The 57,150-nt window shown below is 61.1% G+C and carries 48 protein-coding genes and 1 pseudogene (2 of these 49 running past the window's edge); 21 read left to right on the forward strand and 28 right to left on the reverse strand.

Annotated features, from left to right (window positions below; translation table 11 throughout):
* A protein-coding gene (locus ACIOVD_RS03850) for an amidohydrolase (protein WP_095166032.1) crosses the window boundary here: on the forward strand, positions 1–23 show its final stretch. It extends 769 nt beyond the left edge of the window; 23 of the gene's 792 nt are visible here — the last part of the coding sequence; the start codon falls outside the window, past its left edge; the stop codon is at positions 21–23.
* A 153-nt stretch (positions 24–176) separates the two neighbouring features.
* Here the strand turns inward: ACIOVD_RS03850 and leuA are convergent, their stop codons facing one another.
* The 4 genes from leuA to ACIOVD_RS03870 form a co-directional block, all read right to left on the reverse strand.
* A complete protein-coding gene (leuA, locus tag ACIOVD_RS03855) occupies positions 177–1,856 on the reverse strand; it encodes a 2-isopropylmalate synthase (RefSeq protein ID WP_320332958.1) in 1,680 nt (559 codons plus the stop codon).
* Between the two features lie 358 nt (positions 1,857–2,214).
* The gene (locus ACIOVD_RS03860) at positions 2,215–3,036 is read right to left on the reverse strand and encodes a peptidoglycan DD-metalloendopeptidase family protein (RefSeq protein ID WP_159997795.1); all 822 of its coding nucleotides are present in this window, start codon (positions 3,034–3,036) and stop codon (positions 2,215–2,217) included.
* Between the two features lie 3 nt (positions 3,037–3,039).
* Positions 3,040–4,419, reverse strand: coding sequence for an exodeoxyribonuclease VII large subunit (xseA, locus tag ACIOVD_RS03865; protein ID WP_159998906.1), 1,380 nt, complete (start codon positions 4,417–4,419; stop codon positions 3,040–3,042).
* A 44-nt stretch (positions 4,420–4,463) separates the two neighbouring features.
* Positions 4,464–5,360: a LysR family transcriptional regulator gene (locus ACIOVD_RS03870; RefSeq protein ID WP_401126236.1), complete on the reverse strand. Its 897-nt coding sequence runs from the start codon at positions 5,358–5,360 to the stop codon at positions 4,464–4,466.
* A 99-nt stretch (positions 5,361–5,459) separates the two neighbouring features.
* Here ACIOVD_RS03870 and ACIOVD_RS03875 point away from each other — a divergent pair, with 99 nt between their 5' ends.
* The 6 genes from ACIOVD_RS03875 (at position 5,460) to tadA (ending at position 12,291) form a co-directional block, all read left to right on the forward strand.
* Positions 5,460–6,227, forward strand: a complete 768-nt coding sequence (locus ACIOVD_RS03875; RefSeq protein WP_401126238.1) for a sulfite exporter TauE/SafE family protein — start codon at positions 5,460–5,462, stop codon at positions 6,225–6,227.
* Between the two features lie 135 nt (positions 6,228–6,362).
* Entirely contained in the window at positions 6,363–6,911 is a 549-nt protein-coding gene (locus ACIOVD_RS03880) for a sugar ABC transporter ATPase (RefSeq protein WP_095166022.1), read from the forward strand.
* Positions 6,912–7,027: 116 nt separating this feature from the next.
* The gene (gene guaB, locus ACIOVD_RS03885) at positions 7,028–8,497 is read left to right on the forward strand and encodes an IMP dehydrogenase (RefSeq protein WP_095166020.1); all 1,470 of its coding nucleotides are present in this window, start codon (positions 7,028–7,030) and stop codon (positions 8,495–8,497) included.
* Positions 8,498–8,623: 126 nt separating this feature from the next.
* Positions 8,624–10,201: a glutamine-hydrolyzing GMP synthase gene (gene guaA, locus ACIOVD_RS03890; protein ID WP_095166018.1), complete on the forward strand. Its 1,578-nt coding sequence runs from the start codon at positions 8,624–8,626 to the stop codon at positions 10,199–10,201.
* Positions 10,202–10,417: 216 nt separating this feature from the next.
* A complete protein-coding gene (locus tag ACIOVD_RS03895; RefSeq protein ID WP_401126241.1) occupies positions 10,418–11,794 on the forward strand; it encodes a multicopper oxidase family protein in 1,377 nt (458 codons plus the stop codon).
* Positions 11,794–12,291 carry a tRNA adenosine(34) deaminase TadA gene (gene tadA / locus ACIOVD_RS03900; RefSeq protein ID WP_095166016.1) on the forward strand — a complete coding sequence of 166 codons (498 nt, stop codon included), beginning with the start codon at positions 11,794–11,796 and terminating at the stop codon, positions 12,289–12,291. Before ACIOVD_RS03895 ends, tadA begins: the two co-directional genes overlap by 1 nt.
* 126 nt (positions 12,292–12,417) lie before the next feature.
* Here the strand turns inward: tadA and cmoB are convergent, their stop codons facing one another.
* The 5 genes from cmoB to lon all read right to left on the reverse strand — a co-directional run bounded on the left by cmoB (position 12,418) and on the right by lon (position 17,924).
* Positions 12,418–13,374 (reverse strand): tRNA 5-methoxyuridine(34)/uridine 5-oxyacetic acid(34) synthase CmoB, encoded by a 957-nt coding sequence (gene cmoB / locus ACIOVD_RS03905; protein ID WP_095166014.1) that lies wholly within the window; start codon positions 13,372–13,374, stop codon positions 12,418–12,420.
* Positions 13,371–14,114, reverse strand: coding sequence for a carboxy-S-adenosyl-L-methionine synthase CmoA (gene cmoA, locus ACIOVD_RS03910; protein WP_095166012.1), 744 nt, complete (start codon positions 14,112–14,114; stop codon positions 13,371–13,373). The genes cmoB and cmoA overlap by 4 nt, the downstream gene beginning before the upstream one ends.
* Before the next feature lie 168 nt (positions 14,115–14,282).
* The gene (locus ACIOVD_RS03915; RefSeq protein ID WP_095166010.1) at positions 14,283–14,918 is read right to left on the reverse strand and encodes a lysoplasmalogenase; all 636 of its coding nucleotides are present in this window, start codon (positions 14,916–14,918) and stop codon (positions 14,283–14,285) included.
* A 2-nt stretch (positions 14,919–14,920) separates the two neighbouring features.
* Positions 14,921–15,313 carry a protease inhibitor I42 family protein gene (locus ACIOVD_RS03920; protein ID WP_095166008.1) on the reverse strand — a complete coding sequence of 131 codons (393 nt, stop codon included), beginning with the start codon at positions 15,311–15,313 and terminating at the stop codon, positions 14,921–14,923.
* Between the two features lie 181 nt (positions 15,314–15,494).
* Positions 15,495–17,924, reverse strand: coding sequence for an endopeptidase La (lon, locus tag ACIOVD_RS03925; protein WP_095166007.1), 2,430 nt, complete (start codon positions 17,922–17,924; stop codon positions 15,495–15,497).
* 334 nt (positions 17,925–18,258) lie between these two features.
* Here lon and ACIOVD_RS03930 point away from each other — a divergent pair.
* Positions 18,259–19,518, forward strand: a pseudogene (locus ACIOVD_RS03930) (Fic family protein); the annotation flags it as partial.
* A gap of 339 nt (positions 19,519–19,857) precedes the next feature.
* Here the strand turns inward: ACIOVD_RS03930 and ACIOVD_RS03935 are convergent.
* Positions 19,858–22,266 carry a glucose/quinate/shikimate family membrane-bound PQQ-dependent dehydrogenase gene (locus ACIOVD_RS03935; protein ID WP_401126244.1) on the reverse strand — a complete coding sequence of 803 codons (2,409 nt, stop codon included), beginning with the start codon at positions 22,264–22,266 and terminating at the stop codon, positions 19,858–19,860.
* A 224-nt stretch (positions 22,267–22,490) separates the two neighbouring features.
* On the reverse strand, positions 22,491–23,873 hold the full coding sequence (locus ACIOVD_RS03940; protein WP_401126246.1) for a carbohydrate porin: 1,383 nt from the start codon (positions 23,871–23,873) through the stop codon (positions 22,491–22,493).
* Between the two features lie 279 nt (positions 23,874–24,152).
* On the opposite strand from ACIOVD_RS03940, the gene ACIOVD_RS03945 reads away from it, so the two are divergent.
* Positions 24,153–24,383, forward strand: a complete 231-nt coding sequence (locus tag ACIOVD_RS03945) for a VF530 family DNA-binding protein (RefSeq protein ID WP_095166001.1) — start codon at positions 24,153–24,155, stop codon at positions 24,381–24,383.
* 9 nt (positions 24,384–24,392) lie between these two features.
* On the forward strand, positions 24,393–25,058 hold the full coding sequence (locus ACIOVD_RS03950; RefSeq protein ID WP_401126248.1) for a Pr6Pr family membrane protein: 666 nt from the start codon (positions 24,393–24,395) through the stop codon (positions 25,056–25,058).
* Between the two features lie 120 nt (positions 25,059–25,178).
* Here ACIOVD_RS03950 and ACIOVD_RS03955 read toward each other — a convergent pair whose 3' ends face one another.
* Together ACIOVD_RS03955 and ACIOVD_RS03960 are read right to left on the reverse strand one after the other, a co-directional pair.
* Positions 25,179–25,961, reverse strand: a complete 783-nt coding sequence (locus tag ACIOVD_RS03955; RefSeq protein ID WP_401126250.1) for a siderophore-interacting protein — start codon at positions 25,959–25,961, stop codon at positions 25,179–25,181.
* On the reverse strand, positions 25,961–26,536 hold the full coding sequence (locus tag ACIOVD_RS03960) for a PadR family transcriptional regulator (RefSeq protein ID WP_095165995.1): 576 nt from the start codon (positions 26,534–26,536) through the stop codon (positions 25,961–25,963). The genes ACIOVD_RS03955 and ACIOVD_RS03960 overlap by 1 nt, the downstream gene beginning before the upstream one ends.
* Before the next feature lie 555 nt (positions 26,537–27,091).
* Between ACIOVD_RS03960 and ACIOVD_RS03965 the strand changes: the two genes are divergently transcribed.
* From ACIOVD_RS03965 to ACIOVD_RS03985, 5 genes are all read left to right on the forward strand, one after another.
* Positions 27,092–27,580, forward strand: a complete 489-nt coding sequence (locus ACIOVD_RS03965; RefSeq protein ID WP_401126252.1) for a CS1 type fimbrial major subunit — start codon at positions 27,092–27,094, stop codon at positions 27,578–27,580.
* A 107-nt stretch (positions 27,581–27,687) separates the two neighbouring features.
* Positions 27,688–30,210: a CS1-pili formation C-terminal domain-containing protein gene (locus ACIOVD_RS03970; RefSeq protein ID WP_401126254.1), complete on the forward strand. Its 2,523-nt coding sequence runs from the start codon at positions 27,688–27,690 to the stop codon at positions 30,208–30,210.
* Complete coding sequence (locus ACIOVD_RS03975) at positions 30,211–31,455, forward strand: hypothetical protein (RefSeq protein ID WP_401126256.1); 1,245 nt, start codon at positions 30,211–30,213, stop codon at positions 31,453–31,455.
* Between the two features lie 61 nt (positions 31,456–31,516).
* Positions 31,517–32,260 carry a molecular chaperone gene (locus ACIOVD_RS03980; RefSeq protein WP_401126258.1) on the forward strand — a complete coding sequence of 248 codons (744 nt, stop codon included), beginning with the start codon at positions 31,517–31,519 and terminating at the stop codon, positions 32,258–32,260.
* 62 nt (positions 32,261–32,322) lie between these two features.
* A complete protein-coding gene (locus ACIOVD_RS03985; protein WP_401126260.1) occupies positions 32,323–32,817 on the forward strand; it encodes a CS1 type fimbrial major subunit in 495 nt (164 codons plus the stop codon).
* A 151-nt stretch (positions 32,818–32,968) separates the two neighbouring features.
* Here ACIOVD_RS03985 and ACIOVD_RS03990 read toward each other — a convergent pair whose 3' ends face one another.
* Positions 32,969–36,088 (reverse strand): transglycosylase domain-containing protein, encoded by a 3,120-nt coding sequence (locus tag ACIOVD_RS03990; protein WP_401126262.1) that lies wholly within the window; start codon positions 36,086–36,088, stop codon positions 32,969–32,971.
* A 491-nt stretch (positions 36,089–36,579) separates the two neighbouring features.
* Between ACIOVD_RS03990 and ACIOVD_RS03995 the strand changes: the two genes are divergently transcribed.
* The gene (locus ACIOVD_RS03995; RefSeq protein ID WP_401126264.1) at positions 36,580–38,001 is read left to right on the forward strand and encodes an amino acid permease; all 1,422 of its coding nucleotides are present in this window, start codon (positions 36,580–36,582) and stop codon (positions 37,999–38,001) included.
* Positions 38,002–38,069: 68 nt separating this feature from the next.
* Here the strand turns inward: ACIOVD_RS03995 and ACIOVD_RS04000 are convergent, their stop codons facing one another.
* The 3 genes from ACIOVD_RS04000 to ACIOVD_RS04010 are packed head-to-tail and all read right to left on the reverse strand — an operon-like array spanning position 38,070 to position 40,864.
* Complete coding sequence (locus ACIOVD_RS04000; protein ID WP_159997757.1) at positions 38,070–38,369, reverse strand: putative quinol monooxygenase; 300 nt, start codon at positions 38,367–38,369, stop codon at positions 38,070–38,072.
* 25 nt (positions 38,370–38,394) lie between these two features.
* Positions 38,395–40,011, reverse strand: a complete 1,617-nt coding sequence (locus ACIOVD_RS04005) for an FMN-binding glutamate synthase family protein (protein ID WP_159997755.1) — start codon at positions 40,009–40,011, stop codon at positions 38,395–38,397.
* Between the two features lie 43 nt (positions 40,012–40,054).
* The gene (locus ACIOVD_RS04010) at positions 40,055–40,864 is read right to left on the reverse strand and encodes a helix-turn-helix transcriptional regulator (protein ID WP_095165978.1); all 810 of its coding nucleotides are present in this window, start codon (positions 40,862–40,864) and stop codon (positions 40,055–40,057) included.
* 141 nt (positions 40,865–41,005) lie between these two features.
* Here ACIOVD_RS04010 and ACIOVD_RS04015 point away from each other — a divergent pair, with 141 nt between their 5' ends.
* Together ACIOVD_RS04015 and ACIOVD_RS04020 are read left to right on the forward strand one after the other, a co-directional pair.
* Positions 41,006–41,440, forward strand: a complete 435-nt coding sequence (locus tag ACIOVD_RS04015; RefSeq protein ID WP_401126267.1) for an NUDIX domain-containing protein — start codon at positions 41,006–41,008, stop codon at positions 41,438–41,440.
* Positions 41,441–41,464: 24 nt separating this feature from the next.
* Entirely contained in the window at positions 41,465–42,103 is a 639-nt protein-coding gene (locus ACIOVD_RS04020) for a LysE family translocator (RefSeq protein ID WP_320332943.1), read from the forward strand.
* Between the two features lie 89 nt (positions 42,104–42,192).
* Here the strand turns inward: ACIOVD_RS04020 and metR are convergent, their stop codons facing one another.
* Positions 42,193–43,110 (reverse strand): transcriptional regulator MetR, encoded by a 918-nt coding sequence (gene metR, locus ACIOVD_RS04025; RefSeq protein ID WP_095165972.1) that lies wholly within the window; start codon positions 43,108–43,110, stop codon positions 42,193–42,195.
* 108 nt (positions 43,111–43,218) lie between these two features.
* On the opposite strand from metR, the gene metE reads away from it, so the two are divergent.
* On the forward strand, positions 43,219–45,531 hold the full coding sequence (gene metE, locus ACIOVD_RS04030; protein ID WP_401126270.1) for a 5-methyltetrahydropteroyltriglutamate--homocysteine S-methyltransferase: 2,313 nt from the start codon (positions 43,219–43,221) through the stop codon (positions 45,529–45,531).
* Positions 45,532–45,829: 298 nt separating this feature from the next.
* Positions 45,830–46,864 (forward strand): alpha/beta fold hydrolase, encoded by a 1,035-nt coding sequence (locus ACIOVD_RS04035; RefSeq protein WP_401126271.1) that lies wholly within the window; start codon positions 45,830–45,832, stop codon positions 46,862–46,864.
* 30 nt (positions 46,865–46,894) lie between these two features.
* On the opposite strand, the gene ACIOVD_RS04040 is transcribed toward ACIOVD_RS04035, so the two are convergent.
* The 6 genes from ACIOVD_RS04040 to ACIOVD_RS04065 are packed head-to-tail and all read right to left on the reverse strand — an operon-like array spanning position 46,895 to position 54,159.
* Positions 46,895–48,286 (reverse strand): sigma-54 dependent transcriptional regulator, encoded by a 1,392-nt coding sequence (locus ACIOVD_RS04040; RefSeq protein WP_095165966.1) that lies wholly within the window; start codon positions 48,284–48,286, stop codon positions 46,895–46,897.
* The gene (locus tag ACIOVD_RS04045) at positions 48,276–50,048 is read right to left on the reverse strand and encodes an ATP-binding protein (protein WP_401126274.1); all 1,773 of its coding nucleotides are present in this window, start codon (positions 50,046–50,048) and stop codon (positions 48,276–48,278) included. The genes ACIOVD_RS04040 and ACIOVD_RS04045 overlap by 11 nt, the downstream gene beginning before the upstream one ends.
* Positions 50,045–51,172, reverse strand: a complete 1,128-nt coding sequence (locus ACIOVD_RS04050; protein WP_401126275.1) for a GNAT family N-acetyltransferase — start codon at positions 51,170–51,172, stop codon at positions 50,045–50,047. The genes ACIOVD_RS04045 and ACIOVD_RS04050 overlap by 4 nt, the downstream gene beginning before the upstream one ends.
* Before the next feature lie 14 nt (positions 51,173–51,186).
* Entirely contained in the window at positions 51,187–52,077 is an 891-nt protein-coding gene (locus tag ACIOVD_RS04055) for a carboxylesterase (protein WP_095165962.1), read from the reverse strand.
* Complete coding sequence (locus ACIOVD_RS04060) at positions 52,074–53,468, reverse strand: aspartate aminotransferase family protein (protein WP_401126277.1); 1,395 nt, start codon at positions 53,466–53,468, stop codon at positions 52,074–52,076. Before ACIOVD_RS04060 ends, ACIOVD_RS04055 begins: the two co-directional genes overlap by 4 nt.
* Positions 53,461–54,159, reverse strand: a complete 699-nt coding sequence (locus ACIOVD_RS04065; RefSeq protein ID WP_401126279.1) for an MtnX-like HAD-IB family phosphatase — start codon at positions 54,157–54,159, stop codon at positions 53,461–53,463. Before ACIOVD_RS04065 ends, ACIOVD_RS04060 begins: the two co-directional genes overlap by 8 nt.
* Before the next feature lie 218 nt (positions 54,160–54,377).
* Between ACIOVD_RS04065 and ACIOVD_RS04070 the strand changes: the two genes are divergently transcribed.
* Complete coding sequence (locus ACIOVD_RS04070; protein WP_401126281.1) at positions 54,378–55,133, forward strand: MipA/OmpV family protein; 756 nt, start codon at positions 54,378–54,380, stop codon at positions 55,131–55,133.
* A 112-nt stretch (positions 55,134–55,245) separates the two neighbouring features.
* On the opposite strand, the gene ACIOVD_RS04075 is transcribed toward ACIOVD_RS04070, so the two are convergent.
* From ACIOVD_RS04075 to ACIOVD_RS04090, 4 genes are all read right to left on the reverse strand, one after another.
* Entirely contained in the window at positions 55,246–55,644 is a 399-nt protein-coding gene (locus tag ACIOVD_RS04075; protein ID WP_401126283.1) for an EamA family transporter, read from the reverse strand.
* 10 nt (positions 55,645–55,654) lie between these two features.
* The gene (locus tag ACIOVD_RS04080) at positions 55,655–56,029 is read right to left on the reverse strand and encodes an EamA family transporter (protein ID WP_095165954.1); all 375 of its coding nucleotides are present in this window, start codon (positions 56,027–56,029) and stop codon (positions 55,655–55,657) included.
* A complete protein-coding gene (locus ACIOVD_RS04085; protein WP_401126285.1) occupies positions 56,026–56,946 on the reverse strand; it encodes an arginase in 921 nt (306 codons plus the stop codon). The genes ACIOVD_RS04080 and ACIOVD_RS04085 overlap by 4 nt, the downstream gene beginning before the upstream one ends.
* A 140-nt stretch (positions 56,947–57,086) precedes the next feature.
* Positions 57,087–57,150: the 3' end of a GlpM family protein gene (locus ACIOVD_RS04090; protein ID WP_401126388.1), read on the reverse strand. It continues 266 nt past the right edge of the window; only the last 64 of its 330 coding nucleotides appear in the window; its start codon lies off the right edge, out of view — the gene reads right to left on this strand; its stop codon occupies positions 57,087–57,089.

A 57,150-nucleotide genomic window follows, 5' to 3' on the forward strand; every position in this document is an offset into this window, starting at 1 on the left:
CCGATACCTTCGAGTTCACCTGAATTTCGCATCGTCTGATCTGGCCTCATCGCGGGCAAGCCCGCTCCCACAATGGATTGCACACCCTCTGTGGGAGCGGGCTTGCCCGCGATGAGGCCCTCAAGGACAAACAAAAAGGCCCCGAAATTCGGGGCCTTTTGCATTGCAGCGTAGGCTTAAGCCGCTTTGGCCTGTGGCTGGCTCAGGGAGCGGTTCAGCGCGCTGAACAGGGCCTTGAAGCTGGCGGTGGTGATGTTTTCATCGATGCCCACGCCATGCACCGCGCGTTCGCCGTTGACTCGCAGTTCAATGTAGGCCGCGGCCTTGGCATTGGTCCCCGCGCCGATGGCGTGTTCGTTGTAGTCCATGATCTCCACCGGGATTGGCAAACCGGCCACCAGGGCTTCCAGGGCGCCATTGCCCTTGCCGCGCCAGTGCAGGTTGGTTTCGCCCTGGCCCTTGCTCGAGACTTCCACTTCCACGGCGCTGTGGCCGTTTTCTTCCTGCAGGCGATGGCTGACCAGCGCGTACGGGGTGTTGGCCTGCAAGTACTCGCTGTGCAGCAAGGCGTGGATCTGTTGTGCGGTCATCTCGAGGCCCAGGCGATCGGTCTCGCGTTGCACCACCTGGCTGAACTCGATCTGCATGCGGCGCGGCAAGTTGATGCCGTATTCCTGTTCCAGCAGGTAGGCAATCCCGCCTTTGCCGGACTGGCTGTTGACGCGGATCACCGCCTCGTAGCTGCGCCCGATGTCGGCCGGGTCGATCGGCAAGTACGGCACTTCCCACAGGGCGTCCGCCTGCTGCTGGGCGAAGCCCTTGCGGATAGCGTCCTGGTGGGAGCCGGAGAACGCGGTGTGCACCAGGTCGCCGACATAAGGGTGACGTGGGTGCACGGCAATCTGGTTGCACTCTTCGACGACTTTACGCACGCCGTCGATGTCGGAGAAGTCCAGCTCAGGGTTCACGCCCTGGGTGTAGAGGTTCAAGGCCACGGTGACCAGGTCGACGTTGCCGGTGCGCTCGCCGTTGCCGAACAGGCAGCCTTCGACACGGTCGGCGCCAGCCATCAGGCCCAGCTCGGTGGCAGCAACACCAGTGCCACGGTCGTTGTGGGTGTGCAGGCTGATGAGCACGCTGTCACGACGGTTGATGTGGCGGCCGAACCACTCGATCTGGTCGGCGTAGATGTTCGGCGTGGCGCACTCGACGGTCGCAGGCAGGTTGAGGATCATCTTGTGTTCCGGCGTCGGGTTCCAGACCTCGATCACCGCGTCACAGACTTCCTTGGCGAACTCCAGCTCAGTGGCGCTGAAGGTCTCTGGCGAGTATTCGAACGTCCACTCGGTCTCCGGCTGCTGCGCGGCGTACTTGACGAACAGCTTGGCGGCGCTGACCGCGATTTCCTTGATGCCGTCCTTGTCCTGGTTGAAGACGATCCGGCGGAAGGACGGGGAGGTGGCGTTGTAGAGGTGAACGATGGCCTTTTTCGCCCCGCGCAGGGATTCGAAGGTGCGGGCGATCAGGTCTTCACGACCCTGGGTCAACACCTGGATGGTGGTGTCGTCAGGGATGTGGCCGTCTTCGATCAAGGTCCGCACGAAGTCGAAATCGGTTTGCGAAGCGGCCGGGAAGGACGCTTCGATTTCCTTCACGCCCACCTGAACCAGGGTTTTCCAGAAGCGCAGCTTTTTCACCGCATCCATCGGCTCGATCAGCGACTGGTTGCCATCGCGCAAGTCGGAGCTGCACCAGATCGGCGCGGACGTGATGGTCTTCGACGGCCAGGTGCGATCTGGAATGTCGATGGTCGGGAACGCGCGGTATTTCGAAGACGGGTCTTTGAGCATGCTCATCTGGGAGTCCTTATTCTGTTGTTGGCCGAAAAGAGGCGGCCTGCCGGTGGATCACTGTTGCGTTGGATAAATCTAGGGGCGAGGCGCTGCGATTCAGCCTGGCAGTCGTGCGCTGACGAGGCACAGGCTGCGGTGCTGGCGAAGCTGAATGAGGGTGTGAGAGGTTTTCATGCTTTCAACCCTAACCGCGCCGGGAAAAGATGGCAAGCAGTCGAAAAACTTTGATAGGAATACTCGAAAAGTTACTTTTATCGAGATTTTATTGCGGGCTGTTTTGATAATTATCTGGATGTTTGCGTAGGGGTGGAGCAATGCGCAATTGAAGGCTGGCGATGAGGCCGCCAGCCTCGCCAATCCATCAGGGCTGGAATGCCCCAATGAAAATCGCCGGGTCAACCCGCGCATCGTTCAGGCTGATATTCCAGTGCATGTGCGGACCGGTCGCGCGGCCGGTGGCGCCGACCTTGCCGACCACGGCACCACGTGCCAGCGTCTGGCCGAGCTTCACGTCGATCTTCGACATGTGGCAGAACATGCTGATGAAGCCCTGGCCGTGGTCGACGAACACGGTATTGCCGTTGAAGAAGTAGTTACCGATCAGGATCACCTTGCCATTGGCCGGGGTCTTGATCGGGGTCCCGGCGGGTACGGCGAAGTCCAGGCCCGAGTGGGGATTGCGCTCTTCACCGTTGAAGAAGCGGCGCACGCCGAACTTGCTCGACAGTGGCCCGTTGACCGGTTTGTCCAGCAGCAGGTTGCTCGGGGTATTGGGGCTGAAAGTGCGGTAAGCCTGGATCTGCACGGCCAGCTCGCTCTCGATGCGCTTGAGGTTGGCCGGGTTGGGGTTGACCTGCTGGGTGTTTTTCAGGGTGATGCGTTGTTCCGGGTATTTCTTGTTTCCCACCGCGAAGCTCAAGTTGCGTCCCGCGCTGCTGATTTGTTGGGTACCTGGCTTGACGGTCAGGGGCACGCCGACTATCGCCAGCCAGTTGTTCTGTTCCTTGACCACCAGCACCGGCTTGCCCTGGTAGCTGGCTTTGGGCGCCTGCGCCGCAGAACCGAGGTCGACCACCGCCACACCACCCGGCACCGGCTTGTTCAGCAGGCGGGTGATGTAACTGTCGGCGTGGGCGTTGAAGGTCAGGCATAACAGCAGCAGCGGAGCAAAAAAACGCGGCATCGATCAATCCAGTAGAGAAAGGGTGACGGGTGTCAGGTGATTGTCTTCGACCCGGACCTGCAATTGGCCTTCGCCCAGCTTGGCTGTCAGGCGCTGGCCGGTATGGGTTTGTCCGGCGCTGCGGATCGCATTGCCACGTTCATCGAGCAAAATGCTGTAGCCACGGGCGAGTGTCGCGAGCGGGCTGACCACCTGCAGGGTCTGGACCTGACTTTGCAACTGCAGGCGCCGGGATTTGAGCCCTTCACGCATGGCCCGGGGCAAACGTTCGGCAAAACTATCCAGGCGCTGGCGCAGCAATGCCAGTTGCCGCCCCGGATGTTGCCCGGCGAGGCGGGTTTCCAGGCGGATCAAGCGTTCGCGGCGGGTGTTGAGGCTGCGCTCGAAGGCTCGACGCAGGCGCATGTCCAGGTCATCGAGGCGTTGTGCTTGTTGGCGCAGGCGTTCACCCGGATGGCGCAGGCGGCGGGACATGCCTTCCAGGCGCAAGCGATCGCGCATCAGGCGGTCGCGTATGCGCATCACCAGGCGCCGATGCAGGCTTTCGACCCGGCGCAGCAGATCGCTGGAGTCCGGTGCCAGCAGTTCGGCGGCGGCCGATGGCGTGGGCGCGCGGACGTCCGCCACAAAGTCGCTGATCGACACATCGGTTTCATGCCCGACGGCGCTGACGATTGGCGTGACGCAGGCATCCACGGCACGGGCCACGGCTTCTTCGTTGAAGCACCAGAGGTCTTCCAGCGAGCCGCCGCCCCGGGCCAGGATCAAGGCGTCAAAACCCCGGGCGTCGGCCAGTTGCAGGGCGCGGACAATCTGCGCGGTGGCCTCGCGGCCTTGCACGGCGGTGGGGATCAAGGTCAGCGACACCTGGGGCGCACGGCGGCGGAACACGCTGATGATGTCGCGGATCACCGCGCCGGTGGGCGAACTGATAATACCAATGCGTTGCGGATGGGCCGGCAGCGGCACTTTGCGCTCGGCGCTGAACAGGCCTTCGGCGCTGAGCTTTTCCTTCAGTGCATCGAATGCCAGGCGCAGTGCACCTTCGCCAGCGGGCTCGACAGTATCGAGAATCAGCTGGTAGTCGCCGCGTCCTTCAAACAGCGAGACCTTGCCCCGTACCTTGACGGCCAGGCCATCCTTGAGAGCCTGGCGCACCCGTGCGGCGTTCTGCCGGAACAGCGCGCAACGCACCTGGGCGCCGCTGTCCTTGAGGGTGAAATACACATGACCGGACGCCGGGCGGGCGAGGTTGGAGATTTCGCCTTCGACCCAGATGTTGCTGAACACGTCTTCGAGCAGCACCCGCGCGCGGCCGTTGAGTTGGCTGACGGTGAGGACTTCGCGGTCCAGGCCGAGTCTTGCAAAGGGATCTTTAATCATGGGGCGCATGATAAAGCCAATCTCCCGCGCAATGCACGATCCCCCTACGCCGGCCGGCTGATGTGTTCAACGAATTGCTCGACCAGCGCGCTGGGATCTTGCCGGCAGGCGAGGGCGACGCTGCTGTAGCAATCCGGGTCGGCCAGGGGCAGGAAGTGAATGTCCGGCGGCGCGATGTCCTGCATCGATTCCGGGAGCAGGGCAATGCCGAACCCGGCCTGGATCAGTTGCAACTGGGTGGTTTTGCGCGACACCACCCGCGCGGCCTTGGGAAAGAAACCCTGGCGCATGCACAGCTCGGCGGACAGGTAACTCAAGCCGCCGCGTTGCGGGTGCGGAATGGAGATGAACGGCAACTCCCTCAGTTGCCCCAGCTCGATGCCTTGTTCGGGTGTATTGCGCGCCAATGCATGCCCAGGCGGCACCGCCAGCAGCAAGCGTTCGCGGTACAGCTCGATGATCTGCACCCCTTCGCGCTGGCGCAGCACGGGCAGGCGCAGCAGGCCAACGTCCAGGCGACCCTCGGCGAGTTCCTGCAGCTGGGCCTCGGAGGATAGCTTGACGATGTCCATCGACACGTCCACCTGCTGCTCCAGGTAAGCGCTGATGCCGCGCAGCACCCGGCCACTCATGGGAACGGTGCTGGAGTGACTCAGGCGCAAGGTGCCGAGTTGGCCGTTGCCGACCTGCGTCGCCATCTCACTGGCCTTGAGCAGTTCACTCAGCAGGCTTGCGGCCCGAGGCAGGAAAGCCTGACCGGCGGCGGTGAGCCGTGGCTGACGCGCCGTGCGCTCGAATAGCGGGGTCTGCAGGCGGCTCTCCATGTCCTTGATCTGCCGGCTCAGGGCTGATTGGGCGATGAACAGGCGTTCGGCGGCGGCACTGAAGCTGCCGCACTCGGCGATTTCCACGAAGTAACGCAGTTGACGGGTCGAAAGCACAAGTCATGCCTTTTTGAGATGGGTTGAGGGTCGGGAAGATATTAGTCGCAATGCTCCGCGCTGGCTAAAGTGATCAGCGCCAAATTAAGGAAAGCCCTGATGAACCTGATCGAGTTATTGCAGCAATGGCCATTCGGCGCCACGGACTGGCTGATCATCGCCCTGGCAATCAGCCTGGCCTATATCGTGTTTGGCATTGCCGGTTTTGGCACGGCCCTGGTGGCGGGGCCGATCCTGATCCTGTTCCTGCCGCTGTCGAAAATCGTGCCCTTGCTGGTGCTGCTGGATTTTGTCGCCGCGTTCGGCAACCTGCTGCCCTCGCGCCGTGATGTGGCCAGGCCGGAGTTGTTGCGCCTGCTGCCGTGCATGGCGCTGGGCTGCACTCTGGGGGTGATCTTCCTGCTGAACCTCAAGTCCGACGTGTTGTTGCTATTGATGGGCCTGTTCATCACGGCCTACGCCATGTACAGCCTATGGGTGAAGGTACGCCCGGCGCAGCTGGCCGCCGGTTGGGCGATTCCCATGGGCACGGTCGGTGGCTTGTTTGGCGCGTTGTTCGGCAGTGGCGGCTTTTTGTATGCGATTTATCTCAACAGCCGCCTGTCCAAGGATGCCGCCCGCGCCACGCAAAGTGCCTTGATCAGTTGCAGCACCCTGGTGCGCTTGAGCCTGTTCCTGATCGCCGGGGTCTACGCCGAGCTACCCTTGTTACTGTTGGCCCTGTGTCTGTTGCCGGCCATGGCGCTGGGATTGTGGATCGGCCGGCGCCTGGCCCTGAAGTTGTCCCGCGAGGCCTTCGTGCGGTTGGTCACCTGGCTGGTGCTGGCCAGCGGGATTGCCTTGCTGACCCGCTACTTCAGCACTTGACCTGAGTCTGTCAGGGATTAAGCTGCCGGCCTTTAGGGCGCCATCGCGGGCAAGCCCGCTCCCACATCAGACTCGATCACCTGTGGGAGCGGGCTCGCCCGCGATGGCGGCAGTAGCCATACAGCAGGACTCGTCATGAACTCGCAAAGCATCCTCGTCCCGAAAATCTCCACCCTGCCGGTGCACGAACCCCGGGCGCGGGCGATTGTGCGGTGGCTGGTGCGCAAGAACATCATCGAAGAACAACTCACAACCTGCGGGCGCACTGGCAATCGCATGGCCCACGCCATTGCCCCCGGCGCGCGCGACGTGGTGCTGCACCCGCAGGCGCTGCCGTTCGGTGAGCCGATCAACGGCCTGGAGATCGTCACCAAGCGTTGCATCTATACCCCCGCCAAAGGGTTTCTCGAGGAGGCCGGCTGCGCCGAGTGCCGCAAGGAAGTCGGCGAGGCGCTGTTCGACAGCCTGGAAGACTGGATGCCCGGGCGCACCGACAACTTCATCTGCCCCGAGTGCGGGCATGAAGACGACATCAATGGTTTTCTGTTCTTGCAGGAGTGCGGGTTTTCCAACCTGGGCTTTATCTTCAACAACTGGGCCGAGGCCGGGTTCAAGCAGAGCTTTATCGACGAATTTGCCGAGTGGCTGGACTTGCCGGTCAGTTGGGTCAAGGTCGAGTTGTAGGCGACAACAACCCCCGTCGATCACCGCGTCGATAATAGACAGAGTTTTACATTGAACCTGAGGGGGTGTCTGACTATAATGTCGCGCTTCCAATTTCCCGCTCGGGAGCCCCCGCGATGCTGCGTATCAGCCAAGAAGCTCTGACCTTCGACGACATTCTTTTAGTGCCCGGTTATTCCGAAGTACTGCCTAATGAAGTCAGTTTGAAGACCCGCCTTACCCGTGGCATCGAGCTGAATATCCCACTGGTTTCCGCCGCCATGGACACCGTCACTGAAGCCCGTCTGGCAATCGCCATGGCTCAGGAAGGTGGCATCGGCATTATCCACAAGAACATGACCATCGAGCAGCAAGCTGCCGAAGTGCGCAAGGTCAAGCGTTACGAAGCCGGTGTGGTCAAGGACCCGATCACCATCGAGGCTGACGCCACCGTTCGCGAACTGCTCGAACTGACCGGCCTGCATAACATCTCCGGTGTTCCTGTGCTGCACGATGGCGACCTGGTCGGCATCGTCACCTCCCGCGACGTCCGTTTCGAAAACCGTATGGAAGCCACTGTCCGTGAAGTGATGACGCCTAAAGAGCGCCTGGTCACGGTCAAGGAAGGCGCCGACAAGAACGACGTGCGCGAACTGCTGCACAAGCACCGCATCGAGCGCGTGCTGATCGTCGACGACAAGTTTGCCCTCAAAGGCATGATGACCGTCAACGACATCGAAAAAGCCAAGGCTTACCCGCTGGCCAGCAAGGACGATCAAGGTCGTCTGCGTGTGGGCGCTGCCGTCGGTACCGGTAAAGACACCGGTGATCGCGTCGCAGCCCTGGTCAACGCCGGCGTTGACGTGGTGGTGGTCGACACCGCCCACGGTCACTCCAAAGGCGTGATCGACCGCGTGCGTTGGGTCAAGCAGAACTTCCCGCAAGTCCAGGTGATCGGCGGCAACATCGCCACCGGCGCTGCTGCCAAGGCCCTGGCCGAAGCGGGCGCGGATGCGGTCAAGGTCGGTATCGGCCCTGGCTCGATCTGCACCACCCGTATCGTCGCGGGTGTCGGCGTGCCGCAAATCAGCGCCATCGCCAACGTTGCCGCTGCCCTTGAAGGCACTGGCGTGCCGTTGATCGCCGATGGCGGCATCCGTTTCTCCGGTGACCTGTCCAAGGCCATCGTGGCCGGTGCGTCCTGCGTGATGATGGGCTCGATGTTCGCCGGTACTGAAGAAGCGCCAGGCGAGATCGAACTGTACCAGGGCCGTTCGTACAAGGCTTATCGCGGCATGGGTTCGCTGGGCGCCATGTCCCAGGCGCAAGGCTCCTCCGACCGTTACTTCCAGGACTCCTCGGCAGGCGCCGAGAAACTGGTTCCGGAAGGGATCGAGGGCCGTGTTCCTTACAAGGGCACCCTGAGCGCGATCATTCACCAACTGATGGGCGGCCTGCGTTCCTCGATGGGCTACACCGGCAGCGCCGACATCGAAGAAATGCGCACCAAGCCTGAGTTCGTGCGGATCACCGGTGCCGGCATGGCCGAATCCCACGTTCATGACGTGCAGATCACCAAAGAAGCGCCAAACTATCGGGTCGGCTGACGCCTCCAGCTACGAGCCACTAGCTATAAGCTGCAAGCGGTACTGCGTTCACGCAGCTACCGCGCAGCTTCCGATTACTTGCAGCTTGCAGCTTGAAGCTTGCAACTGCTTTCTGAGTTTTTATCCATGGCCCTCGACATTCACGCTCACCGCATCCTGATCCTCGACTTCGGTTCCCAGTACACCCAACTGATCGCCCGCCGCGTGCGTGAGATCGGCGTGTACTGCGAACTGCACCCGTTCGACATGGACGATGAAGCGATTCGCGAGTTCGCTCCCAAAGGCGTCATCCTCGCCGGCGGCCCCGAGTCCGTGCACGTCGCCGACAGCCCGCGCTGCCCGCAAGCGGTGTTTGACCTGGGCGTGCCGGTCTTCGGTATCTGCTACGGCATGCAGACCATGGCTGAACAGCTGGGTGGCAAGGTCGAAGGTTCCGAGCTGCGTGAGTTCGGTTATGCCCGCGTTGACGTGGTCGGCAAGAGCCGCCTGCTCGACGGCATCGAAGACCACATCGACGCCGACGGCCTGTTCGGCCTCGACGTATGGATGAGCCACGGTGACAAGGTCACCAAGATGCCGGAAGACTTCCACATCCTGGCCAGCACCCCGAGCTGCCCGATCGCCGGCATGTTCAACGACGAACGCGGCTACTACGGCGTGCAGTTCCACCCGGAAGTGACCCACACCAAGCAGGGCGGGCGCATCCTGTCGCGCTTCATCCTCGACATCTGCGGTTGCGAAGCCCTGTGGACGCCGTCGAAGATCGCCGAAGACGCCATCGCCAACATCCGTGCCCAAGTAGGTACCGACAACGTGCTGCTGGGTCTGTCCGGCGGTGTCGACTCCTCGGTCGTTGCTGCGCTGTTGCACAAGGCCATCGGCGACCAGTTGACCTGCGTCTTCGTCGACAACGGCCTGCTGCGTCTGCACGAAGGCGAGCAAGTGATGGCCATGTTCGCCGAGAACATGGGCGTCAAGGTGATCCGTGCCAACGCCGAAGAGCAGTTCCTCAACAACCTGGCTGGCGAAAGCGACCCAGAGAAGAAGCGCAAGATCATCGGCCGTACCTTCATCGACGTGTTTGATGCCCAGTCCAACAATCTGGACAACATCAAGTACCTGGCCCAGGGCACCATCTACCCGGACGTGATCGAGTCGGCTGGCGCCAAGAGCGGCAAGGCCCACGTGATCAAGTCGCACCACAACGTGGGTGGCCTGCCGGAAGAAATGAACCTCAAGCTGGTGGAACCCCTGCGCGAGCTGTTCAAGGACGAAGTCCGTCGTCTGGGCCTGGAACTGGGCCTGCCGTACGACATGGTCTACCGTCACCCGTTCCCGGGCCCAGGCCTGGGCGTGCGGATCCTCGGTGAAGTGAAGAAGGAATACGCTGACCTGCTGCGTCGTGCCGACCACATCTTCATCGAAGAACTGCGCAAGGCCGACTGGTACCACAAGGTCAGCCAGGCGTTCGTAGTGTTTCAGCCGGTGAAATCGGTTGGCGTGGTTGGCGATGGCCGTCGTTACGCCTGGGTCGTGGCCCTGCGTGCCGTGGAAACCATCGACTTCATGACCGCGCGTTGGGCACACCTGCCTTACGAACTGCTGGAAACCGTCAGCGGCCGCATCATCAATGAAATCGAAGGCATCTCCCGCGTCACCTACGACGTGTCGAGCAAGCCGCCAGCGACCATTGAGTGGGAATGATCCCGCGCAAGCCTTGATGGCTTGATTGCCGGTATCAAAAAAGGCCGTGTGAACCTCGTGTTCATGCGGCCTTTTTGCGTTGTGGGGAGCGCTCGTCTGATTTGCCTGCGTCCCGTGGTCACGTCCGCTTTGCTGTTTCTTTCACAATTGCGGGTGTATCGTATTCGCCTTTTGCGGGCCCTGGGCCTGCGGCAGATACGTGAGGTAGTTGAGTCCATGTCCTTTACCCGTCGACAAATACTCGGTGGTCTGGCCGGTCTGGCAGTAGTTGGCGTCGGGGCCGGTGGTGCATCGCGTTACTGGCTGGGGAAAGTGGCGGATGCCAATGCCGGGCATGACTACGAGCTGATTGCCGCGCCGCTGGACGTGGAGCTGGTACCCGGGCACAAGACCCAGGCCTGGGCCTTTGGCCCTTCGGCGCCTGGGACCGAGTTGCGGGTGCGCCAGGGCGAGTGGCTGCGGGTGCGTTTCATCAACCACCTGCCGGTGGCGACCACCATTCACTGGCACGGCATCCGCCTGCCGCTGGAGATGGATGGCGTGCCCTACGTCTCGCAACTGCCGGTGCTGCCGGGCGAGTATTTCGACTACAAGTTCCGCGTGCCGGATGCCGGCAGCTACTGGTACCACCCCCATGTCAGCAGCAGCGAAGAGCTGGGTCGCGGCCTGGTCGGGCCGTTGATTGTCGAGGAGCGCGAGCCCACCGGCTTCAAGTACGAAAAAACCCTGAGCCTGAAAAACTGGCACATCGATGAGCAAGGCAACTTTGTCGAGTTCAGCATCCCCCGGGAAGCGGCCCGTGGCGGCACGGCGGGGCGCCTATCGACCATCAACGGCGTGCCGTTGCCCGTCATCGACTTGCCCGCTGGGCAGATCACTCGCGTGCGCCTGCTCAACCTCGATAACACCCTGACCTATCGCATCAACATTCCCGGGGTCGAGGCGCAGATCTACGCGCTGGATGGCAACCCGGTACAGCCGCGGCCGCTGGGCAAGGAATACTGGCTCGGTCCGGGCATGCGCATCTGCCTGGCGATCAAGGCCCCGCCAGCGGGCACTGAGCTGTCCCTGCGTAACGGCCCGGTGCGCCTGGGCACCCTGCGTTCGGTGGCCAACACGGATGCACCGGGTGAGTGGCCACCGGCGCTGCCCGCCAACCCGGTTGCCGAGCCGGACATGGCCACTGCGCAGAAGCTCAACTTCAATTTCGAGTGGGTCGGTTCGGTCTCGGTCAATGTCGAAAACGGCAAGCCCCCCAGCCTGTGGCAGATCAACGGCCAGGCCTGGGACATCACCGACAAGACCTGCGCCGACCGACCGATTGCTACGCTCAAGCTGGGCCAAAGCTACATATTCGAATTGAAGAACATGACCCAGTACCAACACCCGATCCACCTGCATGGCATGAGCTTCAAGGTCATTGCCTCGAACCGGCACAAGGTGATCCCGTACTTCACCGACACTTACCTGTTGGGCAAGAACGAGCGCGCGCAAGTGGCGCTGGTGGCGGATAACCCTGGGGTGTGGATGTTCCATTGCCATGTGATCGACCACATGGAAACCGGCCTGATGGCCGCGATCGAGGTGAAGTGATGCGCCAGATTCGCCCGAGCGCCATTATCGACCGCAGCCGTGACCAGCACTTCATGCGCGAAGCCCTGCTGCTGGCGGCCCAGGGAGCGGCCCTCGGCGAGGTGCCGGTGGGTGCGGTGCTGGTGCAGGACGGGGAGATCATCGGGCGCGGCTTCAACTGCCCGATCAGTGGCAGCGACCCCAGCGCCCACGCCGAAATGGTCGCGATCCGCGCCGCCGCCCAGGCCCTGAACAACTACCGCCTGCCCGGCAGCACGCTCTATGTGACGCTGGAGCCGTGCAGCATGTGCGCCGGGCTGATCGTCCACTCGCGCATCGCTCGGGTGGTATACGGCGCATTGGAGCCCAAGGCCGGGATCGTGCAGAGCCAGGGGCAGTTTTTCACCCAGGGCTTTTTGAATCACCGGGTGCTGTACGAAGGCGGGGTGCTGGCCGAGGAGTGCGGGACGGTGTTGAGCGAGTTCTTCAAGGCCCGCAGAGCTAAATCTTCAGAATAACTACTAACCCTGTGGGAGCGGGCTTGCCCGCGATGAGGCCCTTTCAGTCAACGAAGATGTTGAATGTTAGTCCGCTATCGCGGGCAAGCCCGCTCCCACAGGTTTTTTTGTGTCAGGAAGATCGGGTTACTTCCTGGCCACAATCACCGCGCGCATCGGCGCTGGCAGGCCTTCGATGGTCTTGCCGTGGTCATCCGGGTCGAGGAAGTCGCTCAGCGACTGATACTTCATCCACTCGGTGGCGCGTTGTTCCTCGATGCTGGTCACGCTGACATCCACGCAGCGCACGTCGCTGAACCCGGCGCGGCGCAGCCACAGCATCAATGCTGGAACCGAAGGCAGGAACCAGACGTTGCGCATCTGCGCGTAGCGGTCTTCCGGCACCAGTACCTGCTGCTCGTTGCCCTCGATCACCAGGGTTTCGAGCACCAGTTCCCCGCCCTTGACCAGGCAATCCTTGAGCGCCAGCAAATGCTCGATCGGCGAGCGGCGATGGTAGAACACGCCCATGGAGAACACCGTGTCGAAGCCTTCCAGGTTCGCTGGCAAGTCTTCGAACGGGAACGGCAGGTGCCAGGCATTGGGCTCGGACAGGTAGCGCTGCACGGCCTGGAACTGGCAGAAGAACAGCCAGTTGGGGTCGACGCCGATCACACTGTCGGCCCCGGCGCCGAGCATGCGCCACATGTAGTAGCCATTGCCGCAGCCGACATCGAGGATGCGTTTGCCCACAAGGTCCAGGTGCGGGGCGACCCGCGACCATTTCCAGTCCGAACGCCATTCGGTGTCGACGTGCACGCCGAACAGGTCGAACGGCCCTTTGCGCCATGGTGAAAGGCCCATCAGGGCCGTGCGCATTTGCGCGCGAGTTGCATCGTCGCAATCGGTGTCCAGCTTCAGGCCGTTGAGCAAATCGACTTCGCTTGGCTGGATCTTCGGCAAGGCGTCCAGCGCGCTTTGCCAGCGCTCCAGGTCACCGTGGCCCTTCTCCATTTTTACGTCGAGTTGCGCTTGCAGGGTGTTAGCCCAGTCGGCCAGCGGCGTGCCGGCCAGGCGGCGGGCGAGGGGAGACAGATCAATCATGGCAAGGCAATCAACGAGGCAAAGTTAAGACACTGGAACCACGGCACGACTTTCGAGAACCCGGCGGCCAGCAGGCGTTCGGTGTGTTCTTCGAGGCTGTCGGGCTTCATGACGTTTTCGATGGCGCTGCGCTTCTGGGCAATTTCCAGTTCGCTGTAGCCGTTGGCGCGCTTGAACGCGATGTGCAGGTCGCCGAGCAGCTGGTGCTCCTGGGCATCGGCAAAGCGCAGTTTTTCCGAGAGGATCAGCGCGCCGCCGGGCAACAACGACTGACGGATACGCCCGAGCAGGGCCAGGCGTTGTTCAGGGGCGATGAACTGCAGGGTGAAGTTCAGCGCCACCACCGAGGCCGGCTTGAATTCGAGGGCCAGGATGTCACCCTCGATCACCTCCACCGGCAGCAGTTCCTGGAACATCGAGTCCTGGCCGTTGAGGTATTCACGGCAGCGTTCGACCATGGCGGCGGAGTTATCCACCGCGATCACCCGGCAACCGTCCGTACGCACGTGCCGGCGCAGGGCCTGGGTCACCGCGCCGAGGGATGACCCCAGGTCGTACAGCACGCTGTCTGGCTGGGCAAACTGCGCCGCCAGCACACCGAGGTTTTCGACAATGGTCGGGTAACCCGGCACCGAGCGCTTGATCATGTCCGGGAACACTCGCACCACATCCTCGTTAAAGGCGAAGTCGGGTACCTGGGCCAAAGGCTGGGCGAAAAGGCGATCGGGTTCTTTGCTCACGGCGGTTCCAGCGGCGGAATTGGAAAAGGCCGGCATTTTAGCCAAGTTGGCGCGCAGATGCGCGGCTTGTCTGATAAAGCGCCCTGGCAGGTATTGGCGTATCGCGAGCAGGCTCGCTCCCACAGGCTAAACACCGTACGTGTGGGAGCGAGCCTGCTCGCGATGAATTCAGCGCGTTCGTGTGTGGAACGCCGACGCGGCGATGCCCCATTGCCCCAGCCAGTAACTGAGGATGATCACATACGGCGCGGCCGCGAAGGGCATGGCAAAACGGTCGATGCCGATCACGCTGTCGGAGAACACAAAGGCCAGGGCGCCGCCAGCGGCCAACAGTGCCGAGCGTTTCGGCACGTCGGTGCCCAGGCGGGCCAGGGCGCGCCAGAGCATGGCGCTGATGGCCGTGCCATAGACGATCACCGGAATCAGCAACGGCCCCAGGCCATGGGCGATCAGGATCCCCAGCAGCAGTGCGCCGACCAGCAGCGCCAGGAGCAAGGGCCCAGGGGCCAGGCGCCGGCAATCGCTCAGATAGGCTTTGAGGTAGGCCAGGTGGGCCACCAGGAATGCGCCGAGGCCGAACACGAACAAGTCGCCGGGCCAGGCCAGCAGCACATCGCCCAGCAGGGAAAAGATCAGGCCCAGGCTGACCCAGCGCCGGTAGTCGCTGGGCGGTGCATCGTGCAACCAACCCAGCAGGGCCAGCACCGGCAGCGGCTTGACCAGCAGGCACAGTAGCTCGGCGTGCACACTTAAGCCGTAGAGGAACGTGACGGCTCCCATCAACGCCAGAATCAGCCAGCCCATGCTCAGTTCACCACGATTGCGCAGTCGAAAATCTCTACCGGTTCGACTTCCGGTGCCCACGGCTGCTGTGAAGTCAGGCGCAAGCGCCCGTTACCGCTGGTGAAGGCTTGGAAGCGCCAGGTCGATTGCCCCGCGCTGCCCACCAGGCCGCTGTTTTCCGGGTTGGTGTAGACCTCGGGGCTGATGGCCCGCAACACACCGCCGGCCGAATCCTGGATCGCCCAGCGATAACCCGTGGTCGGGTTGCTCGGCAAGGTCAGGATCAGGTTTTGCCCGTTGTGCAGTTGCACCGGGCATTGGCTCTGCTGCTCCACGGTCAGGTTCTGTTTCGGCTGCGAGGCGCAGGCCGTCAGCAAGGCAAGGCTCAAGGGCAATAGCAGGCGGGTGGGGGACATCAAGTCAGGCACTCCGGAATTCGCGACGAACGGCGAGCATAACTGAAGATGAGACAAAATGTGACCGTTAGGCCTAGATAGGGTTGTCAGTGCCGCCGCCCGGCCCGCTCCCACAAGGATTGCAGTAACCTGTGGGAGCGGGCTTGCCCGCGATGGCGTCAGTCCAGGCGTTACACAGTTGTCAGAACAACACCTTGGCCACGTCGGCAAAACGCTTGGCAAAGTGCACGGTAATGCCCTCTTTCAGGTAATCGGGCAACTCTTCGAAGCTGCCACGGTTGGGTTCCGGCAGGATCAGTTCGTGGATCTTCTGTCGGCGTGCGGCAATCACTTTTTCGCGCACCCCGCCAATCGGCAGCACGTGCCCGGTCAGCGTCAGTTCACCGGTCATGGCCACGCCCTTTTTCGGCGGCTGGTTGCGTGCCAGGGACAGCAGGGCGCTGGCCATGGTCACTCCGGCGCTAGGGCCGTCTTTTGGAGTCGCACCTTCCGGTACGTGCAAGTGCACGAAAGCTTCGTCGAAGAACTTCGGGTCACCGCCAAACGACTTCAGGTTGGAGCTGACGTAGCTGTAGGCGATTTCCGCCGATTCCTTCATCACGTCACCCAGTTGCCCGGTGAGCTTGAAGCCACGGTTGAGGGTGTGGATGCGGGTGGCTTCGATCGGCAGGGTGGCGCCGCCCATGCTGGTCCAGGCCAGGCCCGTGATCACCCCGGTGCCCGACAGCACTTGCTCGTTGCGGAACACCGGCATGCCCAGGGAGGCCTCGAGGTCCTTGGGGCCGATCTTGATCACTTGCTGCGGATCGTCCATCAGCTTGACCACCGCCTTGCGCACTAGCTTGCCCAGTTGTTTCTCCAACTGGCGCACCCCGGCTTCGCGGGCATAGCCATCGATCAGGGCCTTGAGTGCACTGTCGCTGATGGACAGGCTGGTTTTCGCCACGCCGGCCTTGTCCAGTTGCTTGGGCCACAGGTGGCGCTTGGCAATGGCGACTTTTTCTTCGGTGATGTAGCCGGACAGGCGAATCACTTCCATGCGGTCGAGCAGCGGCCCGGGGATTGAGTCCAGGGTGTTGGCGGTGCACACGAACAACACTTTCGACAGGTCCAGGCGCAGGTCCAGGTAGTGGTCGAGGAATTCCACGTTCTGTTCCGGATCGAGGGTTTCCAACAGCGCCGAGGCTGGGTCGCCCTGGAAGCTCTGGCCCATCTTGTCAATCTCGTCGAGCATGATCACCGGGTTCATCACTTCGACATCTTTCAACGCCTGCACCAACTTGCCCGGCAGGGCGCCGATGTAGGTGCGACGGTGGCCCTTGATCTCGGCTTCATCACGCATGCCGCCGACGCTGAAACGATAGAACGGCCGCCCCAGGGATTCGGCGATGGACTTGCCGACACTGGTCTTGCCCACGCCCGGCGGGCCTACCAGCAACACGATGGAGCCGGCGATCTCGCCCTTGTAGGCGCCCACCGCGAGGAATTCGAGGATCCGGTCCTTGATGTCATCGAGGCCGGCATGGTGTTTGTCGAGCACCTTGCGTGCGTGCTTGAGGTCGAGCTTGTCTTCCCCGTACACGCCCCAGGGCACGGCCGTCGCCCACTCCAGGTAGTTGCGGGTCACGGCGTATTCGGGGGAGCCGGTCTCGAGGATCGACAGCTTGTTCATTTCCTCTTCGATGCGTTTTTGCGCCTGGGGCGGCAGGACCTTGCCCGTCAGGCGTTGCTCGAACTGCTCGACGTCGGCGCTGCGATCATCCTTGGTCAGGCCCAGCTCCTGCTGGATCACCTTGAGTTGTTCCTTGAGGAAAAACTCGCGTTGGTGTTCGCCGATCTTGCGGTTCACTTCCGCGGAGATTTCTTTCTGCAGGCGCGCGACTTCGACTTCCTTGCGCAGCATCGGCAGGACTTTTTCCATGCGCTTGAGCATGGGCACGCAGTCGAGCACTTCCTGCAATTCGTTACCGGTGGCCGAGGTCAGGGCGGCGGCGAAGTCGGTCAGCGGCGACGGGTCGTTGGGGCTGAAGCGGTTGAGGTAGTTCTTCAGCTCTTCGCTGTACAGCGGGTTGAGCGGTAGCAGTTCCTTGATCGCGTTGATCAGCGCCATGCCATAGGCCTTGACCTCGTCGGTCGGCTCGCTTGGCTGGTGCGGGTATTCGACTTCCACCAGGTACGGTGGGCGATGGTGCTTGAGCCAGGTGCGGATGCGCACACGGGTCAGGCCCTGGGCGACGAACTGCAGCTTGCCGTTTTCGCGGCTGGCGTGGTGGACCTTGACCAGGGTGCCGTATAGCGGCAGGGCGCTGGTGTCGAAATGCCGTGGGTCTTCCTGGGGGGTGTCCATGTAGAACAGCGCCAGCGAGTGGTGCTCGGACTTGGCGACCAGATCCAGGGTCTCAGCCCAGGGTTCTTCGTTGACGATCACCGGCAGGACTTGGGCCGGGAAGAATGGCCGGTTGTGGATCGGGATGATGTAGACCTTGTCCGGCAGGTTCTGCCCGGGCAGGGCCAGGCCAGTGCCGGAGGAGGCGTGGTGTTCGGGGTGTTCGGCGTGTTCCGGGTCGGCGTATTCGCTGGGGTCTTCGGGGAATGCTTGCTGGTCGCTCATGGGGCACCTGCGCAATGGGGTATGGGAGTTAGATGGGGCAGGTGGCGGGTGGTTTCAATGGTGGGAGCGCTTTGCGGGGGATTTGTTTGGTAAGCGGGTTGTTACCTGAAGGCTGCGAACCGAGCGTCGTGGTTGATCGTTCCCATGCTCTGGGAATGCAGGTCATTTCAATTCTGTATAGGGTGGACGGTCAGAGGATTGTGTGGTGAGTTAAAAAAAAATATGAATAATTACTCGGAATTAAGATTTTCTTTGCGTAGTGAAGAAAATCTGTGCTGCGAATACGGATTTGAGGATTTTGCGCCGATGAACTCAGTTCGTTGAAGCGCTTGAAGCCGAGCTGCGGCAGTCACCTAATGGAGTCTACATTCGCAAGGCTTGCTATCTGCGGGAAGCTTTCACGGGTGAACAAATTGCGCAGCACTCTCCGGTAAAGGGGCGTTTCATGCCCCTGTTCGATCCAGAGCAGTACCTGACCATGGCCGGGGCCCGGAACTCTCGGTGGCGTATCGAATTTAATGGCCTGGGCACACTTTCCTACTGCGCCACGGTCGAGCGGACCCCCCAGATTGTTGCTCTGCTCGAACATGACATTCTCGGTCGCACCCGCGAATTTATTGCGAACTTGCCATCGGGAATGATGGACCGGGCGATAAACTGGGCCTACCTCTCTGAAACCAAGGACTCGTTCGCCATTGAGCGCGAGGAGCCCAGCGAAGACAAATCGCGCCGCTTCATCCAGCTTTTGAAGCAAGCTCATGAGCGCGCTCCACTCACCGAGGACTATCTGGTAAGCCTGCAGAACGCGACGGTATCGAATCCGCTCGACATGGCGGCAGGATACCGTCACGAGCAGAACCACCTGGCCAACTCTTTTCACGGTGCGGCCGGTGTCACCTACGTACCTCCAGAGCCAGAGCTGTGCCGCGAACTGATGGATCAACTGGCCGCGTTCGCCAACGAAGCACCCACCCATATCGACCCGTTGGTCGCTGCCGGCATTATCTCCTTCGGCTTTGTCCTGAATCATCCCTTTATGGATGGAAATGGGAGACTTTCCCGTTTTCTGATCCACCACACGTTGTGCCGTGCCGGGGTATTGGAAAATGGTCTTCTTCTGCCCGTCTCCGTGGCGATGAAGCGGGAGGAGCGGCTCTACCTTGAAACCCTGCAAGAGTTCTCCAGGCCGGCTCGGGAGTTCTGGGACGTCAGGTGGATCGATCAGGGTAACTTGTCATTTAACTTCACCGGGAGCCCGGCCATCTATCGGTACTGGGATGCCACCCCGGGCGTCACATTCACGCTGGAAATGGCAAAGCGCGCCCTTGAAGTCGAGCTTCGCGAAGAGACTACGTTTCTCGAAAACTATGACCGGATCGTAAAGCGGGTCGATGAACGCTACGACGTGCGGGGTAGTGACCTGGCTAACCTCGTGATGATGTGCCTGACGCAAGGGGGGACAGTCTCGATTAACCGTCGCAAGCAATACAGGTACACGGTTCCCGAAGCGGTATTTGATTATATAGAAGAAGTCACGCAGGCCTTGCTACTGGAGCAACAGGAGCAGCTTGAGGTCACTGCTGCACAACCGTGAACGTACCTGAGAACCTGGCAGCCGAGGCGGCCTACCGGCCTAATGCCGATCAGTTAAGGAGAAACGACCACCTATGTAGGAGCGAGCTTGCTCGCGATGGCGGCCTCTGCCAAACCCTAGATCTCGGATGTACCCCAATCCCCCGTAGCAGCTGCCGAGCCCGCGAGGCTGCGTTCGAGGACGCAGTCCTCGCCAGGCCTTGATGGCGATACAGACGACTGCTGCGCAGCCGAACGCAGCCTCGCGGGCTCGGCAGCGGCTACACGGGTTGTGATGTGGGTAGGCACAAAAAAGGCGACTACCCTGCGGTAGTCGCCTTCTGGTTACGGCCGATGCAGCTTATTTCGGCAGTTTGTAGGCGATGACGTAATCGCCCATTTTGGTGCCCAGGGAGCCATGGCCGCCCACTACCAGCAGGACGTATTGCTGGCCGTCCTTGCCGGTGTAGGTCATTGGCGTGGCCTGGCCGCCGGCTGGCAGGCGGGATTTCCACAGTTCCTTGCCGGTGTTGACGTCATAGGCGCGCAGGTACTGGTCCAGGGTGCCGCTGAGGAAGCCGACGCCGCCGGCAGTGACGATCGAGCCGCCCATGCTTGGTACGCCGATCGGCAGGCCGATAGGCAGTGGCGAGCTGTCGCGGCTGGTGCCGTTCTTGCGTTTCCACACCACTTTGCTGGTGGTCAGGTCGATGCCAGCCACGTAGCCCCAGGCCGGAGCCTGGCAGGGTACGCCGAACGGCGACATGAACGGGTGCATGATCACCGCGTAAGGTGCGCCGGTGTTCGGTTGCACCCCGGCGGTTTCGCTCTCGCGCTTGCTGCCGGCCGCCACTTGGGCGCGGGGCACCATTTTCGAGACGAAGGCCATGTAGTTCGGGCTGGTGAACAGCATCTGGCGCACTGGGTCGACCGATACGCCGCCCCAGTTGAACACACCAACGTTACCCGGGTAGATCAGGCTGCCCTGTTCCGACGGCGGGGTGTATTGGCCTTCGTAGCGCAGTTCCTTGAACTGGATGCGGCACAGCATCTGGTCGAACGGACTGGCGCCCCACATGGCTTTTTCGGTCAGTTCCGGGGCCAGCAGGTTGAGGTCCGAACGGGCCTGGGTCGGTGCGGTGCGATCGCCCGGGACCGCGCCTTGCGGCACAGGGATCTCACGAATCGGCACGATCGGCGTACCGTCGCGACGGTCCAGCACGTACAGGCTGCCCTGCTTCGTTGGCGCGATCAGTGCCGGCTTGATACCGTCGGCGGTTTTCATGTCCAGCAGGGTTGGCTGGCTGCCAACGTCCATGTCCCACAGGTCGTGGTGGGTGAACTGGTAGTTCCAGCGCACCTTGCCGGTGGCCAGGTCCAGGGCCACCAGGCCGGCGCTGTATTTCTCGGCGCCCGGGGTGCGGTCGGCGCCCCATTGGTCTGGAGTCTGGTTGCCCAGTGGCAGGTAGACCATGCCGAGTTTTTCATCGACGCTGGCCAGCGACCACATGTTCGCCGAGTTGCGGCTGTAGTGTTCGCCCGCCGGCAACGGCTCGGTGGCGTCCGGGTTGTTGCTGTCCCAGTTCCACACCAGGTGACCGTCGTGGACGTCGAAGGCGCGGATCACGCCGGACGGCTCGTTGGTCGACTCGTTGTCGGTAACGTGGCCGCCCATGATCACCAGGTCACGGGTGATAGCTGCTGGCGAGGTGGCGTAGTAGCCGCCCGGGGTGAACGGGCCGATACCGGTGGTCAGGTCGACCACGCCCTGGTTGCCGAAGCCTTCGCAGACTTTGCCGGTGTCGGCGTTCAGGGCAATCAGGCGGGCGTCGGCGGTCGGCAGGTACAGGCGGCGCGGGCAAGCCTGGGCCACGGCCTTGCCGGCGTCGGAGAGCACGGTCGCAGAAGCGCCAGCGGCTGCGTAGGCGTTCTCGTCATAGTAGGAAACGCCACGGCAGGTCATGTGGGCGAAGCCCTTGAAGCCTACCGGGCTCTTGATCTGCGGGTCGAAACGCCAGATTTCCTTGCCGGTGTCCGGGTCCAGCGCCAACACCTTGCTGTGGGCGGTGCAGGCATAGAGCATGCCGTTGACCTTGAGCGGGGTGTTTTCGTTGGTCAGCTCGACCGGGTCGCCAGCGGTTGGCAGGTCGCCGGTGCGGATGCGCCAGGCTTCCTGCAGCTGGCCGACGTTGTCCGGGGTGATCTGCTTGAGCGGCGAGTAGCGGTCTCCGAACTCGGTGCGGCCATAGGCCTGCCAGTCGCCGTCAGGCATGGTCGGTGCGGTGTTGGTGGTGTCGGCACTGTCGCGCCCCAGCTCACCGAGCACTTCGCCCGGGTTGGTGAACTGGCTGCCCACAGCAGCGGCGCCGGCCAGGACCACGGCCACGCTCAAGGCGGCGGTGCCCAGCGGCGCAGGGCCCTGGCGCAGCAGCGGACGGCGGAACCACGGCAGCAGCAGGACGATGCCGAGGGCGAACCACAGCGACAGCCGCGGCACCAGTTGCCACCAGTCCAGGCCAACTTCCCACAACGACCACGCAGTACTGGCCAGCAGCACCAGTGCATACAGGCCCAAGGCTGCACGACGGCCGGCCAGCAGCAGAATGCCGGTCAGCACCAGGCCGATACCGGCCAGCAGGTAGTACAACGAGCCGCCAAGCATGCTCAGCTTGATCCCCCCGGCCAACAAGGCCAGGCCCATTAGCAGCAGCAGGATGCCGAGCAGGCTCGGCATCAGGCGGCTTGGACTTGAAGCACCTTCAGTGCTCATAGTGCGATTCTCCGTGACGTTTTAAGTAGCCTTGCGCAAGTTCACTGTAGATGACGATCGTGCGCGGGCGTGGTTCAGATAAAAACGGTGATCCCTGTAGGAGCGAGCCTGCTCGCGATGGGCGTGAACGATGACGGTGGGTGCCTGACACCCCGCGTAGCTTTCGGATCCATCGCGAGCGGGCCGCAAGCGGGCACTCGCTCCTACAGGGTTTGTAGCTCGGGTCAGAACGACGACTGCACCTTGATGCCGCCAATCAGCGCGTCATCCACATCGTTCACGCCACCGGGATGGCGGATGTACTGCAGGTTCGGACGTACCGTCAGCCAGTTGGTCAGGTGCACGCCGTAATAGAGTTCGGCGCTGTATTCGGTGTCTTGCGGCGGCAGGTAGGCCGGGTTGTCGTAATCGAACACCGCGCGGGCCTGGTTGCTGGCCTCGGCATTCTTGCGATAGGCCGGGTTGACGTGGACGCGGGCCATGGCAAAGCCGATGTCATCCTTGGCGCGGGCATCGAACAGGCCTTTGTAGACCAGGCCGGCCTGCACGTAGTTGTCGATCGCGTTGGTCTTCTTGTCGTGCATCGTGCCGTTGGCGAACAGGCTCAGGCCGCGCGAGTTGTCGCTGGCCACGCTGCTCACTTGCTGCTGGATACCCAGCCACACCCCATGCTTGCTCGACGAACTGCGATAAGCCTCGCCACTCAGGGCGGCGGGCTGGCCATTGCTGTCCTTGTAGACGTCGCTGGCCTTGGCGCTGCTGTAGTAGTAACCGGCGCGGTATTCACCCGGCAGGCCATTGAGTTTCGGGGTCCACACCAGTTCCACCGGGACCACGGTGCCCTGGGTGCCACTGCCGCTGAGCTTGAAGCCGTTGTCCTTGTCCAGGTTGGATGGGTTCTGCTCATAGGCGCCGATCTGGGCGTAGACCTCCGGGCTCAGGTGGTACTTGACCCGCAGTGCCCACTGGCTGACCGGCCAGTTGTACCAGATGCCGCCGGCCCAGTTGCCGACCTGGGAGCCGCAGAACGCCAGGTTCTGGAAGTCGCAGGGGAAGCTGTTGAAGTCCTCGCCTTCGCCGAACCGGCCGGCCTTGATATCGAGTTTCTGGTCGAGGAATTTCTGCTGGTACCACATCTGCGTCAGGCGTGTGGTCTGGCCCCGGCCCCAGACTTCCTGGGCCGAGGTGAAGCCGCCGACCCGTGGATCGTTGATCCGGTCGTTGCTGATGTTGTTGCCGCTGCGCTTGGTGATGGTCAGTTGAAACTCGGCGTCGTCCCAGCCGAGGATCTTTTGCAGGTCCAGGTGGGTGCCCAGGCCGAACTGGTCGCTGTAGCGCGCAGTGCGATCGTGGTCGTAGCCGCCGTGCAGGTTGCTGCCCATTTCGCCGGTGTAGTCGAGCTTGAAGTCGTAGCCTTGTTGCGCGAGTTCAGTGCGCGTGCCGTTCCAATCGCCGAGCATCCACGGCGATTGGCTATCGAACGCCGGGGCGGCCTGAACGCAGTTGGCAAGACCCAGGGCAGTGAAGCCGCCGATCAGGTTCAGGGTTTTACGGCGCGCAGCCGGTGTTGAGACAGCGCTGTCTCGGGAGATCTGCAAGTAAGGCATAAAGAAGAAATTCTGGGTCTTTTTCTAAGGGAGTGAGCTGCGCGGGTAAGAGCTGCGGCCGGCAGCGGAAGCGTTTCAGCTTAAGGGCGTAAGGATAATGATCTGTTACAAATAGAGAAAGGGCTTTTCTCGACATGCTTCCTTTCGGATTCGGTAACAGTCGTACGCGGCCGGTCAGGTGACCTACATTTACCCCAGAGCGCACAGAATCCTTCCACCCGCTGTCCCCCTCGGCTAAGGTGCGCGCCTTCCCATCCTGATTAGGTTCAAAGGCCCGGCATGACCGAACACACCACCGACCCGCTGCATGGCGTGACGCTTGAACAGATCCTCAATGCGCTGGTTCAACACTACGAATGGTCGGGGCTGGCCGAGCGTATCGACATTCGCTGCTTCAAGAGCGACCCGAGCATCAAGTCGAGCCTGACTTTCCTGCGCAAGACCCCCTGGGCCCGCGAGAAAGTCGAAAAGCTCTATGTGAAGCTGATGCGCACCAAACGCCCGCTCTAAGGAATGTCCATGGCTGTCGAGCTGACGCGAGGTTCGCCCGTCGAACGCCGGTGCGTTCGCCTGGCTGCCGTACTCGGTTGGCTGGGCCTGAGCATCCAGCTGTACCTGGTGTTTTATGGACGCTGGAGTGTCGAGGCCAGTTTGCTCGGCGGCCTGGTGAGCTACTTCAGTTATTTCACGGTACTGACCAATACCCTGGTGGCCGCAGTGCTGACCAGTGCGGCCACGAGCCAGCAGTCTCGCGGACGGACGTTTCTGTTGCAGCCGTGGGTCAGCAGCGGCATCGCGGTCAGCATCAGCGTAGTCGGCCTGGCCTACAGCCTGTTGCTGCGCCACCTGTGGCACCCGCAGGGCTGGCAGCTGATTGCTGACGAATTGCTGCACGACGTGATGCCGCTGCTGTTTGTGCTCTATTGGTGGTGTTGCGTGCCCAAGGGCCACTTGCGCCTGGGGCATATCGGCCTGTGGGCGATCTATCCGCTGCTGTACTTTGCCTATGTCCTGCTGCGGGGGCGCTCGCTGGGGATTTACCCTTATCCCTTTGTGGATGTGGAAAAGCTCGGTTATCCCCAGGTGTTTCTCAACGCCTCGGGGATCCTGCTGGGGTTTGTCGTGGTGGCGTTGGTGGTGCTGGGGTTGGATCGGTGGCGCGCACGACGGGGATCTCGTGTGTAGGCGCGAGCCTGCTCGCGAAAAAACTGAGCCCGCCGTGGGGAATCAGGGAGCGCGCGTTATCGTTGACGCCCATCGCGAGCAAGCTCGCTCCCACAGTGTGATGCGGGCTTGCTCGCGACGTTACTGTTCGTTGTCGTCGAGTTGCCAGTAGCCCACAGCTTTGACGAACTGCTGATCCAGGCCCTTTTCTTCCAGCAGCACCCGGCGGATCTGGCGTGAAGCCTTGGCTTCGGTGGCGATCCAGGCGTAGAGCTCGCCCTCGGGCAGGGACAGCTGCTGCACGGTGGCCAGCAGGTGATCCTTGCCACCTTCACGCAAGACCCAGATCACCTCGACCTCGGCCGGGCTGTCGAGCTCTTGCTGCTCGGCGCCATTCTCGATTTCCACCACCACCAGTGCCCGGCGATTGGCGGCCAATCCTTCCAGGCGGCGAGCAATGGCGGGCAGGGCGGTTTCGTCGCCGATCAGCAGGTAACTGTCGAAGATATCCGGCACCACCATCGAGCCGCGTGGCCCGGCAATGTACAGGAATTGGCCGGGTTGCGCCTGTGCCGCCCAGGTCGATGCAGGGCCGTCGCCGTGCAGGACAAAATCAATGTCCAGCTCCAGGGTGTCCAGGTCATAGCGGCGCGGGGTGTAGTCGCGCATCGCCGGCTTTGGCCCCTGATCGTTATTGGCCCCCAGTTCGAGCGTTTCCAGGGCCGCCTGTTCCTCGGCATTTTGCGGGAACAGCAGTTTCACGTGGTCATCCGTGCCCAGGCTGATGAACCCGGCCAGTTCCGGCCCGCCAACAGTGATCCGGCGCATGCGCGGCGTCAGGTCGATTACCCGCAGTACCTGCAGGCGGCGGCGTTTGATTTGGTGCATGACGCGGTGGATGGTCTGGGTGATCACTTCAGTCATTACGCGTTCTCCTGAACCGATTGTGCCTGCGGGCCATCGACGATGGCTTTGGCGGTGTTGTTGAGCAGGTCGCGGACCCGCAGGATTTCTTCCGGGCTCCAGCGACCGTGGTGCATCTGCAGGGCATGGCGCAGGTTGTGCACTGCCTCGTGGATCTCGGCGGGGCGGTCGTGGCCGCGCAGCGAGCGCTTGCTGACTTCAATGCGCATCCGCACGCCGTCCAGGGCAATCGCTTGTTCGCCCAGTGACTGGCGGCCGGCGTCGGTGATGGCGTAGCGTTTTTTGCCGCCGTCGGCGTCGCCCAGGATCAGTTCGCTTTCTTCCAGGAAGGTCAGGGTCGGGTAGATCACCCCGGGGCTGGGGCTATAGGCGCCATCGAACATGCTTTCGATCTGGCGGATCAGGTCATAGCCGTGGCAGGGCTGTTCGGCGATCAACGCCAGCAACAGCAGCTTCAGGTCGCCAGGGGCAAATACCCGGGGCCCGCGGCCACCGCGTTCGCGGCCGGGGCCCGGGCGTTTTTCGAAGCCGTCGCGGCCGTCGGAGTGTTCGCGGTGGGAATGATGGTCTCTCATTTTTGCTTTCTCTCTTCGTGTTTAGACATAACTTAAGATATATCTTTGATAAAAAGCAAGCACCCCGGACCAACGGCGCAGGCTGCCTGCAACCCCTCTGATCGACACCCCTGTGAATCTGCCAGGCTTGCCGTGTGCTCGCCTGGATACGGCTCGATCCTGCGCCGGCGGTAATTTCCTTATTGCGTTCGCAGGTGTTTTTAGTGCTAACTCTCTAATTAACTTGTTTGCCCCTTTATTTATTAAGGCGGTGCTATTAGTCTTACGGAAGTTGCACTGCTGGTTCTCTCTGTATGGGATTTCCAGAGAATCTGTATGTGGTTTCAGTCTGACGGCTGTTGAGCTGAGTGTTTGATTTTTATTGTTTTTTCTTTCCGCTTGAATAGCACTCCAGCTACGCAAAGGACGGAACTTGCCTGCTTACTTTTAAAAATAAATGTTCGATGATTTGCTGGCTTTGAAAGTTGAGACAAAACGCCATCTCGGCGTTTGACTGGTCACCAGTCAGTTGTCGCTTTTACTGCATCGACCCTATTAAAAAGACAGGTACTGAAGATGTTCAAGAAAATCGCGTTCGCTGCTCCCCTGGCTGTTCTGGCTCTGAGTTCTTCGATGGCATTTGCCGCCGGTGAAGCCCGTCACTCGATCAGCCTGATAGCTGAAGTGCCGACCAACGGCTTCTATGTAGTCCCGACCGATCCTGACTTGGTCAACAAGGACCAGGACATGAGCTATCAGCCAACCACCGGCAAAATGGGCGAGGTCAATGGCTTCTTTGACATGATCAACACTAATGGCTCTGTACACGCCAGCCTGGATAACGTGCCGCAACTGTACTCCGGTTCCAACGCAATCAATCTGCAAGTGGCAATCAATGGTGTTGTCCTCTCCACGACTCCGCAAATGGTGGTCGGCGAAACCGAGTCGAACGTAAATTTCCGTGCGCCACTGAATATCAAGGCGATCAGCCCCAACATTGCAGCTGGCTCTTACACCGGCTCGGTCAATATGACGTTTGACGCCGTTCTCCCGGTTTCTCTTTGAACTTGATCGATAGCGGTAAGCGCTTACTTGCTTAAGTAACGTGACCGGTCGGCACTGCGTTCGCGTGTCGGCCGGGATTCAACCTTTCGTAATCAGAGTATTCGTTCATGTTCCCGATGACGCCCATCGCGGCGGCGCTCGCGCTGCTGTTATGTAGCAGTGCATTTGCGGCGCCCACTTCGATTGATTACACGCCGCGAAGTTTGCTGGCACAGGCCAAGGGCCTGCCGGCCGAGTTCGAAGAACATTTTTTCGATGTGCCGCTGGCGGTTCGGGTCGAGCTTGATCAACAACCGCTGGGCGAGGCGATGATTGTGTTGTCCCGCGATGACCGGGTGACCTTGCTCGATTTCACCGACACCAGCGAGAGTCGCTTCGGTGCCGGCGAACGTGAGACCTGGGCCGATACCCTGAAGTCCGGCGTGGCGCTGGGCACCTGCACGGGGCAATGCCCGGAGCAGATGCTGGCGGTGCACTACAACCTGGAAAACTCTTTGCTGTCGATCGTCACCGAGAATGCCGAACGCGATAGCGAAGCCAAACACTTCTACGATCAGCCCGAAGGCGGCAGCAGCGGGTTGATGGTGCGTAACCAGCTCAATCTCAATGGCGGCCAGGATCAAGACCTGGGTGGACGTTTTGGCCTTGAGGCCAGCGCCAGCCTGGGCAATTGGAGCCAGGTGTTCAATATGCAACTGGCGCGCCTGGGCGGGTCGGATGAGCAGACCTATCACGCGGTGCATGAGCTCTATACCCAGCGCGAACTGCAGGGCAGTTTTTTGCGCCTGGGCTACTTCACTCCCAACTCCGAAGGCCTGACACGCCAGCCACGCTCGTTCGGCACCAGCCCGGACACCGCTGTGGGCGTGATGTACGGCAGCTCCGACAGCCTGGCGATCGACAGCCCCAAGCCCAGCGTGTATCCGGTGTATGTCACGGCCAACCGCCAGGCGTCCGTGGAGATCTATCGCGAGGGCCTGCTGATCAACACGCAATCGGTGCCGGCCGGCTTGCAGACCCTCGACACGCGTCCGCTGCCGGGAGGGATCTACGAGGTAGAGGTACGCTTGATCGAGGACGGGCAAATCACCTCGACCACCCAGGAGCTGATCTACAAACCCAACAACTGGCGCAACCACGAGGAGCGCTGGCGCTACAACCTGTTTGCCGGGCAGGAAAGCAAGCTGCTGAGCAATTGGGATGAACAGGACAGCGGCGATGCCACGGCCGGGGCCTCGATCAACTACCTGCTGCACCCACGGGTGATTCTCGGGCTGTCGGCTCGCCAGGTGCGGGAAAAGCTGCAGTACGGCAGCTCCATCGACTGGACCTTGGGCGATCGCGTCAGTCTCTACGCCAACCTGTACCAGACCGAGGATCATGGCACCGGTGCAGACCTGCAAGGGCTGTACAACTACGGCTCCGGCAGCCTGGTGATCAGCCACAACCGTAGTTGGCTCGACACCACCAACACTTACGAAACCCTGCCCGACGGCACCCGTGTGCGCCAACGCAATGTGTTCACCGGCGAGACCAGCAACTCGTCGCTGGCGCTGAACCACCGGATCAGCCGCAAGAGTTCGCTCAACACGCGGGTGTCCCACAGTGAGGGCAACGTCGAAGGTATGGGTGTCGACCTGGGCTGGACGCAACGCACCGAGTTGTTTGGCAGCGATGCCAACTGGCGACTGTCGCTGTTCGATCGCCCCGGCAGCTATAGCAGCGGTGATGCGCGCAATCGCGGCGTCGACCTCAGTATCAACCTGGCGCTCGGCGGTCCGGGCCAGCAGATTTCCGGCAGCATCGGCAGCCGCACCGCCCGTGATGGCGGTCGCGACAACAACGCCTCGTTCGGTTACCGCAAAGACCTGCAAGACCACGTGCTGCAGAGCGTCTCGGTGACCGCGCTCACCGATACCTATGGCGTCGGCTTGTCGAGCCTGGCGAACTTTCGTACCGATGTCATCAACGGCGATGGATTCATCCAGCGCTCATCGTTCAACGACAAGTTCACTGGCGGCGTGAACCTCGACAGCACCCTGGTGGTCGGTGCGCAACGCATGGCGCTGACCAGCCAGCATCAGGGGCGCGGTGCGGGGATGATCGTCGACGTCGAGTCCGATATCGACGGCATTGCCTTGCGCGCCGACGACCTCAGCGGTGGCAGCGCGGCGTTGCGGCCAGGGCGCAACTTCATACCGCTCACGGCTTACCGCAACAGTTCGGTGAGCTTCGACTTCGACGGCAATCACGTACCGGCGGCGAGCATCGAACCGGCGCGCACCCGCTATCACCTGAACAAGGGCGGCGTGGAGTACCGCAAGGTGCGCGTGATGAAAACCCTGACCGTACTTGGTCGCCTCGTCGACCCACAAGGACGGCCGCTCAAGGGGCATCACGTGATCAACCACGCCAGCCGTGGGGTCAGCGAAGTCGACGGCTTTTTTTCGATGGAAATGCATGCCGGCTCGCCGACGCTGGAAGTGCGTTATGCCGACCAGTTGCTGTGCCAGTTCCGGCTTGATGTCGACAAGCATCGTAGTGAAAACAACGTGTTGATGATCGGCGATTTGCGCTGCTCGCCAGATACGTTGGCGGATGCTTCATTCACTCGACAGGAGGCCAGTTAAATGGTGAATCTCAAGACTTGCATACCGCAATTGCTGTGCGTGCTGGCGCTGTTTGTGGCGACACCGGCCGAGGCGGTGAATCAGGAAATCAGGGCGTTGTTCCGCCCCGACCCTGCGAATCCGCAGCGCAACGCGTTCCTCAACAAGACACCGTCCACCGGGTACTGCGAGTACTACCCGGTTATCTGCAGCAATAGCGATACATTCAGTATCCGTCTGATGACACAACTCGAGTCGAACAAGGCAATTCAAGCCGATGCCGGACCGCGTGACAGTGCAATGTTCAAAGTGCCCGGAGGATGGCGTTCATTGACGGTTACCAATGCCGATACGGGGGGAATCGAAACAGTCGAGGTACGTATTTCCGGCGTTGGCTCCAATTATGTCTTGAGTGATACGGCCGCCAATCTGACCGGCGCCTCGAGTCCAGGGGAAGGGCACGATCGGTTATGGAAAGGCGCAGGCTGGGTGTATCCAGCACCTCCCTGCTCAACCACTGGAATGGGTTTTTTCGGGTCGAGAACGTACGCTTTTTTCTGGAAAACTCCCGATGAGCGCCCTTGCGTCAAGGTGGCCAACTTTGCAATCCCTGCCATGACCTATGGCTATCTGGATTTTGCCTACGAACTGCGTACGCCCAACCCGCTAGGCATGTCGTCGGGGCTCTATACCGGAAGCTTGAGTTATAGCCTGGGCCCTAACGGTGACTTCGACTTCGGCGACGTCATGATTCCAAACGATTCGGACCTGACCCTGGATTTCGTGCTGGATGTTCAGCACACCCTGAAAGTCGAGATTCCTCCCGGTGGTGAAAAGATCCAGCTGGTGCCCGCCGGTGGCTGGCAGAGCTGGCTGCAGGCCGGGCGGCGGCCGGTGAGTCTGTTCCGCGATCAGACCTTCAACATCTCGGCGTCGTCGCGTTTCAAGATGCAATTGATATGTGGCATCGGCCTGTTTCCCAATTGCGCGCTTGAGAATCGTGAAGCGAACCGTCGAGTGCCGCTGTTTGTCAGTGTCAGCCTGCCCAATGGCTTGACCGACCTCTCCGGGCAACCGGTCAGGCGCCTGCGATTGATGCCGAGTCCGGAGAATGCGCAACAATTTCAGCCTGGGTTCTATGTTGATCGGGCACCGGGAACCCTGCATTTCGAAATCTCGCCACAGCATGTGGAAAGCATGCTGAAACCCGGTGTGGCAGGCACTTATTCCGGCGGTGTCTATGTGATCTGGGACTCGGATATCTGATGGCGCGCGCATCGATGCGTGGAGTGTGTGTGTTGTGTTCAATGTGAAGAGGTTCATGGGTATGAAGCGTTTGTTGCTAGTGATGGGTTTGAGCGGTTTTTCCCTGGCTGTTTCGGCGGGGCCGCAGATTAACGTCGGGACGGTCTACGACTATCTGGAAGGCGACAAAAGTACCTACCTCAAACGCGTATTCAACAGCGGTGACAGCACGGCTTTCGTCAAGGTCAATATTCTGGAAATCGTCTACGACGCCAACGGCGTCCCCAATGAAGTGCCGGTCAAGAGTGACCCGGATGCGACGTCCCGTGACGGATTGATGGCCAGTCCGGCGCGCTTGATCATCCCGGCGAACGGGATGCAGGGCACGCGGTTGTTGTTCATGGGAGAGCGTGACAACGAACGCTATTTTCGGGTGCGTTTTGTCCCGGTCGTCCCGGAAAAGGAAGACGAGTTCGCGGTGTCCAGTGACGAGCGCGAGGATTACAAAAAGAATCTATCGGCCGGGGTCAACGTCATGACCGGGTTCGGCACGGTGTTCTTCGTCCGGCCGAACAACAGCCGTTACGACAGCGTGATCGAGAACGGTGCAAGCACCTACCGTATTCGTAACAACGGCAATGCTTCAGTGGTGGTCGACGAATTTCGCAACTGCTCGATCAAACAGGAAAACGAGTGCGAACCCATCACCAAGCACCACATCCGTGCAGGCAAGGATTTCGTGTTCGACAAGAAGCCGGGACGTGAGTACCGCTTCAACCTGGTCGAGGGGCCATCGAAAAAAGTGCTGCAGGTTGCCGGCCAGTAATTCCCCAGGGGCGGGTCGCCTTGACGGGCTCGCGGTATTAATTGACGCAACAGGTACCTGACATGATCAAGCAATCGGCCATCGCCATGTGGGCTGGCGTGATGGCGCTGGTGAGCTCCCTCGCGTTCGCGGCGCGGGAAGAACACAGGTTCGAGGTCTCGGTGGACATACCGACGCTGGGGTTTTACGTGATCCCGGCCGAAACGGACTGGATACATCGCGAACAGATATTGCCATGGAACATTCACAGCAAAACGCTGGTGGGGTTGCGCAAGAACTTCGACGTCAAGCACGACACCAGCGCGATCGAAGCACGGCTGGAAGCCGAGCCCTATTTGTCCAACGGGCGCGACGAGCAGAACATCTATTTGCGCGTCAGCTTCAATGGCCAGGAGTTGAGCCATGATCCGCAACCGCGCGAAGTGGTATCGGCAGCCCAGGCCATGGCCGGTGGACGCTTCCCGCTGGAGATCCAGCCGAAAGTGCCCGCCGGCGGATACAAACCGGGTGTTTATTACGGCAATGTACGAGTGATATTCATCGCCGCTGCGCCTTGATGTCCGGTAGTCCGACAGCAGGAATCCGACCTTACATAAAAAAAGCGCCAAACCAGGTTCTCAATGACGTCGATTTCGTCCCGAACCCGGAAAAAAACAGGAGTGAAAAGTATAGGGTTGCCGCCACGCGGGTGCGTCTGTCGATCCTTGCCTAGCGGCGGACGGTTGCCTCGGTTGCCACGGTTGGCTGGCACATCGTATGGGTGCCCGGTTGCAGGTAAGGCGTGAGGATCGGCGCCATGCCCTTGAGCACTTGCACCGGCAAGGCCGAGGTGAACTTGAAGCCTTGGGCGGAGGCTCCCGGCACGAAGGCAGTCAGGGTGCCGAAGTGATGATCGCCAATGTAGAACACGAAAGTCGCGGTGCGGTTGATCGCCTTGGAACTGAGAATGCGCCCGCCCGAACCGACGGCTTCGATGCGGTTGTCGCCGGTGCCGGTCTTGCCGCCCATCGCCAGTGGCGTGCCATCGGCTAGTTTGAAGCTGCCAGCCACACGTTTTGCGGTACCGGCGTCGACCACCTGTGACAGTGCTTCACGCAGGGCCGTGGCCACTTCCACCGGCATGACCCGCTTGCCGGCGTCGGGGTCGTTGGTCAGGCGAGTCTCGTAGGGAGTGTCGGCGGCAAAATGCAGGCTGTCGATGCGCAGGGTCGGCATGCGCACACCGTCGTTGAGGATGGTGCCGACCAGCTCCGCCAGGGCGGCAGGGCGGTCGCCGGAACTGCCGATGGCGGTGGCCAGCGACGGCACCAGGTGGTCGAAGGGGTAACCGACTTTTTGCCAGCGCTGGTGAATGTCGAGGAAGGCTTCGATCTCCAGCATGGTGCGGATGCGGCTGTCGCGGGCGCTCTTGTGCTTGCTCTTGAACAGCCAGCTGTAGACCTCCTGACGCTCGAACTGGCTGGCCTTGACGATCTGGCTGAACTTGGCGTCCGGGTTATTGAGCAGGTAGCCGATCAGCCACAGGTCCAGCGGGTGGACCTTGGCAATGAAGCCCTGGTCGGGGAGGTCGTAGGCACCGGGGCCGTAGCTGGCGTAGAGGCGCTCCAGGCGCTCGTCGGTGAGCTTTTCCTTGGTCTTGAGGGTTTTCAGATGCGAGCGCACAAAGCTGTTGAAGCTCTCCTGGGAGGCTTCTGGCAGCAGATAGCGGTGCACCGCTGCCAGGCGAATAGCCGTGGGGTGCATGCTGTCCAGGAAGGTGTCGAGACGCGCCTGGGTGTCTTTTTTCTGGTACTTCTTCCAGAACTTCAGCAGGAACGAAGTGCCTTCGCGGTCGGCGAACTGGGCCAGGTATTCCTGGCGTCGCGGGTTGACGTCATCCTTGAGCAACTGGCCGCTGTTGTCCGGCCCGGAATAGGTGGTGTAGCGCACCAGGTCGCGCATCAGGCGAATGAACGGCAGGTTGATCGACTCGCGCAGGGAATCGCGCAAGGTCGGCAGGCGGCCGTTGTCCTCTTTGCGAAAGTTGTGGAAGGTGTGCAGGCCGCCGCCGGTGAAAAAGGCTTCGCCGGGGCTCGCCGAGTATTTGCGGTCCAGGGCTGCGCCGAGCATTTTCGCCAGGCTGCGGTCGCTGTTCTGGATCAGGTAGTCGACGGCCCAGCGGGTCAGTCGGTCCTGGTCGGCGACTTCGACTTTTTTCAGTTCGGTCGGGGTCTGGGCGACGTAACGGTCGTGCAGCTCCGCGATGATTTGCAGGTAGGTGGTCAGCACCCGCAACTTGGCGGTGGAGCCCAGCTCCAGTTTGCTGCCTTCGTTGATGTCGAACGGTTGGTCGGTGCTGTCGGTTTGCACCCGCACGCGCGAGCCGTCGGGGGTCAGCTCGAGCAAGGTGAAGCTGTAGCGCACTTGCGCGGTGCTGGTGGCTGTCAGCAGGCGCTCGCCAAGCAGGCCGATTTCGGCGGCAAACACCGGGTCGGCGAGGCGCTTGAGGTAGTCGCTGGCTTGGGTCTGCAGGTCGCCCTGCAAGGTGCTGGTGGCGGACAGGTCGAGACGGTCCAGGTCATACAGCGGGCGGTTGAGCATGGAGGCCAGGCGACTGCGCGCGACGCTGATGCCTTTGTTGGTTTCAATCGGCTGGATGGTCGGTTGTTGCACCCAGTCACGGTAGGTGACCTTGCTGGCGAGTGCCGCGCTGGTCAATGCCGGGTCGAGCACGGCGTTCTGCGCCAGCAGGCGGATATGGCTGTCGGTGAGGTTCGCCAGGTCTGCCTGGCCCTTGGTCAGGTAATACGACGGCCGGCGCTGGGCAATCATCAATGACAACACTTGGCGCAAGGCCAGGCCGCGTTGCGCCAGGCTTTGCGGATCGCTGGCGTCGCTGGCCAGGGCCTGGTTGACCTGGTTGAAGTCGGCGCCGTACCACACGCGCAACCCCTCGGCCATGCCATGCACCTCGCCATGGCCGGGGACTGCCGACAGCGGCACGCTGTTGAGGTAGTCACGCACGATATTCTGCCGGGCCTCGAGGGTCTGCGGGCCGTCCTGATAGGCACGCACGCTGGCGGAAATCATCTGGCGAATCTTCTCGCCACCTGAAACGGTCAGGCCGTCCGGCGAGTGGCGGTACTTCTCCAGTTGGGTGGCGAGGGTGCTGCCGCCGGCAGTCTGGCCGGGCAGGTGGAGCAACTTGGCCACTTGTGACCAGGCGGCCTTGGCGAAACGCGGCCAATCGACGGCGGGGTTGGCCTTGGGCTCCTTGGGGTCCAGCAAGTCACGGTTTTCGATGAACAGCAGGCTATGGGTGACCAGTGGCGGAATCGAGGCGAAGCTCGAATACAGCTGCTGTGGGTATTTGAATTGATAGAGCGCGGCGGTGGTGCAATCGGTGATCGACAGGCCGGCCTGGATTTTCTCGGCGTAGGGCACAAAAAAGCCGTTCTTGCTGTACTCGAGCAGCTTGGGTGAAAAGCGGGTTTGCGCGGCGATCACATAATCGCGCTTGAGCAGGCGTGGCAGAAAGTCCCCCAGCGCGCTGTAGCCCAGGCGTTTATCGAAAGGCCCGGCGCCCGGGTAGAAAATCGAATCGCTGGGCCCTGGGTGCATCGAGTAGCTCAAGGACGCCGCGAACCGGCTGAACTCCCGTGCCTGGAAGCGCGAGGTCCGCACCTCTTTTTCAATGGCAAAGCCAAGCACGATCAGGATGATCACCAGCAATAGCCAGAACGAGCGCCAAGCATAGCGGCGACGGCTTTTTTTCGGTAAAGGCGCTTCTTCCACGCTGTCAGTTGGCACCACAGGTTTACTCGAATCGGTTTGCCATAAAGCGCCCATAGTCGACTGATCCATTCACGCAGATTGATCGGACTTGTCTGAAGCTTAGACGCTGGTGGCGCGGGGTGAAAAATTTGTATGAGCACAATCGCAGCGCGTGGTGCGTTGCGCCTACCAGTCGTCGGTAAACCTCTGGAGGAGGCGCTCTAGAGCCTTCAAACCGGTAAATACGGCCTAGGTAGGGGCATGACGTTGCACCATTGCTGTGCAATACTCCGCGCCGCTTCGCAGCTCAGTAAATGTGCGAAATGCAGGTGATACACCTCTGCAGATGGGGCTTTTGTCGAGAGTTCCTTCTGAATTTTGTCGTTTATAGAGTGAAAGTAACTGCGATAAGCTTTTTATACTGCGCGTCCCGCTGATCCTGCAGGTTTTGTCCTACAGGACGGATTCACCCACGAAGTGGATCCGGTTTCAGGAAGTGTCGGCCTATCGGTCGGTGCTTCGACACTCGGTGGTCATATCCAATAACAAGACGAGGTTGTACCCCTATGCCAGTCGGCAATCACCAGCACCACGGCGAGACCGCTCAAGGCGGCCCGCTCAAACGCGAACTCGGCGAACGGCATATTCGCTTGATGGCGCTCGGCGCCTGTATCGGTGTCGGTCTGTTCCTGGGTTCAGCCAAGGCCATCGAAATGGCCGGCCCGGCAATCATGCTGTCCTACATCATCGGCGGTCTGGCGATCCTGGTGATCATGCGCGCCCTCGGTGAGATGGCCGTGCACAACCCGGTGGCGGGCTCGTTCAGCCGCTACGCGCAAGACTACCTGGGCCCGTTGGCAGGTTTTCTCACCGGCTGGAACTACTGGTTCCTGTGGCTGGTGACCTGCGTTGCGGAAATTACCGCGGTGGCGGTGTACATGGGCGTCTGGTTCCCGGACGTGCCACGCTGGATCTGGGCGCTGGCCGCACTGATCAGCATGGGCTCGATCAACCTGATCGCGGTCAAGGCATTCGGTGAGTTCGAGTTCTGGTTCGCCCTGATCAAGATCGTCACCATCATCGCGATGGTAGTCGGCGGCATCGGTGTGATTGCCTTCGGCTTTGGCAACGATGGCGTGGCCCTGGGTATTTCCAACCTGTGGACCCATGGCGGCTTCATGCCCAACGGCGTGCAGGGCGTGCTGATGTCCCTGCAGATGGTGATGTTCGCCTACCTGGGCGTTGAGATGATCGGCCTGACCGCCGGTGAAGCGAAGAACCCGCAGAAGACCATCCCCAATGCCATTGGCTCGGTGTTCTGGCGCATTCTGCTGTTCTACGTGGGTGCCTTGTTCGTGATCCTGTCGATCTACCCATGGAACGAAATCGGTACCCAGGGTAGCCCGTTCGTGATGACCTTCGAGCGTCTGGGCATCAAGACCGCCGCCGGCATCATCAACTTCGTGGTGATCACCGCAGCGCTGTCGTCCTGCAACGGCGGCATCTTCAGCACTGGGCGCATGCTCTACAGCCTGGCGCAGAACGGCCAGGCACCTGCCGGTTTCGCCACCACCTCGAGCAACGGCGTACCGCGTCGGGCCTTGCTGCTGTCGATCTTCGTGCTGTTGCTGGGCGTGTTGCTGAACTACATGGTTCCGGAAAAAGTCTTCGTCTGGGTGACCGCGATCGCCACCTTCGGCGCCATCTGGACCTGGGTGATGATCCTGCTGGCGCAACTCAAGTTCCGTCGCGGCCTGAGCGTTTCCGAGCGTGCGGCCCTGAAGTACCGCATGTGGCTGTACCCGATCAGCTCCTACTTGGCGCTGGCGTTCCTGGTGCTGGTGGTCGGCCTGATGGCCTACTTCCCGGAAACCCGCATCGCCCTGTATGTCGGCCCGGCGTTCCTGGTGCTGCTGACCGTGCTGTTCTATGCGTTCAAGCTGCAACCGACCAATGCCACACAAGGTGCGGTCAGCCAGGTGTCTTGATGGCCTGATGCGCTGTACCAAAAAGCCCCGGTTAATTGACCGGGGCTTTTTATTTGTGCGCTGTTTGTTTATCCCGACTTCGGCAAGAACGCGTCCATCAGCAATACCTCGCACTCCCGGGCCTGGTACTGGTTGATCTGCGGCACCAACCGGCGGAAGTGCTCGGATTGGCAATGGGCGTCCAGCGCAGCCTGGTTCGGCCATTGTTCGACGAAGACAAAATGTCCCGGATCGTGCTGGTCGACGAACAGGTCGTAGGCAATGCAGTCGGGTTCCAGGCGGGTTTTCTCCACCAGTTCGGCGTACCACGGGCGCACGGTGTCGATGTGTTCGGGCTGGATGAAGTCCTGGGCAATCACTTTGAGCATGGGTTCTTCCTTGGGGTGCGCGGTATCAGGCCGCCACGTCATTGGCTTCGAAGCTGTCGGCCCGGGCCATTTGCCACATCCGCGAATAGAACTCGCCGCTGACTTCACCGGTCAGCAGTTCACCGGGTTTGAGGAATACATGCAGTTGGGAGAACAGCTTGATCTCGGTGGCTGACATGCGCCGCACCAGGTGTTTGGCTGACAACTGCGAGGGGTGTTCGAGTCCGGCGGCGGCGAGCATTTCCGCCAGGGCCTTGAGGGTGCTGCGGTGGAAGTTGAACACCCGCTGGGCCTTGTCCGGGACCACCAGGGCGCGTTGACGCAAGGTGTCCTGGGTGGCGACGCCGGTCGGGCATTTATTGGTGTGGCACGACTGCGACTGGATACAGCCGATGGCGAACATGAAGCCGCGGGCCGAGTTGGCCCAGTCGGCACCGATGGCCAGTACGCTGGCGATATCGAACGCGCTGACGATCTTGCCGCTGGCGCCCAGCTTGATCTTGTCCCGCAGGTTCAGGCCCACCAGGGTGTTGTGTACGAACAGCAGGCCCTCGCGCATCGGCACACCAATGTGGTCGGTGAACTCCACGGGCGCGGCACCGGTGCCGCCTTCCTTGCCATCGACCACGATGAAGTCCGGGAGGATTCCGGTTTCCAGCATGGCCTTGGCGATGCCCATGAATTCCCAGGGGTGACCCAGGCAGAACTTGAAGCCCACCGGTTTGCCGCCGGACAACTCACGCAATTGCTGGATGAAGTGCATCATTTCAATCGGCGTGGAAAACGCACTGTGGCGCGACGGCGAGACGCAGTCTTCGCCCATGGGTACGCCGCGGGTGTCGGCGATTTCCCGGGTCACCTTGTGCTTGGGCAGGATCCCGCCGTGGCCCGGCTTGGCGCCCTGGCTCATCTTGATTTCGATCATCCGCACTTGCGGGTTCTGGGCCTGGGTGGCGAAGCGTTCCGGGTCGAAGCGGCCATCGGTCGTGCGGCAGCCGAAGTAACCGCTGCCCAGTTCCCAGGTCAGGTCGCCGCCGTGTTCACGGTGATAGGGGCTGATGCTGCCCTCGCCGGTGTCGTGGGCGAAGTTGCCGAGTTTCGCGCCCTGGTTCAACGCCCGGATGGCGTTGGCGCTGAGGGAGCCAAAGCTCATGGCCGAGATGTTGAACACCGAGGCCGAGTACGGCTGGCTGCACTGCGGGCCGCCGACGATCACCCGAAAGCTGCTGGGATCGGTCACCGGGGCCGGGCGCATCGAGTGGCCGATGAATTCGAACCCTGACTGGTAGACATCGATCAGGGTGCCGAAGGGTTTGTCGGCACTTTCATTCTTGGCGCGCGAATAGACCAGTGAGCGTTGGGCCCGGGAAAAGGGCAGGGCGTCGCTGTCGGATTCCAGCAGGTACTGGCGGATTTCCGGGCGGATGCCTTCCACCAGGTAGCGGATATTGCCCAGGATCGGGTAGTTGCGGCGCACCGCATGGGGGCTTTGCAGCAGGTCGAAGATGCCCAGCAGGCTCAGCAGGCCGGTGATGATGGTCAGTGGCCAGACCCACTCATGGTGCAGAAACGGTAGGCTGGCGAGGGTAAAGATCACACAGGCGGCAAAGAAGGCGTAGCGGCTCAGGAGTGACAGGCTCATACGGGTTCCTTGGGTTCGGACTCATCAAATTCGGCACGATTTTCTACAGGTCGGGATTTCCTTGTGCCTGCAAAAATATCGAAAACAGCTCGGACTGGGATTTGATCCCCAGCTTGCTGTAAATGTGTTTCTTATGGACTTTCACGGTTTCGGCAGAGATTTCCAGCTTACGGGCGATTTCCTTGCTGGAGCAACCGCTGAGCATCCAGCGCCCGACATCCAGTTCGCGGGCAGTCAGTTGCGCGCCCTTGATCTGTTGCAATGAAGCTTCCAGGCGGCTGCGCCAGTCAGTGTGCTGGGCCGGCGGCTCAGGTGCGGCGGGTACCTCGTTTTCATAGGGCAGGCGTTGGCGCAGCAGGCTCAGGACCCACGGTTGGATCAGCGACAGCAGGGCGATCTGTTCGCTGCTGAACCGTTGCTGGCTGCCCAGCGACAGGCACAGGGTGCGCTCGCCCTCGAGCTGGCAATTGAACTGGATTTCATCGGCCACCACGTTCAGGCGAAAGTAGCGCTGGTAGTACTCGGTCAGCTCGAAGTGCTCGGGCGCTACCTCGGACAGACGATAGAGCCCAGTGCGCGCCTGCTCGCGGCTGGCGATGTAGAACGGGTCCAGCAGGAACAGACCCATCAGGTAATCCTGGAACAATGGGTCGGGGCTACCGTCTGCACTCGGGCATTCGCCGAACACCAGAGGCCGCTGGTCCCCGTCGAAGAGCACCACCACCCAACTGTCGAAGCTCAGGTACTGGTCCAGCAGGCGCACCAGTTGGGTCCAGAAGTTGGGTTTGTCGAGGGCATCGATCAACTGCCCGATGGAGCGGTGCCAGGCGATATCCTGCAGCGAGTGATTCATTCAGCGTTCCCGGTCGGCTCACGGCCTGAAGTTGCCGAACATACTGGCCCAGACAGGCGGCAGGGGCAATCCATGGAGGGTGACGCAGCCCCGGCGGCCGTGGGATCCTTGGTTTCTTTGAACCAAGGCCGCTGATTGTCCATGACCGATTCCGTTTGTGTTGAGCCCCGTATTATCCGCATTGCTGCCGCGCTGTTGATCGGTCCCGACGGCCGCACCCTGCTGGTCCGCAAGCGTGGCACCACTGCGTTCATGCAGCCGGGCGGCAAGATCGAAGCCCACGAACAACCGGTGCAGGCCCTGGCCCGCGAGCTGGAAGAAGAGTTGGGGTTGCGCATCGATACTGCCCAGGCCCGTTACCTGGGCCCGTTCTGCGCACCGGCGGCGAATGAGCCAGGGTTTGTGGTCGAGGCCGAAATCTTCCTGCTGCAGATCTACCAAACCGTGTGCCCGGCCGCCGAGATCGAGGAGGTGGTGTGGGTCGATCCGCTGTTTGAACCGGATGTGCTGCTGGCGCCATTGACACGGGACCTGATCCTGCCGTTTTATCGTCGTTCACTGAAGGCTCCGGCCTGACCGATCACTGACAAGGACTGCCTGATGATTACTGCCCACGACCTGCTGATTTTTGCCGCGGCGTCCCTGCTCCTGGTACTGACCCCGGGGCCGAACATGATCTACCTGATTTCCCGCTCGATCTGCCAGGGGCGTAAGGCCGGGGTGATTTCGCTGGTGGGCGTGGTGGCGGGTTTTTTTGTGCACCTGTTCGCGGCGGCGGCTGGCTTGACGGCGGTGTTCCTGGCGGTGCCGATGGCCTATGAGGCGCTGAAGTGGGCAGGGGCCTTGTACTTGTTGTGGATGGCCTGGCAGGCGGTCAAGCCCGGCGCTCGCTCGCCGTTCGAGGCGCAGCAACTGGCGCCGGACTCTTCGCGCAAACTGATGCTGATGGGCTTTCTCACCAGCGCGCTGAACCCGAAGATCGCGGTGTTCTATCTGTCGGTGTTTCCGCAGTTCATCAACCCTGAGCACGGCTCGATCTTCTTCCAGAGTATCGCCCTGGGCCTGACCCAGATCACCGTCAGCTTTACCGTCAATCTGCTGATCGCCCTGTTCGCCGCAGGCATCGCCAGCTGGTTCGTCAACAACCCGAGTTGGCTGGCGGTGCAGCGCTATTTCATGGGCTTCGTCCTGGCGGCCCTGGCCGTACGCCTGCTGTCTGAACCCAAGCGGATGGTTTAGGGGCAGCTATAAGCTGCGAGCTGCGAGCTACGAGCTTGAAGCTCGAAGCTCGCAGCTCGAAGCTCGAAGCTTGCAGCTTGCAGCTGCCCTCACCTAACGACGCTGACCCCATCCAGGGTGGAGAACGAGGTGTCCTTGGCCGTCAGCAGGAAGTCACGCATGTACGGCGCATCCAGCATGTCGGCGCGGATGCCGGCGTACAGCGTGGCGAACAGGCCTTTCTCCCCCAGCCGCTTGGCCTTCACATAACCCCGTGAGCTGTACTCATGCAAGGCCCAGTGGGGCATGCCGCAGACGCCGCGACCGCTGGCGACCAATTGCATCATCATCACCGTCAGCTCCGAGGTCCGCACCTGGGCTGGCTCGATGTCGGCCGGCTCGAGGAAGCGGGTGAAGATGTCCAGCCGATCCCGTTCCACCGGGTAGGTGATCAGGGTTTCGCTGAGCAGGTCCTCGGGCACGATGTAGGGCTTGCTCGCCAGGCGATGCTGATTGGCTACGGCAAGCATCGCTTCATAGGTAAACAGCGGCACGTAGGTGATCCCGGCCAGCTCCAGCGGGTCGGAGGTCACCACCAGGTCGAGGTCGCCACGGGCCAGGGCCGGCAGCGGAGCGAAGGAAAAACCCGAGGCCAGGTCCAGTTCGACTTCCGGCCAGGCATCGCGGAACTGGTCGATGGTCGGCATCAACCATTGAAAGCAGCTGTGGCATTCGATCGCCATGTGCAGGCGTCCGGCCGTGCCGCCGGCCAGCCGGGCGATGTCGCGCTCGGCTCCGCGCAACAGCGGCAGGGTGGCGTCGGCCAGTTGCAGCAGGCGCAGGCCGGCACTGGTGAAACGCACCGGCTTGGTCTTGCGCACGAACAACGGCATGCCCATGCGCTCTTCCAGTTCCTTGAACTGGTGGGACAGGGCCGACTGGGTCAGGTGCAGGCGTTCGGCGGCGTCGACCAGGCTGTCGGCTTCACGCAGGGCGTGCAGGGTCTTCAGGTGACGGATTTCGAGCACCGTGGCCTCCATGAATAAATTTTGTGATGAACACGAAAAGGTTGAGTTTGTCTCATGATGGCCTGGCTGTCGACAATAGGCCCATTATTTATTCAGGAGTTAAACGCCATGGCCTTGGCCCACACCCTCGGTTTTCCCCGCATCGGCGCTGATCGCGAATTGAAAAAAGCCCTCGAAGCCTATTGGAAGGGCGACCTTGATCAAGCGGCCCTGCAAGCGGTCGGCCGCGATCTGCGCGCCAGGCATTGGCAGTTGCAGAAGGAGGCCGGGATCGACCTGCTGCCGGTGGGCGACTTTGCCTGGTACGACCAGGTCCTGAGCCATTCGCTGACCTTCGGGGTGATCCCCCAACGCTTCGACAGCACCCGTGATAACCAGGGCCAACCGACCCTCGACAGCCTGTTCGCCATGGCCCGTGGTGCCACCGCGACCTGCTGCGGCGGTGAGCATGCCCAGGCGCAATATGCCCAGGAATTGACCAAGTGGTTCGACACCAACTACCACTATCTGGTCCCGGAGTTCAGCGTCGACCAGCAGTTCAAGCTGAGCTGGGAACAACTGTTCGATGAAGTCGACGAAGCTCGCGCCCTCGGTCACAACGTCAAGCCGGTGATCATCGGTCCGCTGACCTACCTGTGGCTGGGCAAGGCCAAAGGCAACGACTTCGACAAGCTCGACCTGCTGGAACGCCTGCTGCCGGTGTACAACGAAATTCTCGGCCGCCTCGCTGCCCAGGGCGTGGAGTGGGTGCAAATCGATGAGCCGATCCTGACTCTCGACCTGCCACAGGCATGGAAAAGCGCTTTCGAACGGGCCTATCACATCCTCCAGTACTCGCCGCTGAAAAAGCTGGTGGCGACCTACTTCAGCGGCCTGCAAGACAACCTCGGGCTGGCAGTCGGCCTGCCGGTCCAGGGCCTGCACATCGACGCGGTGCGTGCGCCCGACCAACTGCTGCACGTGCTCGATCGGCTGCCGACCTACAAGATTCTCTCGGTGGGCCTGGTCAACGGTCGCAACGTCTGGCGTTGTGAACTGGAGCCGGTCCTGGCGCAACTGCAAGTAGCCCAGGAGCGCTTTGGCGACAACCTGTGGGTCAGCAGTTCATGTTCGTTGCTGCACAGCCCGGTGGACCTGGAACGCGAGGACCAGCTCGACCCTGAACTGAAAAGCTGGCTGGCTTTTGCCGTGCAGAAGTGTGGCGAGATTGCCGTGCTGCGTGACGCCCTGAACGATCCGCAGTCGCCCAAGGTGCAAGCCGCACTGGCGCAAAGTCGCGCGATCCAGGCCAGTCGCGTCCAGTCGCCACGGATTCACAAGGCCCAGGTGCAGGCCCGTGTCGACGCCATCCGCGACAGTGACAGCCAGCGCCAGTCGGGGTTTGCCCTGCGCATCGAGCAGCAACGCGCACGCTTGCAGTTGCCGGTCTTCCCGACCACCACCATCGGCTCGTTCCCCCAGACCGGGGCGATCCGCCTGGCCCGTCAGGCGTTCAAGCAGGGCAAGTTGTCGGCCAACGACTACACCGATGCCATGCACAGTGAAATTCGCCATGCCGTGCAGATCCAGGAACGCCTGGGGCTGGATGTGCTGGTGCACGGTGAGGCTGAGCGCAACGACATGGTCGAGTATTTCGCCGAGCAGTTGGACGGCTATCTGTTCAGCCGTTTTGGCTGGGTGCAGAGCTACGGTTCGCGCTGTGTGAAACCGGCGATCATCTACGGCGACCTCAGTCGTCCGAAAGCCATGACCGTGGACTGGATCACCTACGCCCAGAGCCTGACCGACAAGGTCATGAAAGGCATGCTCACCGGTCCCGTGACCATGCTGATGTGGTCCTTCCCCAGGGAAGATGTGTCACGCAAAGTCCAGGCGCAGCAGTTGGCGCTGGCCCTGCGCGATGAAGTGCTGGACCTCGAACGGGCCGGGATCAAGATTATCCAGATCGATGAAGCGGCGTTCCGCGAAGGCCTGCCCTTGCGCCAGGCGCAGTGGCAGGAGTACCTGGATTGGGCAGTGCAGGCGTTTCGCTTGAGTGCGTCTGGAGTGCGCGATGAAACCCAGATCCACACCCACATGTGCTACAGCGAGTTCAACGATGTGATCAAGTCGATTGCGGCGATGGACGCCGACGTGATCACCATCGAAACCTCGCGTTCGGACATGCAGTTGCTGGAAGCCTTCAAGGCCTTCGACTATCCGAACGATATCGGCCCGGGCGTGTACGACATCCACTCGCCGCGAGTGCCCGACACCCAGGAGATGGTCAAGTTGCTGAGCAAGGCGGTGCAGCGCATCCCGGCCGAGCGCCTGTGGGTCAACCCGGACTGCGGCCTCAAGACCCGGGCCTGGCCGGAGACTGAAGCCGCGTTGGTCAACATGGTGGCGGCGGCGCGGCAGCTGCGCAGTCAACTGGCCTGACACCGGATAGCAGAGCACATGTCGGCGCTCAACTGGGTGGCGTGTTGTTCGCAGGTTCGCCATGCAGTGGCGACGATGGGCTCTGCGCCCTTAATTCGAGACACTTCGAGCATGAAGTGGAGGACTCCAATGGGTGAGAGCTCAGGCCATTAGAGGTCAGGGGTAGACGGTACATAGTCATCGCGTCGAAATGACCGTCCGGCGCCCTTCATCAAACTGTCACGCAACTGTGGCAGCGCGCTTGAACAAACTTCATCAGACTCGCGCTCTACTGGGGTTCTGCGTTTCGGTATTTTTCATGCGTACAAGATTTTTATCGACGGCGGCCTTTCTGGCCACGTTGCTGTTTAGCCTTGCGTCTTTTGCGGTGTCTCGCTGTGACGTCAATGTGCCGACCGAACGGGTCGATCTGGCCCAGGTGAGCCTGGCGTACCAGAGCATCGGTCGCGCGTCCGACCCAGCGTTGCTGCTGGTGATGGGCCTGGGCGGGCAACTGATCCACTGGCCGGACGAGGTGGTGCAGGCGCTCTGTGAGCAGGGTTTCCGGGTGATTCGCTACGACAATCGGGATGTCGGCCTGTCGACCTGGCGCCAGCCACCCGCCGACGCCAACCTGGCTTTCGAAGCGTTGCGCTACAAGCTGGGCTTGCCGGTATCGGCACCGTACACCCTCACCGACATGGCGCAGGACGGCCTTGGCCTGATGGATGCCCTGCAGGTGGAGCAATTCCATGTCCTGGGCGCGAGCATGGGCGGGATGATTGCCCAGCATATGGCGGCGATGGCGCCGCAGCGGGTGGAAAGCCTGACGCTGATCATGAGCAGTTCCGGGGCCGAAGGGTTGCCGGCACCGAACGCGGCGCTGGTGCAATTGCTCTCGCGGCGCAGTGCACCGAACCGTGAAGTCGCCCTGGAGCAGCAGGCTGATCTGCTGGCCGCGCTCGGCAGTCCGAACATCACCGATGATCGCCAAGCGTTGTTGCAACAGGCGGCGCAATCCTATGACCGGGCGTTCAACCCCGAAGGCGTGAAGCGCCAGATTATGGCCATCCTCGCCGAGCAGAGCCGGGTCGCGCTGCTCAATAAGTTGCGGGTTCCCACCCTGGTAGTGCATGGCACGGCCGACCCGTTGCTGCCGGTCATGCATGGCATTCACCTGGCGGCCCATATCCAGGGCAGCCGACTGAAGCTGATCCCGGGGCTGGCGCATCGTTTCCAGGAGGCTTTCAAGGCGCCGTTGCTCGCTGCAGTGTTGCCTTATCTGCAGCAACACCGGGAAGACATCTCGCACTGGGCGCAGATTGAGCCTGTGGCAGAACACAACCTTCTTTAATACCGTTCTCCCCGCGAGGCGGGGCACGCTTCAACGCACGATCTTGTGCACATGAATCCCCAGTTTCTTCAGTCGGTACCAAAAGCTGCGCTCGGAGATGCCGATCAACTGCGCCGCTGCGGCCTGGACACCGTTGCTCTGAGCAAGGGCTGCGAGAATGCAGGTTTTTTCGACTTCCGCCAGTGTGGCTTCCAGGTCCGACGGTACACCCATTGCATCACTGGGAATGGCACTGCAGGGGGCCGCTGATGAAGCAAACAGGTACGCCGGCAGATCATTGTCGTCAATGACCGCTCCTGACGCGACGATGGTCGCGCGTTCCACGCAGTTCTGCAGTTCGCGAATGTTGCCAGGCCACGCGTAATTGGCCATGGCCTGCAATGCCACCGGACTGAAACCGCTGATGCGTTTGCCGGCTGTAGCGCCCAGGACATGGGCGAAGTGCCGGGCCAGTGGAGCGATATCTTCTACCCGTTCGCGCAGGGCCGGGAGGGGAATCGGGAACACGTTGAGACGGTAGTAGAGGTCTTCGCGAAACTCTTTTTTGGCCACCGCCTCCAACAGGTTTTTGTTGGTTGCCGCAATCACGCGCACATCTGTCTTGCGCTCGCGGGTATCGCCCACCGGCTCAAACACACGCTCCTGCAGCGCCCGCAGGATCTTCGCTTGCAAGGTCAACGGCATGTCGCCAATTTCATCGAGGAACAGCGTGCCCTTGTCCGCTTGCATGAAGCGCCCGACGCGATCAGCTACGGCTCCGGTAAAGGCGCCTTTGCGATGGCCGAACATTTCACTTTCCAGCAATCCTTCGGGGATGGCTGCACAGTTCACCGTGACGAAGGGCTTGTCGGCTCGATTGCCATGTTTGTGGATAGCCCGGGCGACCATTTCCTTGCCGGTGCCGCTTTCGCCGGTCAGCAGAATTGTCGCATTGCTTTCACGCACCGAATCGATCGCCTGCAACACCCGCCGGAAATTCGGGCTGTCGCCGATCAGGCTGCCGATTTGCCGGTGTTCATCCAGTTCGGCGCGCATGCGCTGGTTGTCTTTGAGGATGTCGCGAAATTGCAGGGCCTTGCTGATGGTGATGTCCAGTTCATCAATGTCGAACGGCTTGGCGATATAGTCGAACGCTCCGTTGCGCATCGACTGCACGGCGTTTTTCACAGTGCTGTAGGCCGTCATGACGATCACTGGCAAGTGCGGGAAACGGCTTTTTATTGTCGCCAGTAACTGCGCACCGTCCATGCCGGGCATGCGCCAGTCGCTGATAACCAGGTCAATGTCTTCTTCCCCCAGGACTTTCAGGGCATGCAAGCCATTGCCTGCAGTGAACACCGTGATCGCGTTTTGACTCAACGCCGACGCCAGCAGGTCGCAGAGCTTGGGCTCGTCGTCGACCACCAGCACGTTATGTGTCATCGCAACGCTCGTCGAGCTTTTCACCTTTGACCGGAATGTAGAGGCTGAATGTCGCGCCGGCATTTTTTCCACTGGTGCACTCGATACGTCCTTCATGACTTTCCATGATCGAGTACACCTTCGCCAGGCCCAGGCCAGTGCCCGAGGCCTTGGTGGTGACGAACGGTGTGAAAATGCGTTCGAGCATGTCCGGTTCGATCCCCGCGCCGGTGTCGCTGATGCTGATCACCGTGTAGGGCGAATCGCTGCTGATCGCAAGGGTCAGGTGTCCACCATTGGGCATGGCATCGATGGCGTTGACGATCAGGTTTAGTCCGGCCTGCTTGAATTGCCGCGGGTCGGCGTGAACGGTGGCCCCGGGGGCTTGATCGTCAATGTGCACGTCGATGTGGTGACTGGCCAACTCCGGCGCGCAAAAGCCCAGCAACTCATCTACCAGCGACCGCGCTGCTTGTGTCGAACGCATTGGCGCGCTGGGCTTGGCGAATTCGAGAAAGTCGCTGATCAGGTCGTTGATCCGACTGACTTCGTTGATGACGTATTTCAGGTGGCGCTTGTCGGACTCCGGGAGATCGGCGCGCCGATGCAGCAGTTGCGTCGCGGTTTTGATGATACCCAGCGGGTTGCGGATTTCATGGGCCAGGCCCATCGCAACCTCGCCCAACGCATGTAAACGGTCGCGGCGGCGCAGTTGCGCTTCCAGATGCTGCAACTGGCCGAGGCGCTCGCTCATGTGGTTGAAGGTGCTGCTCAATTCCGCCAGTTCGTCACCGCCGGTGACTGGCAAGCGCTGACGATAATCCCCGGTACTCACGGCTTGTACGCCCTTGGACAACCATCGCAGTGGGGTGGTCAGTCGTTGCGAAACCAACCAGCCGACCGCCAATGAGGCCGCCGAGCTGAGCAGGAAAATCAGGATAAAAAGGTTACTTTGGCTCACCTGTCCGACTAGGCTGCTACGGCGCAGCAACCCGCTGAAGACCACGCCTTGCAGCTCGCCGTTTTCGTTGAGAATTGGCTGGTAGATACCGCTGTAGTGGCTGGTAAATTGCTCGATGGGCTGTTTGCTCAGGCGCATGGACTGTTCGATTTTTGCCGGCATCTTCATGGGGTGATCTTCGAAGTGCTGCGTCGAGAAGATTTCCGAGAAGTCATCTGCCTTGGCCAGGTACAGCCGCAGATCCAGGGAATGCACGTCGGCCACGCTGGTGAGAAAGCTCTTGTCCAGGTAAGTGGCGGTCACCAGTGTGTACTCGACGCCGTCCTGTTCGGTCTCGAAGGTCGAAACTACGGCACCGGTTGTTACGCCAGCAACTTGCAGGGTTTGCAGTATCGCTTTGGGGGCGGTGCTGATCTGGCGGACGATGTCGTTGGCGACGGTGCTGAACACCACTTTGTGATCGCTATCGCGTACCACTGCCACTACGTCGATGCCCATTGAGTCGGCGATGTCAGTGGTCAGGTTGTCGTGTTGGCTCGACAACCGGTCCGTGGGGGGGCGCGTATAGCGCAGGAACAACTGTGCAGCCCTGGCGTTGTTCCGCAGAATTGCGCTGATTTCGTCCTCGACGATCGCGGTCGATTCCTGCAGCCAGATCCGCACGTTGCTGTCGAAAATCTGCGACAGGGTGATGGCCGCGAGTTTGGCGGCGACCATCGTCGGAATCACGCTGACCAGCCAGAAAGCCAGCACCAGTTTGCGTTGTAGGCTCCAGCTGGAAAGGGCGAAAGCTCGGGCGTTGGGGCGTGGGACTTTGGTCATCGGGTTTCGCTTATCGCAGCAGCCATGGCAGGGTCGGATCGGTCTGGACGGATGAACATTTTCACTCCGCGCAACAAGCCGTTGAGCCAGCGGTTGCGGTGGCGGAAAAACACCGTGTTACCGGTAAACGAGCAACCCAGGCGCAGCTTACCGGCATATCCGGCCTGGCCGCATGCATAGATCGTAAGACCATGTTCAATGCAGTAGTCGACGTTGGCCAGCCAACTACGCATGTACAGATTGTGTTCGCGGGTGCGGCTAAGGTCGTGGGCGAAAAACTTGTCCACCAGTCGCTGGTCGTCCAGCAATACCAGGTTGAACGCGACCAGTTCTTCGTTGAGCCAATAGAGTACGCAGGCGGCTCGTTCATCGAGTTGTTCCAGCACCTGGCGGAAGTAGGTCGGTGGCAAGCGTTCGAACGTCAGGTCACTGCGGTTCAGTGTGGCTTCGTAGAGCTGCATCATGACGGGCAGAAAATCCTCCACTTCCCTTCGCCACTCGATACTTGGCCCCTGGGCGCGCAAGGTGCGGCGCAGGTCCTTGCGGGTGGATTTGCCGAGGGTGCCCAGGTAAGCGTCGAGGCTGGCGAAAGTGATGGGCAGTTCGGCGCCGGGCAAGCCGGGCATGCTTTGCAGGCCAGCGTCGTGGCAGGCCTGCAACCACTGCGGGTCACGGTGAGACGCGTCCTTCACTGCCAATAGACCAATGCCTGCCTTGTCCGCATCGTTACGGGCCAGGATCAACAACTGTCCAAGCAAGGTGGGGCGCCGGGAGGCGGCGATATGCCCAGCCGTGCCGGCATGGCAGCGCTCGGTCACCGGTGAGCCCAGGGCGTAGAGCGGGATGTCGAGCAGTCCCGGACACCAGCGGCGCACCCGCTCGCTGATGCGCTTGCCTAGGCCTTGAACCGTGGTGTCCAGTGAATAATCCGTGGTGAATGCCACGGCTGCCGCGATCAATACCTGTTGCTCGTACAGCGCCAGATAGCGCCATTGAAAGTCGGCAATACCTGCCCGTTCAACAGCCCGGTAGTAATCCCAATCTTCCAGCTCGGCAGGGAAACAATCGTTCCAGGCATCGCGATCGATGGCCTCGATGGTCGAAAAGGCAAGGGCAGTGATCACGGGGTTTCCTTGTTTTAAGCCAATTGCCGGGACGCTTGGCGCATGGCAGGCGGGGTGTTGGACTGCTGCTTGAAACGTTGTTGGATAAAATCCACGCTCAACTCCACCACCAGCCGGTATTGCAGGTCGACAGTAATCATGTGGTAGCAGTCGTCGAGCAGGATTTTCACGACCGGGCCGCCGAGTTTGCGTTCCACATAGTCGGCATTCCAGCGGCTGGTGATATCGTCTTCGCGCGAATGCACCACCAGTGCCTGGGTGGTGATTTGCGGCATGCGTTTTTTCACAACAGCGACTAACCGGTGCAATTCACGAACACTGACCCCGGACAGGGTCAACAGCCCGGCATTAGCGCTTTCACCTGCCTTCATCTGCCGCTCGACGATTGCCCGCAGGCGTTCGTCCTTGATCCCGAAGGGTGATTTTTCGGTGAAGCGGCAAAGGTGTACACCGAATGGAATCGCCATCAGCAACGGTATGAGTACAGCCGCTTTTGGCATGTTCCAGCCGTCGTAACGCAGGGTCGTCGAATACAGCAGCAAGCCCTCGATCTGTCCCGGATGTTCGGCTGCCAGGTACATCGACAGCACTGCGCCCATGGACAATCCGCCAACGAAAACGCGTTCGTGTTTGCGCCGCACACCGAGGTAGGTATTGCGTGCGCTCTGGTACCAGTCGTGCCATCCCGTGGCTCGCAGGTCTGCGTTATTGCCACAGTGCCCGGCCAGGGTTGGCACGTAGACCGTATACCCCGCCGCGGCCAGGCCCATGGCCACGCGACGCAGTTCCGTCGGGGTGCCGGTCAGGCCGTGAATCAGCAACACCGCCACAGTCCCGCTGCCGAGAATGAACCCGCTGTTGCCTTCGCCGATGTCGACCGCTTCGGGTGAAAGCAGGGCGTTCATCGCTGCATCGCCCGATGCAGCAGACGATCGAGCAGGGCGATGGCAAGGTCGATTTCCGAGTAGCTGATCTCCAGCGACGGCGCCAGGGTTATCACGTTTTTGTAGTACCCCCCCACATCAAGGATCAGGCCTAGCCGTGTGCCGTCGATTTCGATGTCGCCCTTCATGCCCTCTTCGACCATGAAGTCGAGGGTTTCTTTGTCTGGAGTGAAACCGTCCGGCCCGCAGATTTCGCAACGCAGGGCCAACCCCAGACCGTCGACATCACCGATGATCGGGTAGCGTTTCTGCAAGTCTTTCAATCCTTCGAGGAAATACTTGCCCTTGTCCAAGACCATCGCGCCGTAATCGAACTCGTGGGTCATCTTGAACATTTCCAGGCCGACTGCCGTGCCCAGTGGGTTGGAAGCAAACGTCGAGTGGGTCGACCCAGGCGGGAAAATCTTCGGGTTGATCAGCTCTTCCCTGGCCCAGAGCCCGCCGAGGGGATTGAGGCCGTTGGTCAAGGCTTTGCCGAAGACAATCACATCTGGTTTGACGTCGAAGTGCTCGATCGACCACAGCTTGCCGGTGCGGTAGAAGCCCATCTGGATTTCGTCGACCACTAGCAAAATGCCGTGTTGGTCCAGTACATGCTTAAGTTCGCTATAGAAGTTCACCGGCGGGATGACATAGCCGCCGGTACCCTGGATCGGTTCGACATAGAACGCAGCGTATTCGCACTGGCCGACTTTCGGGTCCCAGACGCCGTTGTATTCAGTCTCGAACAACCTGGCGAATTGCTTCACGCAGTGACTGCCGTACTCTTCCTTGGTCATGCCTTTCGGACCGCGAAAGTGGTACGGAAACGGGACGAAGTTGGCGCGTTCGCCGAAATGGCCATAGCGGCGTCGATAGCGATAACTGGAGGTGATCGACGAAGCACCGAGTGTGCGCCCGTGATAACCACCCTCGAAGGCGAACATCAGGCTTTTGCCCTGAGAGGCGTTGCGTACGATTTTCAACGAGTCCTCGATGGACTGTGAGCCACCTACGTTGAAGTGCACGCGCCCGTCGAGTCCGAACTTGTTCTTTGCGTCGACCGCGATCATCTCCGAGAGCTCAATCTTGCCCTTGTGCAGATACTGGCTGGCGATTTGTGGCAAGGCATCGATCTGCTGTTTCAGCGCATTGTTCAGGCGCGGGTTGGCGTAGCCGAAGTTGACCGCCGAGTACCACATCTGCAGGTCGAGGTAGGCTTGGTCGCTAGTGTCCCAGACATAGGAACCTTTACAGCGGCTGAAAATTCGGGGGGGCTCGATGTAGTGAACGGTGTCGCCGTAGGAGCAGTACCGAGCTTCTTTTTCCAGAAGTATCTGGTCTTCGGCGGTGGCGATTCGAATATCAGGCATGGTGGAAGGGCTCCTGGGTGTCGAGATTGAAATACGTGGCGTTGGTGGTGCTGACGCTTGGCAGCAGGGCCAGCAGGGCTGGAAGTTCGGCGAAGCTGTCGAAGCGGGCGTAAGCAATGCTGTTACGTTTGCAGTGCTCGGCCAGGCGATCCTTGGCGAACACGAAATCCGCGGTGGCGGCTACGCACATGTCGGACTGGCCGTCACCGATCACCAGCACCCGACGGGCAGTGGCTGTAGACCTGCACTTGCAGTTGCCAGCAGCGGCGCGACAGGCATCGCTGGCATGCGGGAAGTCGATGCGCCATTGGCTGCAGTCGATCTGGCGCAAGCGGTTGGCGAGAATCGGCAAGAGACTCGCGTAGTGGCGTGCCAGGATCCTTGCAATGGCTTGTTCGATGCCGTCGCTGACCACTTCGAAGGACGCGCCGAGGCCGATGACGTGGTCGACAAAGTCGGGGAAGTCCGGATCGATTTCGATAGTGTCGAAGAGGTCGAGCAGTTCGGTTGGTGTGGCCTTTACCAGCGAAAGCTGGCGGCTGAGGCACTCACGAGAGCCGATGTCGCCCGCCACCCATGAGTTTTCGATCGCCTTCCAGCCCGGGTCGGCGAAACGCTGGAGGATGCTGTCGATCACGTCGGTGCGGGTGATGGTCCCGTCGAAATCACACACGATATGCCAGTCAATCATCTGTTGTACCTATTGGGCTGGGTGCGCGTTGTGCGCTTGCCAAGGGGTAGAGCAGGGACTGTGCCAGTCGTGCCTGGTCTCGTGGGGCCGGGGGGTTGGCGAGTTTTGGTGTAGGCGCAGCTACAATTTTTATAGGCTCCTACAATCAACATGAGTGCTTGCGTGGTCGAGGCAATCCGGGGATTGATGCGCGCCAATCCCGTTTCAGGAATCACCTCATGTCGAGGATTACTGTTGCATTGATCGCTGCGCTGACCTGCCTTTCGGCCCGCGCCATGGCCGATGACATCACCGGCGAAGTTGGTTCCGGCCTCAGCTACCAGCCTCGCGACCCGAGCGGCACTGGTTATGAAACCCGGCCGGTGCCGTACCTTGATTTGGGTTGGGGCGATGTAAGCCTGGGCACCGATGACGGGATGACCTGGGACGCGCTGAGCGTCAGCGGTTTCGCCGCCGGTCCGTTCGTCAACTACCTGCCAGGTCGCACCTCCAACGGTGAATTGCAGGGCTTGCGTGATGTGCCTGGCAGGGGAGTGTTGGGCGGGTTTGTACAGTACGCCCCGGCTGATTTCTGGCGGGTATTCGCGTTCGTCGGTCAGGCGGTTGGCGGGCGCGGCGGGGGTGTGTTGGCAAGAGTGGGTGGCGAGGCGGGTTATCCACTGGGCGGCGGGGTGATCGGCAGCAATAACCTGACTGCGCATTTCGCCGATGCCCGGCAGAACCAGACGTTTTTTGGCGTGGATGGTGATGAGGCCCGATCTTCGGGGATCGCCCCGTACAACGCCGGTGGCGGTTTGCAGAAAGTCACGTTGACCCAGAGCTTCGAGTTTCCCCTGGCGCTGAACTGGTCGCTGTTGAGCAGCGCTAGCTGGATTCGCCTGATGGGGCACGCGGCGGACAGCAGCATCGTCAAAGCCGTTGGCGATAGGAGCCAGGGCGAAGTGCAGGTGGCGCTTGCCTATACATTCGACTGACTCTGGATTGCTGGAAAACCAGCCCCATAGGGGGATGCGTATCCGCCTTGCTTTGGTGCTTGATCTTATTGCCCCCTGGAGGCGCCGAACGAAAGAGGGAGGAGCCCAACCTTCAGGCTTCTTCACCTCCAGCCAACAACACAATTCCTCCCATGATCACCGCCACCCCCACCCAATGCAGCAGGCTGATGTGTTCTCCCAACCAAAGCCAGGACCCCAACAATACGCCAACGAACACCAGTGAACTCAGGGGAAAGGCCAGGGATAAATGACTGCGCCGCAGAATCAGCATCCACACGAAGAACGCACCGAAGTAGCAGGCAATTGCCAGCCAGACTCCGACGTTTCCCGCCACTGCCAGCAGCCATTGCAGGTTGAAGTCCATTTGCCCCAGTTGATCGCCACCGACCTTGGTCGCGATCTGGCCCGCGCTTTCCAATACGATCAAGAGTACCCATAGGACAACGGTGCCGAGGCGTTCGTGTAGCCAGTCGGCTTTGCGGCTGATCATCGCTCGATTCTTATGCATTGACGGCACACACGAGCATGACGCCCGCCGTAATCACCAGAGTGCCGAGCCAGCGCCGGCGGCTGACGTGTTCGCCAAGGATCACCTTGCCCGCCAATACCACGCCGCAATAGGCCAGCGCCGCCGCCGGAAACAACAGGCTCAGCGGCGCCCTGGACAGGGCTTCGAGCCAGATGAAGAACTCGATCACGTAGGTGACGACCCCGCACCACAGCAGCGGTGTGTTGAACACCTGGCCCCAGAACGCATTCAGGCGAAACCCGCCTTCGAGCTCCGGCAAACGGTCCAGGCCGAGCTTGAAACAGAGCTGGCCGATGACGTCCAGCACAATGGAAATCGCTACCAGTACGATCACCGTGAAGGTCATGGGAACAGCTCCTCGAATAACTCGATCAGGGTTTGGTTGGTCGCGGCATTGTGCAGCAGGTCGGCTTCGCTCCAGCGCTCGGCTGGGGGCTGGTCGGACCTGGCTTCCCAGCGTTTCAGGACATTGCTGAAGCCCGGGCTGGCGTAGTCGCCACAGATGTCGATGCCGAGGATGCGTTTGTCGGCTGCCAGCATGCGTATCGCCTGCACCAGATGGCTCAACCGCATGGCGCCTTGATCCCAGTTGGTCGCGGCGTCCGCACTGGCCAGCACATCCTTGTCGATAGTGATCCACACTGCTTGCGTAGGCAGGCTGGCGATCAGTTGCTGGAGAAATGCTGGCCAGTCCAGATCCGCCAGGTTGTGCCAGTGCAGCAGGTTTTCCTGCTGTCGATGCCCGGCCCCATCGCCGACCCGCCCCCAAATCCTCGACGGCGCGTGCTGCCAGGGGAACAGTTGCAATACGCCGCGGCTCAGCGCACTCAGGTTGCCGCCCTTGAGCTGGGGGTTTTGCAGGTCCTCGCTACACGGGCCTAGGGTGACGATGCGCTGGATGTTCGGCAGTTTCAGTGCCTGGTTGACCCATGAGCCGCAATGCCGACGCGGCGCGAACCGGACCCAGTCAGGGTGGTTGTCGAGGTGGATCAGGCTGGTTGGTTCCGGCAAGTCGGTCAGAAAGGCCGGGGTCAAATGGTGGTAGTCGCCGGAGCCGACGAAGAAGATTTCCGGCTGCGGGCCGCTGTGCCGGGGGCGTTGTCGCAGGCGTTCGCAAAAGCGCAGCCAGGTGCGTTCACTGGACCAGAGCCGCAATTTCGGGCCGAGGTCGAGCAGGTCCAGGCGTTTGGCGCGACCGCTGTCGAGCAATTTTGCGATCGGTGCCTGGGCAGTCAGGCTGTGGTCGAGATCTAAAATGTTCAAGGTCAGTGTTCATCCTTGCACCCCTCCCGGACACCGACTTCATCGATTATGAAGGCCGGCCGATGGGCTTCGGGGGATAAATGCAAGGGATGGGCCAGCAATCGCGGGCGCTCCTGCACGGCTGTGACAGGGGATTGCGATCAGCTGTGCAGGCGAACCCAGACGCTGACCAGCGCCGTCGCCGCCACCAACCAAGCCACGGCC

The organism is Pseudomonas sp. NPDC087626, assembly GCF_044743405.1.
Taxonomy (GTDB): domain Bacteria; phylum Pseudomonadota; class Gammaproteobacteria; order Pseudomonadales; family Pseudomonadaceae; genus Aquipseudomonas.

What these genes read in the sequence shown, in the direction of transcription:
- leuA (WP_320332958.1), bottom strand. Translation starts at nt 1,856, where the DNA reads ATGAGCATGCTCAAAGACCCGTCTTCGAAATACCGCGCGTTCCCGACC.
- ACIOVD_RS03860 (WP_159997795.1), bottom strand. Translation starts at nt 3,036, where the DNA reads ATGCCGCGTTTTTTTGCTCCGCTGCTGCTGTTATGCCTGACCTTCAAC.
- xseA (WP_159998906.1), bottom strand. Translation starts at nt 4,419, where the DNA reads ATGATTAAAGATCCCTTTGCAAGACTCGGCCTGGACCGCGAAGTCCTC.
- ACIOVD_RS03875 (WP_401126238.1), top strand. Translation starts at nt 5,460, where the DNA reads ATGAACCTGATCGAGTTATTGCAGCAATGGCCATTCGGCGCCACGGAC.
- ACIOVD_RS03880 (WP_095166022.1), top strand. Translation starts at nt 6,363, where the DNA reads ATGAACTCGCAAAGCATCCTCGTCCCGAAAATCTCCACCCTGCCGGTG.
- guaB (WP_095166020.1), top strand. Translation starts at nt 7,028, where the DNA reads ATGCTGCGTATCAGCCAAGAAGCTCTGACCTTCGACGACATTCTTTTA.
- guaA (WP_095166018.1), top strand. Translation starts at nt 8,624, where the DNA reads ATGGCCCTCGACATTCACGCTCACCGCATCCTGATCCTCGACTTCGGT.
- ACIOVD_RS03895 (WP_401126241.1), top strand. Translation starts at nt 10,418, where the DNA reads ATGTCCTTTACCCGTCGACAAATACTCGGTGGTCTGGCCGGTCTGGCA.
- tadA (WP_095166016.1), top strand. Translation starts at nt 11,794, where the DNA reads ATGCGCCAGATTCGCCCGAGCGCCATTATCGACCGCAGCCGTGACCAG.
- cmoB (WP_095166014.1), bottom strand. Translation starts at nt 13,374, where the DNA reads ATGATTGATCTGTCTCCCCTCGCCCGCCGCCTGGCCGGCACGCCGCTG.
- ACIOVD_RS03915 (WP_095166010.1), bottom strand. Translation starts at nt 14,918, where the DNA reads ATGGGCTGGCTGATTCTGGCGTTGATGGGAGCCGTCACGTTCCTCTAC.
- ACIOVD_RS03920 (WP_095166008.1), bottom strand. Translation starts at nt 15,313, where the DNA reads ATGTCCCCCACCCGCCTGCTATTGCCCTTGAGCCTTGCCTTGCTGACG.
- lon (WP_095166007.1), bottom strand. Translation starts at nt 17,924, where the DNA reads ATGAGCGACCAGCAAGCATTCCCCGAAGACCCCAGCGAATACGCCGAC.
- ACIOVD_RS03935 (WP_401126244.1), bottom strand. Translation starts at nt 22,266, where the DNA reads ATGAGCACTGAAGGTGCTTCAAGTCCAAGCCGCCTGATGCCGAGCCTG.
- ACIOVD_RS03940 (WP_401126246.1), bottom strand. Translation starts at nt 23,873, where the DNA reads ATGCCTTACTTGCAGATCTCCCGAGACAGCGCTGTCTCAACACCGGCT.
- ACIOVD_RS03945 (WP_095166001.1), top strand. Translation starts at nt 24,153, where the DNA reads ATGACCGAACACACCACCGACCCGCTGCATGGCGTGACGCTTGAACAG.
- ACIOVD_RS03950 (WP_401126248.1), top strand. Translation starts at nt 24,393, where the DNA reads ATGGCTGTCGAGCTGACGCGAGGTTCGCCCGTCGAACGCCGGTGCGTT.
- ACIOVD_RS03955 (WP_401126250.1), bottom strand. Translation starts at nt 25,961, where the DNA reads ATGACTGAAGTGATCACCCAGACCATCCACCGCGTCATGCACCAAATC.
- ACIOVD_RS03960 (WP_095165995.1), bottom strand. Translation starts at nt 26,536, where the DNA reads ATGAGAGACCATCATTCCCACCGCGAACACTCCGACGGCCGCGACGGC.
- ACIOVD_RS03965 (WP_401126252.1), top strand. Translation starts at nt 27,092, where the DNA reads ATGTTCAAGAAAATCGCGTTCGCTGCTCCCCTGGCTGTTCTGGCTCTG.
- ACIOVD_RS03970 (WP_401126254.1), top strand. Translation starts at nt 27,688, where the DNA reads ATGTTCCCGATGACGCCCATCGCGGCGGCGCTCGCGCTGCTGTTATGT.
- ACIOVD_RS03975 (WP_401126256.1), top strand. Translation starts at nt 30,211, where the DNA reads ATGGTGAATCTCAAGACTTGCATACCGCAATTGCTGTGCGTGCTGGCG.
- ACIOVD_RS03980 (WP_401126258.1), top strand. Translation starts at nt 31,517, where the DNA reads ATGAAGCGTTTGTTGCTAGTGATGGGTTTGAGCGGTTTTTCCCTGGCT.
- ACIOVD_RS03985 (WP_401126260.1), top strand. Translation starts at nt 32,323, where the DNA reads ATGATCAAGCAATCGGCCATCGCCATGTGGGCTGGCGTGATGGCGCTG.
- ACIOVD_RS03990 (WP_401126262.1), bottom strand. Translation starts at nt 36,088, where the DNA reads ATGGGCGCTTTATGGCAAACCGATTCGAGTAAACCTGTGGTGCCAACT.
- ACIOVD_RS03995 (WP_401126264.1), top strand. Translation starts at nt 36,580, where the DNA reads ATGCCAGTCGGCAATCACCAGCACCACGGCGAGACCGCTCAAGGCGGC.
- ACIOVD_RS04000 (WP_159997757.1), bottom strand. Translation starts at nt 38,369, where the DNA reads ATGCTCAAAGTGATTGCCCAGGACTTCATCCAGCCCGAACACATCGAC.
- ACIOVD_RS04005 (WP_159997755.1), bottom strand. Translation starts at nt 40,011, where the DNA reads ATGAGCCTGTCACTCCTGAGCCGCTACGCCTTCTTTGCCGCCTGTGTG.
- ACIOVD_RS04010 (WP_095165978.1), bottom strand. Translation starts at nt 40,864, where the DNA reads ATGAATCACTCGCTGCAGGATATCGCCTGGCACCGCTCCATCGGGCAG.
- ACIOVD_RS04015 (WP_401126267.1), top strand. Translation starts at nt 41,006, where the DNA reads ATGACCGATTCCGTTTGTGTTGAGCCCCGTATTATCCGCATTGCTGCC.
- ACIOVD_RS04020 (WP_320332943.1), top strand. Translation starts at nt 41,465, where the DNA reads ATGATTACTGCCCACGACCTGCTGATTTTTGCCGCGGCGTCCCTGCTC.
- metE (WP_401126270.1), top strand. Translation starts at nt 43,219, where the DNA reads ATGGCCTTGGCCCACACCCTCGGTTTTCCCCGCATCGGCGCTGATCGC.
- ACIOVD_RS04035 (WP_401126271.1), top strand. Translation starts at nt 45,830, where the DNA reads ATGCGTACAAGATTTTTATCGACGGCGGCCTTTCTGGCCACGTTGCTG.
- ACIOVD_RS04040 (WP_095165966.1), bottom strand. Translation starts at nt 48,286, where the DNA reads ATGACACATAACGTGCTGGTGGTCGACGACGAGCCCAAGCTCTGCGAC.
- ACIOVD_RS04045 (WP_401126274.1), bottom strand. Translation starts at nt 50,048, where the DNA reads ATGACCAAAGTCCCACGCCCCAACGCCCGAGCTTTCGCCCTTTCCAGC.
- ACIOVD_RS04055 (WP_095165962.1), bottom strand. Translation starts at nt 52,077, where the DNA reads ATGAACGCCCTGCTTTCACCCGAAGCGGTCGACATCGGCGAAGGCAAC.
- ACIOVD_RS04060 (WP_401126277.1), bottom strand. Translation starts at nt 53,468, where the DNA reads ATGCCTGATATTCGAATCGCCACCGCCGAAGACCAGATACTTCTGGAA.
- ACIOVD_RS04065 (WP_401126279.1), bottom strand. Translation starts at nt 54,159, where the DNA reads ATGATTGACTGGCATATCGTGTGTGATTTCGACGGGACCATCACCCGC.
- ACIOVD_RS04070 (WP_401126281.1), top strand. Translation starts at nt 54,378, where the DNA reads ATGTCGAGGATTACTGTTGCATTGATCGCTGCGCTGACCTGCCTTTCG.
- ACIOVD_RS04075 (WP_401126283.1), bottom strand. Translation starts at nt 55,644, where the DNA reads ATGATCAGCCGCAAAGCCGACTGGCTACACGAACGCCTCGGCACCGTT.
- ACIOVD_RS04080 (WP_095165954.1), bottom strand. Translation starts at nt 56,029, where the DNA reads ATGACCTTCACGGTGATCGTACTGGTAGCGATTTCCATTGTGCTGGAC.